The sequence below is a fragment of the Oryzomicrobium sp. genome, assembly GCF_036820405.1.
Taxonomy (GTDB): Bacteria; Pseudomonadota; Gammaproteobacteria; order Burkholderiales; family Rhodocyclaceae; genus Oryzomicrobium.
The window spans coordinates 1-57671 of the sequence record NZ_DAISLS010000001.1 but is presented as its reverse complement, the minus strand read 5'-3'; the positions used below and the strand labels follow the sequence as shown (position 1 = coordinate 57671).

The following is a 57671-nucleotide window of genomic DNA, read 5'->3' as shown; positions in this document are numbered from 1 at the left end:
GGCCGCCCCGGGGAACCGACGGTGGATCAATCCACGTGGTAGTTGGGTGCTTCCTTGGTGATCTGCACGTCATGGACGTGGGACTCGCGCACACCGGCGGAGGTGATCTCCACGAAGGTGGCGTTGGCGTGCATGTCGCCGATGGTCGGGCAGCCCAGGTAGCCCATGGACGAACGCAGGCCGCCCATCAGCTGGTGGATCACGTTGAGCACCGGGCCCTTGTGCGGCACACGGCCCTCGATGCCTTCGGGCACCAGCTTGTCCACGTTGGCGGTGCTTTCCTGGAAGTAGCGGTCGGCGGCGCCGGCCTGCATGGCACCCAGGGAACCCATGCCCCGGTAGGACTTGTAGGAACGGCCCTGGAACAGCTCGACTTCACCCGGTGCCTCGTCGGTGCCGGCGAACAGGCCGCCCAGCATGACGGCATTGGCGCCGGCGGCAATGGCCTTGGCGATGTCGCCGGAGTAGCGGATGCCGCCGTCGGCGATGAGGGGCACGCCGGTATTCTTGAGGGCTTCGGAAACGTTGTGGATGGCGGTGATCTGGGGCACGCCCACGCCGGCCACGATACGGGTGGTGCAGATGGAGCCGGGGCCGATGCCGACCTTGACGCCGTCGGCCCCGGCATCGACCAGAGCCAGGGCGGCTTCGGCGGTGGCGATGTTGCCGCCGATCACCTGCACGTTAGGGAAGTTTTTCTTGACCCAGGTGACGCGGTCGAGCACGCCCTGGGAGTGGCCGTGGGCGGTATCGACCACGATCACGTCGACGCCGGCTTCGGCCAGGGCCTCGGCCCGCTCTTCGGTGCCGGCACCGACGCCGACGGCGGCGCCGACGCGCAGGCGGCCGTGGCCATCCTTGGCGGCATTGGGGTATTCGGTGGCCTTGAGGATGTCCTTGACGGTGATCAGGCCGCGCAGGTGGAATTCATCGTCCACCACCAACACGCGCTCCAGGCGGTGCAGGCGGATCAGTTCCTTGGCTTCGTCGATGCTGGCGCCTTCCTTGACCGTGACCAGGCGCTTGCGCGGGGTCATGATCTCCTTGACCGACTGGGCCAGGTTGGATTCGAAACGCAGGTCGCGGTTGGTGACGATGCCCACCACCTTGCCACCCTTGTCCACCACCGGCATGCCGGAGATGCGGTGCTGACGGGTGATTTCCACCACCTGGCCGACGGTCATGTTCGGCGTGATGGTGATCGGGTCCTTGAGCACGCCAGCCTCGTGGCGCTTCACCTTGGACACCTCGGCGGCCTGGGCCTTGGGAGTGAGGTTCTTGTGCACAATGCCGATGCCGCCTTCCTGGGCGATGGCGATCGCCAGGCGGGCTTCGGTCACGGTGTCCATGGCGGCGGACACCAGCGGCATATTGAGGGAAATCTGACGGGTCAGCTTGGACTGCAGACTGACATCGCGGGGGAGGATGTCGGAGTGAGCGGGAACGAGGAGGACGTCGTCGAACGTCAACGCCTTCTGGATCAGACGCATGGCTTCAAACCTTTGGCTCAAAATGCGATTATACGCGGGTAGCCAATCCACGGACAATAAAAGGATCGCTCGATGCCCATCTTCCGCCGCTCTCCGCCTGCCCCGGGCCTGCTGCCGCGTGGTTTTACCCCCCTCGCCCGCGCAGCCGCTATCGCCGGCATCGCGGCCCTCGCCGGGCTTGCCGGCCAGGCTGGCGCCGAGACCTACATCTGGAAGGATGCCAACGGCAAGACCATCATTTCCGATTCGCCCCCGCCCCGCACGAGTAAGACCCCGGCCCGCTCCAGCGGTGGCGACGGCAAGAACCCGGGCTATGCCCTACCGGCCGACAAGGCCGAAGCGGCACAGGGGAAAAACGCGCAAGCAAGCAGCAACGGCGCCCCGGCCGCCGCCCCCAAGACCATGGCCGACAAGGACCTGGAATTCCGCAAGCGCCAGATGGAAAACCGGGACCAGGAGGAAAAGGCCGCCAAGGAAGCCCAGGACAAGGCCCGCCGCCAGGATGAATGCAAGCGGGCCAGCGAATACCTGGCCGCCCTGCAGAACGGCCAACGCATCGCCCGTTTCAATGACAAGGGCGAACGGGAAATCCTCGACGATGCCCAGCGCGATAGTGAAATCGCCCGGAGCCGGCAGTCGGTGAACGAACTCTGCAAGTAAGTTCTGCGCTGCACCCGCGCGGCAACGCGACAAAAAAAACGCCCTGGCATGCCAGGGCGTTTTGTTGGACCCACAATGCGAGGCATAAGCGGCTAGACGGCGCCCTCGTGAGCCTCCCCTGCCCCCTTCTTCATCGCCTTGCCCTCCGCGGCGCGGCGCTTGCGCACTTCCTTGGGGTCGGCGATCAGGGGACGGTAGATTTCCACCCGGTCCCTGTCGCGCAGCGGTGTATCTAAGCGGACCAGCTTGGCGAACACCCCCACCTTGTTGCTGGCCAAGTCGATCTCGGGGCACTTGACCAGCAGTCCCGAGGCTTCGATGGCCTGCTGCGCCGTGGCGCCTTCCGGCAGGTCCAGGGTCACCAGTTCCTGGTGGCCGGGCAGGGCGTACACCACTTCGATCTTCATCGCGGCTCCTCGGAGGCTAAACGCTAAGGACGGCGGTAGAGCTGGTCGGCCCGTTTGACGAAGGCATCGACGAAGGTGTTGGCGATGTGCGAAAACACCGGGCCGATGATCTTTTCCAGCAATTTGTTGGAAAACTCGTAGGAGAGGGAAAACTCCACCTTGCAGGCGGCATCGCCGAGGGGCTTGAAGTGCCAGCGGCCTTCGAGCTTGCGGAACGGGCCATCCACCAGCTTGATGGCCATCCAGCGCGGGACTTCCTTGTCGTTCTCGGTGGTGAAGTGGGCTTTGACGCTGTGGTAGTTGATGTGCAGCGTGGCGACAGTCTTGCTCTCGGTGCGCTGCTTCAGTTCGGTGGCGCCGCACCAGGGGAGAAACTGGGGATAGTCCTCGACCCGGTCCACCAGGTCGAACATGTGTTGTGCCGTATGTTCGATGAGTACCGACTTTTCAACCAGGGCCATGGGGATGCGGGGCGCCCTCGCCCCGGGAATCAAGTAGAATCGATCATTTTAGCGAAAACCCAGGCGCCATGAGCATCACCGTCAACAAGAAGGCGTTCCACGACTACTTCGTCGAGGAAAAGATCGAGGCCGGCCTCGCCCTGCAAGGGTGGGAGGTCAAGGCTATTCGCGCCGGGCGGGTGAACATCAAGGAATCCTACGTGGTGATCAAAAAGGGCGAGATCCAGCTGCTCGGCATGCACCTCACCGCCCTGCCCACCGCCTCGACCCACGTCACGCCGGACCCGACCCGCACCCGCAAGCTGCTGCTGCACCGTGCCCAGATCGACAAGCTGATCGGCCAGGTCGAGCGGGCCGGCTACACCCTGGTGCCCATCGACCTGCACTACACCCGGGGTCGCATCAAGCTGGAAATCGGCCTGGCCAAGGGCAAGAAGCTGCACGACAAGCGCAGCGACGAAAAAGAGAAGGATTGGAAGCGCGAACAGGGCCAGTTGATGAAGGAACGGCAGCGCTGATCGCACGCCAGCCCCCTCCCCTTCATCCAAACCCCGCGCCAATACTCGCTCTTCAGCTACCTGCCGCCAAAGGCCGCGCCAGTATTGGCGCTCCAGAGTGGCACTCTCAAGATCGGCCAGGGACGCGGGGTTTGAAACCTGCTGTGGCTAGACTGACCACAAACAAAAAGCCGGAGACGCACCAGCGCTCCGGCTTTTTTGCGCCCACGGGCACCGCCCGACGCGCCCCTAGCGGCGAAAAACCTGGAACCAGGTCCACACCAGGGTCATGGAGGCGGTGAGCCAGAGGAAGACCTGGGCGCCGAAGGAGGCGGCGGGAAAGGCGTAGAGCACGCCCGCCACCACCCAGGCCCCGGCGCCGAACCAGCAAACGAAAAGGGCACCGAGCCGAAGCTCGATGCCCATCAGAACGACGCCCAGCAGCAGCCAGTGCCACCAGGCGACGGTCATGCCGCGGACCTTGTTACTGGCCCTGGCCGGCGAGGCGCAGCCAGGTGTCCACCACGGTGTCCGGGTTGAGGGAGATGGAGGTGATGTTCTGCTCCATCAGCCACTCGGCCAGATCGGGGTGGTCGGAAGGCCCTTGGCCGCAGATGCCAACGTACTTGCCCTTCTTGTTGGCGGCGGAAATCGCCATGGCCAGCAGGGTCTTGACGGCGGGATCGCGCTCGTCGAACAGGGAGGCCACCAGGCCGGAATCCCGGTCCAGCCCCAGGGTCAGCTGGGTCAGGTCGTTGGAGCCGATCGAGAAGCCGTCGAACACCTCCAGGAACTGCTCGGCCAGCAGGGCGTTGGACGGGATCTCGCACATCATGATCAGCTTGAGGCCGTTCTCGCCCTTCTTCAGGCCGTGCTGGGCGAGCAGATCGACGACCTGCTTACCCTCGTCCACGGTGCGCACGAAGGGAACCATCAGCTCCACGTTGGTCAGGCCCATTTCCTCGCGGACCTTCTTCATGGCGCGGCATTCCATCTCGAAGCAGTCGCGGAAGCTCTGGGCGATGTAGCGGGACGCGCCGCGGAAGCCCAGCATGGGGTTCTCTTCCTCCGGCTCGTACAGCTCGCCGCCGAGCAGCTTGCGGTACTCGTTGGACTTGAAGTCGGACAGGCGCACGATCACCGGCTTGGGCCAGAAGGCGGCGGCGATGGTGGCCACGCCTTCGGCCAGCTTCTCGACGAAGAATTCCTTCGGGCTGGCGTAGCCCCGGGCGCGGCGCTGGATTTCCTCGCGCTTGCTGGCGGGCAGGCGGTCGATGTCCAGAATGGCCTTGGGGTGGATGCCGATGACGTTGTTGATGACGAACTCGACGCGAGCCAGGCCGACGCCGCCGTTGGGCAGCTGGGAGAACTCGAAGGCCAGCTCCGGGTTGCCCACGTTCATCATGATCTTGGTGTCGATGTCGGGCATGGTGCCCAAATCGCGGGAGATCACTTCGAAGTCGAGCTTGCCGCGGTACACGTGGCCGGTGTCGCCTTCGGCGCAGGAAACGGTCACCAGGTCGCCGTCGGACAGGGTCTCGGTGGCGTCGCCACAGCCGACGATGGCGGGGATACCCAGCTCACGGGCGATGATCGCTGCGTGGCAGGTACGGCCGCCCCGGTTGGTGACGATGGCGGAGGCGCGCTTCATCACCGGCTCCCAGTTCGGGTCGGTCATGTCGGCCACCAGCACGTCGCCGGGCTGGACCTTGTCCATTTCGGAGGGGTCGGTAGCGATGCGCACCGGGCCGGCACCGATCTTCTGGCCGATGGCGCGGCCGGAGGCCAGCACCTTGGAATAGCTCTTGAGCTTGAACTTCTGCAGCCGGTCGTGGCCTTCCTGGGACTTCACGGTCTCGGGACGGGCTTGCAGCACGTACAGCTTGCCGTCCACGCCGTCGCGGCCCCACTCGATGTCCATCGGGCGGCCGTAGTGCTTCTCGATGATCACGGCGTAGCGGGCCAGCTCCATGACCTCGGCGTCGGAGATCGAGAACTGGATGCGCTCGGCTTCGGCCACGTCCACGGTCTGGGTAGACTTGCCGGCGACCTTCTGGTCGGTGAACACCATCTTGATCAGCTTGGAGCCGATGTTCCGGCGGATCACGGCGTTCTTGCCCGCTTCCAGCATGGGCTTGTGCACGTAGAACTCGTCCGGGTTCACCGCACCCTGCACCACGGTCTCGCCGAGGCCGTAGGAGGCGGTGATGAACACCGCGTCGCGGAAGCCGGATTCGGTGTCCAGGGTGAACATCACGCCGGAAGCGCCCGTGTCGGAGCGGACCATGCGCTGCACGCCGGCGGACAGGGCCACCTCGGCGTGGGTAAAGCCCTTGTGCACCCGGTAGGCGATGGCGCGGTCGTTGTACAGGGAGGCGAACACTTCCTTCATCGCGTGGAGGATGTTCTCCAGGCCGACGATGTTGAGGAAGGTTTCCTGCTGGCCGGCGAAGGAAGCATCCGGCAGATCCTCGGCGGTGGCGGAGGAACGCACGGCGAAGGACGCCTCGGGGGAGGAATCCTTGATCAGGGCCTGGTAGTGCTCGGCGATCTGTTTTTCCAGTTCGGCCGGGAACGGAGTGTCGACGATCCACTGACGAATCTGGGCGCCGGTTTCCACCAGCTTTTTGACGTCGTCCACGTCCAGGGTTTCAAGAGCCTTCTGGATGCGGTCGGCCAGCCCGTTGTGGGCCAGGAACACCCGGTAGGCCTCGGCCGTGGTGGCGAAACCACCGGGAACACGCACATCGGTGTTCGCCAGTTGGCTGATCATCTCGCCGAGTGAGGCGTTTTTGCCCCCCACTTTCTCAACGTCGTCCATACGCAGTTGATCGAAGCTGATCACATAAGCGCTCATCGCCGGATTAATCCTTTCGAGTAATGCATGAATGCAAGGTTGGGGGCAAAAAGAAACTACGGAAAAACCTTTGTTTATGCGGGTTTCGGCCAAAACCCGGCCGCGTGCAGATCAGCGGGCCGCGGCGAAAGTGGGGGATTTTCTCACTTTAAGCGGCGCAGCGCACGGGTTTCCCGCTCGGCGTGCTGCGCCGTCTCGATCATGCTTTCCCGAACGAAATCAATGTGCCGCCGCACCGCATCCTGGGCCGCCTGGGGGTTGCGGCTGCGGATCGACTCCCAGATCGCCGCGTGCTGGTGGCGCAGTTCCAGCCAGTCCTCTTCGAAGCGGCGCAGGTGGCGCAGGTTGACGTCGATGTGGTCGTGGGTGACGCGGAACAAGCTGGCGGTGAGGTGGCCAAACATCACGTTGTGGGCCGCCTCGGCGATGGCCTGGTGAAAGGCCAGGTCGGCCTTGACCTGCTGCTCCAGCACCGTGGCCGAAGTACCCTGGGCGAACAGGGATTCGACCCGCTCGAAGGCCTGGCCGATACGCAGGATGTCGGCGTCGGTGGCGCGGCGGGCGGCCAGGGAGGCGGCCTCGGATTCGAGCATGCCGCGGAATTCGAGCAGATCGCCCTGGATGTTGGGATGCTGGCGCAGCATCTCCTGCCAGGGGTCGGTGAAAGCGGCGTCGAGCTGGTCGGTGACATAGGTGCCCCCGCCCTGGCGGCTTTGCAGCATGCCCTTGGAGACGAGCTTCTGGATGGCTTCGCGCAGCGAGGGACGGGACACGCCCAGTTCGGCGGCCAGTTCGCGCTCTGGCTGCAAGCGGTCCCCGGGCTTTAACGAACCTTCCAGGATGCGCCGTTCCAGGTCCAGGGCGATGGTGTCCGAGAGTCGCTGCACTGCAAGCTTGCCGCCAGACATTGCCGCTCCATTAAATTGGTCAGACCACCATGATACGGCTTAAACACTGGGTTTTCAAGATTCCGGTACGTAGAAACCACAGTGGTTTTCGATTGTGCACCGCAAAATCAATCAGTTGAGTCTTATAGATGATTGACTTTATTGCCCGCTGCGCGTAACTTCTGTCGCCATCGGTTTGATTGGTCTTACCAATTTACCGTAAGTCGATTTACCGGTTCATAACCGAAACCAACCGAAAAGCCGCTGCGACCCACATCGTGGGCGCCAACCGGCAGGACTGGAGGAGACATGAGCGTCCCCCTCGTGAGCGCGGGCGAACCCCCCGTGCGCGCCTACCCCCCCCGCCCCCAGGCGGTGTATTTCTATGGCACCTGCCTGGTGGACCTGTTCGTCCCCGAGGCCGGCATGGACGCCATCACCCTCCTGGAACGGGAAGGCATCCGGGTGATCTTCCCGGACAACCAGACCTGCTGCGGCCAACCCGCCTTCTCCAGCGGCTTTCCCGACGAGGCGCGCCAAGTAGCCGCCTCCCAGCTCGACCTGTTTCCCGAGGACTACCCGGTGGTGGTGCCCTCCGGCTCCTGCGGCGGCATGATCCGCTGGCACTGGGAAAAGATCTTCGCCGATGACCCGGCACGCTACGCCCAGGCCAAGGCCATCGCCGAACGGACCTACGAGTTCGCCGAATTCCTGCTCCACGTGGTCGGCTTCAACCGCCCCGATCAGGGCGAGCCCACCACCGTCACCCTGCACACCTCCTGTTCCGCGCGGCGCGAAATGGGCACCCACCTGGTGGGCCGGGAACTCCTCGCCAAGCTGGGCAACGTCACCCTCGCCCACCACGGCCATGAATCGGAATGCTGCGGCTTCGGCGGCACCTTCTCGCTCAAGCACCCGGACGTGTCTACCGCCATGGTCACGGACAAAGTCGCGGCCCTGAAGGCCACCGGCGCCAGCGAAGTGGTCACCGCCGACTGCGGTTGCCTGCTCAACATCACCAAGCGCGCCGCCAAGGAAGACCTGGATGCGGGCCGGGTGAAAGCCTCCCTGCCGGGCGAGCACCTGGCCACCTTCCTGCTGCGCCGCACCGGCGGCCAGGCTTCCGGGAGCAACTGACATGAGCGCCCGCGACCGCATCCTCGCCAAGCTACGCACCAACGCGCCGCAAAGTCCCCTGCCCGTGCCCACACCCCAGCTCGACGCCCACTACGCCGCCCGGGACCGCCAGGAATCGACCCTGGACCGGCTGGCCCGCTTCCGCACCGGCATCGAGAGCTTCCACGCCGACGTCCACGTCACCCTGGAAGAATCCTGGCCCGAACTGCTCGCCCGCCTGTGCGCTGAAAAGGGTGTGTCCAGCCTGCTCTACGGTGCCGCCACCCCGGCCGGTGAGCGGCTCGACGCCGCAGCCTTCGCCGCCAATGGCACCGCCCTGCGCCCCTGGGCCGGCCAGGTGGAAGAGATCAAAGCCGACCTGTTCCACAAGGTGGATGCGGGCTTCACCCAGGCCCGGGGCGCCATCGCCGAGACCGGCACCCTGATCCTGTGGCCCTCCCCCGCCGAGCCGCGCACCCTGTCCCTGGTGCCGCCGATCCACTTCGTGCTGCTCGACGCCGCCACCATCCACCCCACCTTCTTCGACGCCCTGCGCGCCGAGAACTGGGCTGGCGGCCTGCCCACCAATGCCCTGCTGGTGTCCGGCCCGTCCAAGACCGCCGACATCCAGCAGACCCTGGCCTACGGCGCCCACGGCCCGAAGGAGCTGATCGTGCTGGTCACCACCCGGGAAGGAGCGGTGCAATGAACGCCCCCACGCCTCACACCGCCCACGCCACCCGAGGCAAGCCCATCGCCTTCGTTTCCGCCGAGGCCCTGCGCGAGCGGGTCCACGAGGCGATCAACGACGACCACCTGCGCAGCAGCTTCCGCGGTGCCATGGACTTTCTCATGGCCAAGCGGGCCGCCCAGTTCCCGGACGAATCGGAACTGGTGTCCCTGCGCAGCCTGTCGGAGGCAATCCGCCAGTACAGCCTGTCGAAATTACCCGACCTGCTGGAACAGCTCGAAGCCAACCTGACCCGCAACGGCGTCCACGTGCACTGGGCCGAGACCCCGGACGAGGCCAACGCCATCATGCTCGGCATCGCCCAGCGCCATCAGGCCAAGCTGATCGTCAAGGGCAAGTCCATGGTCAGCGAGGAAATCGAGTTCAACCACGCCATGGAAGCCGCCGGCATCGGCGCCCTGGAATCGGACATGGGCGAGTACATCGTCCAGCTGGCCGGGGAGAAGCCCTCCCACATCATCATGCCGGCCATCCACAAGACCAAGGAGCAGATCGCCCGGCTGTTCGCCGAGAAGGTGCCCGGGGTCGACTACACCGACAACGTGGACGCCCTGATCCAGATCGGCCGCCAGGTGTTGCGCGAGAAGTTCGAGGAGGCCGAGATCGGCCTGTCCGGCGTCAACTTCGCCGTGGCCGAGACTGGCACCCTGTGCCTGGTGGAAAACGAAGGCAACGGCCGCATGTGCACCACCGTGCCCAAGGTGCACATCGCCATTACCGGCATCGAGAAGGTGGTGGAAAAGCTCGAGCACGTGGCCCCCCTGTACTCGATCCTGACCCGCTCGGCCACCGGCCAGGCGGTATCCACCTACTTCAACCTGATCTCCGGCCCGCGCAAGGCCGACGAGAAGGACGGCCCGCAAGAGGTGCACCTGGTGCTGCTCGACAACGGCCGTTCCCAGGCCTACGCCGACGAACAACTGCGCAAGACCCTGCAATGCATCCGCTGCGGCGCCTGCATGAACCATTGCCCGGTGTACACCCGCATCGGCGGCCATGCCTACGGCACCACCTACCCGGGCCCCATCGGCAAGATCGTCTCGCCCCACATGATGGGCCTGGAACAGACCCACCTGCTGCCCACCCTGTCCACCCTGTGCGGCGCCTGCGGCGAAGTCTGCCCGGTGAAGATCCCCATCCCGGAACTGCTGGTGCGCCTGCGCGGCGAAGCCCAGAGCGCCCCCCATCCCCATCCGGCTATGGTCGGCCAGGGGGCGGGCTACCGGCCCCTGGTGTCCTTCGTCTGGCGTTTGTGGGCGCGCATCTACGCCCAGCCTGGCGCCTACCGGACCTTCACCTGGCTGGCGTCGCGCTTCCGCGCCCTGACGCCGTCGCGCCAGAGCGGCTGGACGGTGGCCCGCACGCCCCTCAAGCCCGCGCCGAAAAGGCTGCGGGACATGGTGCGCGAGCGCGTCTAAACCCCACCGGCCCCCTTCTTTTTCCACCGATTATCCCTGCCTGGGAGCACCGACCGTGTCCGCTCTGATCGACGCCCTGCGCCGCCGCCTGCCCGCTGATCGGGTCATTACCGACGAACTGCGCCGCCTTGCCTATGGCACCGACGGCAGCTTCTACCGCCTGGTGCCGGAAGTGGTGGCGGTGGTCAATGACGAGGCTGAGGTTCGCGATGTGGCCCATCTGGCCCGCCAACACCGGCGCCCGGTCACCTTCCGCGCCGCCGGCACCAGCCTGTGCGGCCAGGCGGTTACCGACGGAGTGCTGGTACTGCTCGGCGAGGGCTTCGCCACCTGCGCCATCGCCGCCGACGGCGCCACCGTGGCGGTGGGCCCGGCCATGGTGGGCGCCGAGGTAAACCGGCGCCTCGCCCCCCTGGGCAAGAAGATCGGCCCCGACCCGGCCTCGATCAACGCCGCCAAGATCGGCGGCATGGCCGCCAACAACAGCAGCGGCATGTGCTGCGGCACCGCCCAGAACAGCTACAACACCCTGGCGGCGATCCGGGTGCTGCTGGCCGACGGCACCGTGCTCGACACCGGCGAGCCGGCCAATGTCGCCGCCTTCCGCATCAGCCACGCCGCCCTCCTCTCCCGCCTGGATCAACTGGCCGACGACGTGCGCACCGATGCGGCCCTGTGCGAACGCATCCGCACCAAGTACAAGATCAAGAACACCACCGGCTACAGCCTCAACGCCCTGGTGGACTTCACCGATCCAGTGGACATCCTGGCCCACCTGATGATCGGCTCCGAAGGCACCCTGGGCTTCATTTCCCAGGTGACCTACCGCACCGTGCCGGAATATGCCCACAAGGCCAGCGCCCTAGCCTTCTTCCCGGACATGGAGACCGCCTGCCGCGCCGTGGTCGGTCTCAAGGCCCGGCCGGTGGATGCCGTCGAACTGCTCGACCGGGCGTCGCTGCGCGCCGTGGCCCACAAGCCGGGCATGCCGCCGCTGCTCAAGACCCTGGACGAAGGCGCCACCGCCCTGCTGATCGAGACCCGGGCTCCCTCCGCCACCGAGCTGCAAGCGCGCATCGGTGCGGTGCTCGACGAACTGAACGCCTATCCCCTGGTGGAAGCCCCGGCCTTCACCACCGACGCCGCCGAGATCGAACGGCTGTGGAACGTGCGCAAGGGCACCTTCCCCGCCGTCGGCGCGGTGCGCAAGCCGGGCACCACGGTGATCATCGAGGACGTGGCGGTGGCGGTGCCCGACCTGGCCGCCTGCTGCCTGGACCTGCAACACCTGTTCGCCAAGCACGGCTACCACGAGGCGATCATTTTCGGCCACGCCCTGGAAGGCAACGTGCACTTCGTGTTCACCCAGGACTTCGGCATCGAAACCGAGGTGGCCCGCTACGCCGCCTTCATGGACGACGTGTGTGCCCTGCTGGTCAAGAAGTACGACGGCTCCCTCAAGGCCGAGCACGGCACCGGGCGCAACATGGCGCCCTTCGTCGAACTGGAATGGGGCGCCCGGGCCTACGGCCTGATGCGCGAGATCAAGGACCTGTTCGACCCGGAAGGCCTGCTCAACCCGGGCGTGATCATCAACGACGACCCGGAGGCCCACCTCCAGCACCTCAAACCCATGCCCGCCGCCGGCGAGCTGTACGCCCCGGTGGACCGTTGCATCGAGTGCGGTTTCTGCGAGCCCCAGTGCCCCTCCCACGGCCTGACCCTGTCGCCGCGCCAGCGCATCGTCGCCTGGCGCGAGCTATCGCGCCGCCATGCCGCCGGTGAAGCCACTGGCGAGCTGGGCGAGGACTACCTCTACCAGGGCCTGGAAACCTGCGCCGGTTGCGGCCTGTGCTCCACCGCCTGCCCGGTGGGTATCGAGACCGGCGCCCTGGTGCGCGCCGTGCGCGGCGAAAACCTGTCCGGCGTCGCCCGCCAGCTTGGCCAGGTGGCCGCCCGCAATTTCGCCACCACCCAGGCCCTGGCGCGCACCGCCCTCAAGGCCGGCCACCTGGCCGAATCCCTGGTGGGCGCCACGCTGCTCGGCAAGTTTACCGGCGGCGCCTGGAAGGCCGGCATGCCCCGGCCCCAGCCGGCGGGCCGCGCCCGCGTCGGCCAGGGCGACAAGATCGTCTATTTCCCCACCTGCGCCGGGCGCATCTTCGGCGCAGAGTCGCCGGAACAGGCCCTTTCCGCCACCGTCATCCGGGTGCTGGAACGGGCCGGCTACGCGCCGATCGTCCCCGCTGGCGTCGATGCCCTGTGCTGCGGCCAATCGTTTGCCAGCAAAGGCCTGGCGGCGGAAGCCGACCGCAAGTCGGCGGAGCTGGAGGCGGCCCTGCGCGAGGCCAGCGACAACGGCAAGTATCCGATCGTGCTCGACGCCAGCGCCTGCACCCTGCGCATGAAGACCTACCTGGCCGAGCGGCTGCCGGTCTATGACTTGGTGGAGTTCGCCCACGACGCCCTGTTGCCGCGCCTGATGCTGCAAAAGAAGACCGACCCGGTGCTCATCCACCTCAACTGCAGCACCCGGCGCATGGGCGCCGAGGCCAAGCTCAAGGCCCTGGCCCAGGCCTGCGCCGAGCAGGTGGTGATGCCGCCCGAGGTGAAGTGCTGCGGTTTCGGCGGCGACCGGGGCTTTGTCGTGCCCGAACTCAACGCCCACGCCCTGCGCAAGATTCACGATGACGTGCCGGCCAATTGTTGCGGCGGCTATTCGAGCAACAAGACCTGCGAGATCGGCCTAACCGCCGCCACCGGCGTGCCCTACCACTCCATCGTCCACCTGCTCGACGAATGCAGCCAGGAGGCCGCCCGCATGGCGACCTGCTGACCGAACCTTCCCCGGCGCCGCCGCGGGAAACGACACCCCCATCTCCAAACGCAAGACAGAGAGCCGATCTCGAAAGGGATCGTCTCGGGAGGCCCGTGTGTGCTCGTTTTCCCGAGGGGCTCCGTGGAAACCCATAACCCGTGCGGCGATCCAGGCATCCACCAATAAAAACCGACCGCGAGGGACAACCCCAGCACCTTGTTTGATTCACTTCGACAAACCACCGCAATCCCTGAAGGAGGCTGTACCCCATGCAACCGTGGATGCAGATTTACGACCCCCTCGGCAACCTCTGGTTGTCGGCGCTGGTCGCCGCGCTGCCGATTTTCTTCTTCTTCATCGCGCTCGCTGTCCTGCGCATGAAGGGGCACATCGCCGGCACCATCACCGTGGCCATCGCCCTGGCCGTGGCCGTGTTCTTCTACAAGATGCCGGTGCCGATGGCCCTGGCCTCGGCCGGTTACGGCTTCCTCTACGGGCTGTGGCCGATCGCCTGGATCATCGTGGCCGCCGTGTTCCTCTACAAGATCACGGTCAAGACCGGCCAGTTCGACGTCATCCGCTCGTCGGTGGTGTCGATCACCGATGACCAGCGCCTGCAAATGCTGCTGGTGGGCTTTGCCTTCGGCGCCTTCCTCGAAGGCGCAGCCGGCTTCGGCGCTCCGGTGGCCATCACCGCCGCCCTGCTCGTCGGCCTGGGCTTCAACCCGCTCTACGCCGCCGGCCTGTGCCTGATCGCCAACACCGCTCCGGTGGCCTTCGGCGCCATGGGCATCCCCATCACCGTGGCCGGCCAGGTGACCGGCATCGACGCCTTCAAGATCGGCCAGGCCGCCGGCCGCCAGCTGCCGCTCTTGTCGGTGATCGTGCCCTTCTGGCTGGTGATGATGATGGACGGCCTGCGCGGCGTACGCGAGACCTGGCCGGCAATCCTGGTGGCCGGCCTGTCGTTTGCCGTGACCCAGTACTTCACCGCCAACTTCATCGGCCCGGAACTGCCGGACATCACCTCGGCCCTGGTCAGCCTGATCTGCCTGACCGTGTTCCTGAAGAACTGGAAGCCGAAGAACATCTTCCGCTTCGACAAGCAGCACCACGCCGAGCTGGGCGAAGACAAGCACTACACCTTCGGCCAGATCGCCAAGGCCTGGTCGCCCTTCGTCATCCTGACCGTCATGGTCACCATCTGGAGCCTGAAGCCCTTCAAGGCCCTGTTCGCCAAGGACGGCGCCCTGTACGGCACGGTGTTCCAGTTCCCGGTGCCCATGCTCGACAAGCTGGTGACCAAGGTGGAGCCGATCGTCGCCAAGGCCACGCCCTACGCTGCGGTCTACAAGCTCGACCTGCTGGCCGCCACCGGCACCGCCATCTTCCTGTCGGCCATCATCACCATGCTGGTGCTCGGCATGAAGCCCTCCGATGCGGCCAAGACCCTGAAGGAGACCGTGGTCGAGCTGAAGCGCCCGATCTACTCCATCGGCATGGTGCTGGCGTTCGCCTTCGTCGCCAACTACTCCGGCCTGTCCGCCACCCTGGCCCTGCTGCTGGCCGGCACCGGCGTCCTGTTCCCGTTCTTCTCGCCGTTCCTCGGCTGGCTGGGCGTGTTCCTGACCGGCTCGGACACCTCGTCGAACGCCCTGTTCTGCTCCCTGCAAGCCACCACGGCGCACCAGGTGGGCGTTTCCGACACCCTGCTGGTGGCGGCCAACACCACCGGCGGCGTGACCGGCAAGATGATCTCGCCCCAGTCCATCGCCGTGGCTTGCGCCGCCGTGGGATTGGTGGGCAAGGAATCGGACCTGTTCCGCTTCACCGTCAAGCACAGCCTGCTGTTCGCCACCATGGTGGGCATCATCACCACCCTGCAGGCCTACGTGTTTACGTGGATGATTCCCTGAGTCCGGAATAGCAACTTCCAGTAAACTTCAACGGCGGCCTGTCACTGGCCGCCGTTTTTCTTTGCCCTCACCCTCTTCCTCATGAACTCGTCGATCAACCGCACCGTCTTCTACATTTCCGATGGCACCGGCATCACCGCCGAAACCCTGGCCCACAGCCTGCTCACCCAGTTCGAGGGCGTGAAGTTCAAGCCGGTGCGCGCGCCCTTCATCGACACCGAGGACAAGGCCCATGCCGCCGTGGCGCGCATCAACGAGGCGGCCCAGCGCGACGGCATCCGCCCGATCGTGTTCACCACCCTGGTGGACGGCAAGCTCTCGGCCATCGTCCATCAGGCCGACGCCTTCTGCCTGTCGTTCTTCGAGAGCTTCCTCGCCCCCCTGGAGGCCGAGCTGGGCGCGGTGTGCAACCACAGCGTCGGCAAGTCCCACGGCACCACCAACTCCACCGGCTACCAGAGCCGCATCGACGCCATCAACTACACCCTGGCCCACGACGACGGCATCACCGACCGCAACCTGATGGAAGCGGACGTGATCCTGGTGGGCGTGTCCCGCTGCGGCAAGACCCCCACCTCCCTGTACCTGGCCATGCAGTTCGGCGTGAAGGCGGCCAACTTCCCGCTCATCCCCGAGGACTTCGAGCGCATGAAGCTGCCGTCCACCATCGAGCGTTATCGGGAAAAGCTGTTCGGCCTGACCATCGACCCGGAGCGCCTCTCCCAGATCCGCGAAGAACGCCGGCCCAACAGCAAATATGCGTCCCTGGCCAACTGCCAGTACGAAGTGCACGAAGCCGAAAAGCTGATGCGCCGCGAAGGCATCCGTTGGCTCGATTCCTCGTCCAAGTCCATCGAGGAAATCTCCACCACGGTGATGCAGGAAGTGCGCATCGAGCGCAGCGAAGACTTCTGAGCGCAGTGCCCTTGAACAGCCAAGGCAACCTAGACAACAAAAAACCCGGCCGAAGCCGGGTTTTTTGTTGGGCACGCCGGGTGCTCCCGTGATTATTTAACGCCGCGCCGACGCAGGGTGTCGAACAGGCAGACCGCGGCGGCGGCGGCCACGTTGAGGGATTCGACCCGACCCGGCAGGGGGATCAGCACGCCGGTGGGCACGGCGGCCATCACCGCCGGGGAAACGCCCCGCCCCTCGGCGCCGAACACCCAGGCCACCGGCCCCAGGAACGGGGCATCGGCCATGGCATAGAGGGAGGTGGCCCCGTCGAGCCGCGTCACCATGGGGGTTCCCCGGTAGCCCTTGAGGAAGGCACACAGGTCCTGGCCCTCGAACAGGGTGGCGCGGAACTGGCCGCCCTGGGCGGCGCGCAGGGCCTTGGGGCTCCAGGGGTCGGCGCAGCCGGACGACAGGACGATCTGGCGGAAGCCGGCGGCGGCAGCGGTGCGGATCAGGGTGCCCAGGTTGCCCGGGTCCTGCACACCGTCGAGCAGCACCGCGTCGGCCTGGGGATCGATCTGTTCCGAAAGCGCCGGCAGCTCGGCCACGGCCAGGAGGCCGGTCGGCGTCTCGGTGGGCGCCACGTCCCGCAGCAGGGAATCGGGCAGCACGTACAGGGGCGTGGCCCCGAGCAGCGGCCGGGCCAGGCAGGCGGCGATCTCGCCGGACGCCTGCGCTAGGGCGCTTTCCGCCACGTACAGCTCCCGGGGCTTGATGCGCACCGCCAGCAGGGCTTCGAGCAGATGCACGCCGTCGAGCAGCATCAGTCCCTCCTCCCGCCGCTCCCGGGCCGAGCCGGCGAGCTTCTTCAGGCGCTTGATGCGGGGGTTGTCCCGGGAATTGATGGTGCGGACGTTCTTCACGATGGAGGACGCAGGAAAAAGTATGGAAATGGGTAGACCGGCTCCCCGCCGCAAGCCAAGGCAGCGGGGCGAGCGGGCGTCAGAGCAGGCTCAATTGTGCCACCGGACTGAAGCTGCGCCGGTGGGCGACGCAGGGGCCGTGGGCCTGCAAAGCGTCCAGGTGGGCGGCGGTCGGGTAGCCCATGTGCTGGGCGAATCCGTAGGCCGGGTAGTCCCGGTCCAGGGCTTTCATCAGGGCGTCCCGGTGGGTCTTGGCCAGGATCGAGGCGGCGGCGATGCAGGCGTAGGTGCCGTCGCCCTTGACCACGGCCTCGGCCGGGCACAGCTCGGCCAGGGAACGGGGCACCTTGTTGCCGTCCACCAGGATTTTCTCCGGCGTCGCCCCCAGGCCCACCACCGCCCGGGTCATGGCCAGGAAGGTGGCCTGGAGAATGTTGATCCGGTCGATCTCTTCGGCGCTGGCTTCGGCCACTGCCCAGGCCAGCGCCTTTTCGCGGATTTCCGGGGCCAGGGCGTCGCGGCGCTTTTCCGAGAGCTTCTTCGAGTCGTTGAGGCCGACAATGGGCCGGGATGGATCGAGGATCACCGCAGCGGCCACCACCGGGCCAGCCAGAGGGCCGCGCCCGGCTTCGTCTACTCCGGCGATGCGCCCCGCCAGCCAGACCAGTGGTGCCTTGACGACCTTCTCAGCCATGGGAGGCCGGCTGGGAGGCATAGACCGGCGGCACGACGACGGCCGGGGCCACGCCCAGGGTCCGGAGCACCGCACCGGCGGCCCTCTCCGCCGCATTCTGGCGCAGCAGCAGGTGCTGGCGCTCGAACTCGTCCACCATGGCCGCCCTCACCTCCTTGTTCTGCTGTAGATCAAGCAGGGCCGCCGCCAGGTTGGCCGGCGTGGCCTTTTCCTGCAACAGCTCGGGCACCACTTCGCGGTGGGCCAGGATGTTGGGTAGCCCCACCCAGGGCGAGATCGACATGCGCCGCCACAGGAAGGCCGACATCCGGGCCACCTTGTAGGTGATCACCATGGGGCGCTTCATCAGGGCGCATTCCAGGGAGGCGGTGCCGCTCGCCACCAGCACGGTATCGGCCGCCGCCATGGCGTCCTGGGCGTGGCCGAAGAGCAAGCGGAACGGCAGGTCCTGGGCGCCGGCGTGGTACAGGGCGGTCTCGAACTGGAGCCGGGTTTCCCGGGTGGCCAGGGGCACCAGGAACATGGCACCGGGTAGTTGCTCGACGATCAGCCTGGCCGTGGCGATGAAGGTGTCGGCCAAAAAATTGAGCTCGGTGGTGCGGCTGCCCGGCAGCAGGGCGAAGATCGGCGCGCCGGCGGGCAAGTCGAGCTTGTGGCGTGCCTCGGACTGGCTGACGTGGAGCGGGATCTGGTCGGCCAGGGGATGCCCCACGTAGGTGTTGGGGATGCCCTTGGCGTCGTACAGGGCCGGCTCGAAGGGCAACAGGCAGAGGATGTGGGACACTGCCTTGGCGATGCCTTTGATCCGCCCGGGACGCCAGGCCCAGATCGAGGGGCTGACGTAGTGCACCGTGGGCACGCCCTTGGCCTTGAGCCGCTTTTCCAGCCCCAGGTTGAAGTCCGGGGCGTCGATACCGATGAAGACGTCGGGCGGCTCGGCGAGCAGGCGCTTGACCAGGCCCTTGCGGATGCCGGACAGTTCCTTGATGTGCTTGAGCACCTCCACCAGGCCCATGACCGCCAGCTTTTCCTGGGGCCACCAGGAGTCGAGCCCCTGGGTGAGCATCTTCGGCCCGCCGATACCGTAGTAGTGGGCGTCGGGCAGGCGTTCCTTGAGGGCGGCGATCAGGTTGGCGCCCAGGAGGTCGCCCGACGCCTCCCCCGCCACCATGGCGATGCGAAGGGGACGGGTCATGGCTTAACGCAGGATGCCGCGCTTGGACTGGGCGAGGAAGTCGACCAGAACGGCAAGCTCAGGATGGGCGCCGGCTTCGGCGGCGATCTTGTCGCGGGCCTCTTCCAGGGTCAGGCCGGAGCGGTAGAGGGTGCGGTAGGCGCGCTTGATCGCCATGACGCTCTCGGGAGAAAAGCCGCGGCGCTTCAGGCCTTCGCTGTTGATCCCCTTGGGGGCCGGGTTGTTGCCGACGGCCATCACGTAGGGCGGCAGATCCTGAAACAGGATGGTGCCGCCGCCGGTCATGGCGTGGGCGCCGATGTGCACGAACTGGTGCACCCCGGTCATGCCGCCCAGGATCACCCAGTCCTCCACATGCACGTGGCCGGCGATCTGGGCGTTGCTGGCGAAGATGGTGTGGTTGCCGACAACGCAGTCATGGGCGATGTGCACATAGCCCATGATCCAGTTGTCGTTGCCGATGCGCGTCTCGCCCGCATCCTGGATCGTGCCGGTATGGAACGAGCAGAATTCGCGGATGGTGTTGCGGTCGCCGATCACCAGCTTGGTCGGTTCCCCGTCGTACTTCTTGTCCTGAGGAATACCGCCCAGGGCGCAGAAGTGATGGATCTGGTTGTCCCGGCCGATCTCGGTATGGCCCTCGATCACCGTGTGGGAGCCGACGGAGGTGTTGTCGCCGATGACGACGTTCTCGCCGATGACGCTGTAGGGGCCGATGGAGACGTTATCCCCCAGCCGGGCTCCCGGGCTGACGACGGCGGTCGGGTGGATCTGGGTCATTCGATGGTCCGCACCGCGCAGAGGAGTTCGGTTTCGCATACAGTCTGGCCGTCCACCTGGGCCACGGCCTTGAAACGGCCGATGCCAGCCTTGACCTTGTCCACGGTAACGTGCAGGTGCAGCTGGTCGCCCGGCACCACCGGCTTCTTGAAGCGGGTCTTGTCCACGCCGGCCAGGTAATAGACGGTCTTCTCGTTGGGCTTGTCGCCGGTGGAGGTGAATGCCAGGACGCCGGCGGCCTGGGCCAGGGCTTCGACGATCAGCACACCGGGGAACACCGGATTGCCGGGGAAGTGGCCTTGGAACATCGGCTCGTTGATCGACACGTTCTTGAGCGCATGTACGGTCTTGCCTGGCTCGATGGCCAGGATGCGGTCGATCATGAGGAACGGGTAGCGATGCGGCAGGTGCTCCATCACTGCCTTAATGTCCATGGAATTCAATTGGTTCCCTCTGATTTTTCAAGTTTTTTCTCAATCTCGCGGACCCGCTTCGCCAGCTTGTCCAGATGGCGCAGGTGGGCCGCGTTCTTGAGCCAGCCCTCGTGGGCTTCGAGCGGGTAGGCGGCCGTGTAGTGGCCGGGATTGGGCAGGTTGCGGGCCACCAGGGTGGCGCCGGAAATATGCACGTCGTCCCCCAGGGTCAGGTGCCCGCTGATCATGCCGGCACCGCCGATGGTGCAGCGGGCACCGATCTTGGTGCTGCCGGCAATGCCGACGCAACCGGCCATGGCCGTGTGCTCGCCGATCTGGACGTTATGGGCGACCATCACCAGGTTGTCGATCTTAACGCCGTTGCCGATCACCGTGTCGTCGATGGCCCCCCGGTCGATGGTCGAATTGGCGCCGATTTCCACGTCGTCGCCGATCACCACCCGGCCGATCTGGGGAATCTTCACCCAGGCAGCGCCGTCTTTGGCAAAGCCGAAGCCGTCGGCGCCGATCACCGCGCCGGCCTGGATCACGCAACGGCGGCCGATGACGCAGTGGTGGTAGACCACGGCATTCGGGTAGATCACCGTGTCGTCGCCGATCTCGACCCCGTCACCGATCACGCAGCCGGCGTGGATGACCACGTTGCGTCCCAGCACCACTCCCTCACCGATCACCGCGCTGGGGTGAACGGGCGGATTGGGCAGCGCCGCCGGGTACAGCAACTGGGCAACCCGGGCGTAATAGAGGTAGGAGTTGGCCGCGACGATGTGCGGCCGGTCCGTACCGTCCGCCGCCGAGGGTGGAACGATCACCGCCGAAGCGGCGGTTTCCGCCAACTGGCCCCGATACTTGGGATTGGCGAGGAAGGCGATGTCGCCCTCCCCCGCCTGGGCCAGAGTGCCGATGCCGCGGATAAGCGTATCGCCATCGCCGACCAGCTCGCCCCCCAAACGGGCGACGATGTCCGCCAGGCGCATTCCCTGGCCCGCCAAAGTCAGGCCAGCCAATTTACTTGGCGGCCGCTTTGTCGTCGGACAGGGCCTTGATGACCTTGTCGGTGATGTCCAGGCGCGGGTTCGCCCAGACCGCATCCTGCAGGATCAGGTCGTACTTCTCGGACTCGGCGATGGCCTTGATGGCCTTGTTGGCCCGCTCCAGGACCGCCGCCATCTCTTCGTTCTGGCGCAGGTTCAGGTCTTCGCGGAACTCGCGCTGCTTGCGCTGGAAATCCCGGTTCAGATCGTTGATTTCCCGTTCCTTGTTGCGGCGATCGCTTTCGGACAGGGTCACGGCGTTCTTTTCCAGGCCTTCCTGGAGGCTCTGGAGCTTCTTGGCCATGGCCTGGAGCTCCTGGTCGCGCTTGGAGAATTCGCCGTCCAGCTTCTTCTGCGCCTTGACCGCGGCGGGGGCGTCGCGGAAAACGCGCTGGGTGTTCACAAAACCGATTTTCGTGTCGGCGGCGGCAGTGCCAGCCAGGCCGAACAGGGCGGCGGACAGGGCCACCGCGAGCATCTTGCGTTTCAACTTGTACTCCTAGATCAGAAAACCGTTCCGAACTGGAACTGGAAGCGCTGCGTCTTATCGTCTTCCTTCTTGTTCAGCGCATTGGCGATGCTGAATTTTAACGGGCCGAGCGGAGAACTCCAAGAAAGGGCGAGACCGGTCGAATAGCGCAGGTCCGACACCGAGAATTTCTCGTAGCGGCCGTAATCGTCGCCGGAGCCGTACACCTGGCCGGCGTCGGCGAACCAGGACAGGCGCAGGGACTTGTCCACGCCGGAGCCTGGGAACGGGAAGAGCAGTTCGCTGCTGAGCAGGAAGCGCTTTTGGCCGCCGATGGCTTCGCCGTCCTGCTTCGGCCCCAGGCTGGATTGCTGGTAGCCGCGCACCGAGCTCACGCCGCCGGCATAGAAGTTCTTGTAGAAGGGCAGATCCTTACCACCGTAACCACCTGCAATGCCCACCTCGCCGTTGACCATCAGGGTGAAGGTCTGGGACAGGGGGAAGAAGCGTTGGTGCTGGGCCGATAGGCGGTAGAAGCGCAACGTGCCGCCCGGGGTGGAAACTTCGCCGCCGACCCGGGTGTAGGCGCCGGAAGTCGTGTAGATCAGGCTGTCCTTGGTATCCCGGGACCAGCCGGACGACAGCAGCACGCTGGAGTTGTTATTGCCGTTCTTGGCCACGAAGTCCTGGTAGAGACGGCGGCTGTCCGAGAACAGGGTCACGTTGGTGCTGTCGTAGCCGACGCCGAGGCTAATCGCTTCCTTTTCGGCGATCGGCACGCCCCAGCGCACGCCGCCGCCCCAAGAGACCGTCTTATAGGTCTGCACGTAGGTGGACGACAGGGAGGGGTCGTAGGTCTTCTTGTAGACGTCGAAGCCCTGGCTGATTCCGTCCTGGGTGAAGTAGGGGTTGGTGTAGGACAGGGCGTAGGTCTTGAAGGCCTTGGCCGTGTTGATCTGCAGGGACAGGAAGTTGCCGCTGCCGAACAGGTTGGACTGGGAAATGGAGCCGGACAGGATCACCTTGTCGGCGCTGGAGAAGCCGGCGCCGAGCATGATGTTGCCGGTAGGCTTCTCGGTCACGCCGACGTTCACGTCCACCTGGTCGGAGGTGCCGGGCACCGCCGGGGTTTCCACCGTGACTTCGGAGAAATAGCCGGTCTTGTCGATGCGCTGCTTGGACAGCTGAATCTTGTCGGCGTCGTACCAGCCGCCCTCCATCTGGCGCATTTCGCGGCGCACCACCTCGTCGCGGGTCTTGGTGTTGCCGGCGACGTTGATGCGGCGGACATAGACGCGCTTGCCCGGGTCCACGAAGATGGTGAAGGCCACCTGGCGCTTTTCCTTGTCCACCTCGGGTGCGGCGTTCACGTTGGCGAAGGCGTAGCCCTGGGCGCCGAGACGCTCGGAAATGGCCTTGGTGGAAGCGTTGAGCTTCTCCCGGGAGAAGACGTCGCCGGCGTGGAGCGTCACCGCCTTCTTGTACTCTTCTTCCGGCAGCAGGGACAGGTCGCCGGCCAACTTCACCGAGGACACCTGATAGCGTTCGCCCTCGTTGAGGTTGATGGTGATGAAGATGCTCTTCTTGTCCGGGCTGATCGACACCTGGGTGGACTCGATGTTGAAGTCCAGATAGCCCCGGTTCTGGTAGTAGGAGCGCAGGGTTTCCAGGTCGGCGGACAGCTTCTGCTTGGAATACTGGTCGTTCTTGGTGTACCAGGACAGCCAGGTCGGCGTGGTCAGCTGGAACAGGTTGAGCAGGTCTTTCTCTTTGAAAGCCTGGGCGCCGACGATGTTGATCTCCTGGATCTTCGCCACGTCGCCTTCGTCGATGGTGAAGTTGACACCCACCCGGTTGCGCTCCAGCGGAGTCACCGTGGTCTTGATCTGGGCGGCGTACTTGCCCCTGGCCAGGTATTGGCGCTTCAGCTCCTGCTCGGCCTTGTCCAGCATGGCCCGGTCGAAGATGCGCGACTCGGCGATGCCGATTTCCTTGAGAGCCTTGAGGATCTGGTCCTTCTCGAACTCCTTCATGCCGACGAAATCGATCTTGGCGATGGCCGGCCGCTCTTCCAGGGCCACCACCAGCACGTCGTTGTCGACCTCGATGCGCACGTCCTTGAAGAAGCCCGTGGCGAACAGGGCCTTGATGGCCTGGGAGGCCTTTTCGTCGGTCATGGTCTCGCCGACCTTGACCGGGAGATAACTGAATACGGTACCGGCTTCGGTACGCTGGATGCCTTCGACGCGGATGTCCTTGACGACGAACGGTTCAAAGGCCCAGGCAGGCGCGGCGATCGCGGTGGCAAAAAGCCCCCCGATCAACCCCGCAAGGAGGTTTTTCTTCATAATCAACCGGTAGCGAGACGGGCGAAATCGTTATAAAGGGCGAATGCCATGAGGGCAAACAGCAGGGAAAGGCCAATCCGCTGCCCGACTTCCTGAGCGCGTTCGGACACGGGGCGGCCCCGCAAAAACTCCAGCATATGATACATCAGGTGCCCCCCGTCCAAGACGGGAATCGGCAAGAGATTGAGCACGCCGAGGCTGATCGAGACCAGGGCCATGAACTTGACGAAGGAGGCCCAGCCCAGCCGTGCCGACTGCCCGGCGTAGTCGGCGATGGTCACCGGTCCGGACAGGTTTTTCAGCGAAACCTGCCCAATCAGCATCTTGCCGAACATCTGTACGCTGAACAGGGATTTTTCCCAGGTTTCCCGGACGGCGCGGCGCAGGGATTCCCCCAGGGGATAACGCACCGTCACCGCCATGGCCGGCAGGTCGCCCGGATTGGCCACACCGACGCCGATGCGGCCGATGGGCTTGCCCCGGTCGTTGTCCTCGGCCGGGGTCACTGTGAACTCCAGCACCGCGTCGCCGCGGCGGACTTCCAGTTGCAACGGCCGGCCCGGCGCCTCCCGGACGGCCATCACCACGTCGCTCCAGGCCCGGACATCGCGGCCGTCGATGGCCAGGACCAGGTCCCCGGCCTGCAACCCGACTGCGGCCGCCGGGCCGGATTCGGCCACGCTGCCCAGCCGCGGCGCCACCAACGGGCGGAACAGGGTGATGCCGAGCTTTTCCGGCAATTCCGCCTCCAGGCCGACCTCGGCCAGGGTCGGGCCGACCAGGACCCGCCGGTCGTTGATTTCGCCGCGCTGGTTGCGGGTTTCCAGGACGATGAAATCGCCGTTGCCCACCTGGCGCAGCAATTGCCAGTGCAGATCCTGGAACGACGCCACGTCGCGGCCATCGAGGCGCAGTACCTCGTCCCCGTTCTCCACCCCGGCCGCCGCCAGCGCCGACCCCGCCGGCGGCGTGCCGAGCAAGGGCCGCAGTTCGGGCGCGCCCTGCCAGAACACCACGGTGTAGAGCAGGACGGCAAGCAGGAGATTGGCCAGGGGGCCGGCGGCGACGATGGCCATGCGCCGTCCCACCGGCTGGACGTTGAATGCCCGATGACGCTCGTCGGGCGGCACGCTGCCCTCCCGCTCGTCGAGCATTTTCACGTAGCCTCCCAGAGGAAAGGCCGCCAGCACCCACTCGGTGCCGTCACGGCCCTGGCGGCGCCACAGGGGCTGGCCGAAGCCCACGGAAAAACGCAACACCTTGACGCCGCACCAGCGCGCCACGGCGAAATGGCCGAGTTCATGGACGACGATCAGCACGCCCAGGACCACGGCAAACGAGACGGCGTAGTGGATAAAAGCGCTCACCTTGTCTTCTCGCAAAAGGCTGCGGTGAATGGCTTCCGGATCAGCGCCCGGAATCTCTCCGCCAAGGATTGGTGAAGCCCTCCCCGCCCCGGGCCGGAATGGCCGCGCAGCGAAAAAGGGCGTGGGATAGCCCCCGGATGGGGGCTATCAATGTCCGGCGACCCGGCCCAGGGCCGCCTGGCGCGCCAGGCGGTCCGCTTCCCGGACGTCGCCCAGGGAGTGCACGGCGCTGGTACCGACCTCGTCCAGCACCGCCGCGATCAGCCGGGGGATGGCGGCAAAGCCGATGCGCCCGTCAAGAAAGGCGGCCACGGCCACTTCGTTGGCCGCGTTCAGCACCGCCGGGCTGCGCCCGCCCTCGCGCAGGGCGCGGTAGGCCAGGCCCAGGCAGGGGAAGCGTTCCAGGTCCGGGGCTTCGAAATCGAGGCGGGCCACCTGGAACAGGTCCAGGGGAGCCACGCCGGAATCGATGCGCTCCGGGTAGGCCAAGGCGTGGGCGATCGGCGTGCGCATGTCCGGGTTGCCGAGCTGGGCCAGCACCGAGCCGTCCACGTACTCTACCAGCGAGTGGATGATGCTTTGCGGGTGAACCACCACGTCGATGCGCTCGGCGGGCAGGTTGAAGAGGAACGAGGCCTCGATCACCTCCAGCCCCTTGTTCATCAAGGTCGCCGAATCCACCGAAATCTTGGGCCCCATGGACCACTTGGGATGAGCCACCGCCTGGGCCGGCGTCACCGCCGCCATGGCCTCGGCCGGGGTGGTGCGGAAGGGGCCGCCCGAGGCGGTGAGCAGGATGCGCCGCACTCCGTCGTCGTCCAGATTGCGCGAAAAGCCCCGGGGCAAGGACTGGAAGATCGCGTTGTGCTCGCTGTCGATGGGCAGGAGGACGGCACCGTTCTCCCGTACTGCCGCCATGAACACGGGCCCGGCCATGACCAGGGCCTCCTTGTTGGCCAGCAATACCCGCTTGCCTGCCCGGGCCGCCGCCAGGGCGGATTCCAGCCCGGCGGCGCCGACGATGGCCGCCATCACCGCATCGACTTGTTCGTGAGCCGCCACCTGGATCAACCCCTGCTCGCCCCACAGCACTTCGGTGGCGATGCCGTCGGCGCGCAACGCGCCGGCCAGGGCCGCAGCCTGCTCGGCGGTGGCCGCCACCGCGCAATCGGGCCGGAACTCACGGCACAGGTCGGCCAGTTCCGCCATGCGCTGGAAGGCAGTCAGGGCGAAGACACGGTAACGGTCGGGATGGCGCCGCACCACGTCCAGGGTGCTGCCGCCGATTGAGCCGGTGGCGCCGAGAATGGTAAGGGTCTGCACGGACATGGGATGGACGCCGGGACGGCCAGGATCAGCGCTGGAAGGCCAGCCAGAGCAAGGTCACCAGCGGCAGGGTGGAAGTGAGGCTGTCGATGCGGTCGAGCACGCCGCCATGACCCGGCAGGAGCTGGCTGCTGTCCTTGATGCCGGATTGGCGCTTGAGCAGGGACTCGAACAGGTCGCCGATGATGCTGACGGCAGTCAGCAGGACCAGCCCCAGGACCAGCAGGGGCGCAGTGATGTCCAGGTAGTAGGGAAAGGTATAGCGCAGCACCAGACCATAAATGATCACGCCGACGCCGGCGCCCACGGCGCCTTCCCAGGTCTTGCCCGGGCTGATGTTGGGGGCCAGCTTGTGCTTGCCGAAGGCCCGGCCGGAAAAATAAGCGGCGATGTCGGCCATCCACACCACGGCCATGATCGCCAGCAGCGGCCAGGGACCGAGGGCACGCAGCTGCACCAATGCCAGCCAGGTGGGCAGGATCACCACCAGCCCGACGGCCAGCCCCAGAGCACGGGACTTGAGGGGCCAGCGGTAGCGCAGCCAGAACGGCACGGCCACGACCCAGAAGAGCACCGAGGGGACGAGGAGAAAGCGTCCCACGCCCCAGCCCTGGTAGGCGAACCCGTCGCCGACGCCGAGCATGCCGGGCAAGAAGGCGATCAGCGCCAGGATCAGCGCCCCCAGCACTCCACCCAGGGCGATCCGGGCGGTGGCGCCGAACTTCAGGAAGGCGCCCCACTCCCAGGCGGCCAGCACGGCCACCACGCCGCAGAACAGCGCCCAGCCGGTACGCGGCAGGTAGAAGATGGCGCCCAGGAAGACGAGCAACAGGATGACCGCGGTGATGACCCGCGTCTTAAGCATGGGACGAAGGCGCGGCGGCCTGGAGTTGTTCGCTGGTGCGGCCGAAGCGGCGCTCGCGGCGGCGATAGGAGGCGATGGCAGCATCCAGGGCGGCCCGGTCGAACTCCGGCCAGAGGATGTCGGTGAAGTGCAGCTCGCTGTAGGCCAGCTGCCAAAGCAGGAAGTTGGAGATGCGCTGCTCGCCGCCGGTGCGGATGAACAGGTCGGGCTCCGGCGCGTAGGCCATGGCCAGGTAGGGCGCCAGATCGTCCTCGCTCCACGTGCCCTGCTTGGCCGGCTCGGCCAGGGCCAAGCGGTTGGCAGCCTGGAGGATGTCCCAGCGGCCGCCGTAGTTGGCGCAGATGGTCAGGGTGAGACGCTCGTTGCCGGCGGTCTGGGTCTCGGCGGCGGCGATCATCTCCTGCAGGGAGGAATCGAAACGGGACAGGTCGCCCACCACCCGCAGGCGCACGCCGTTGGCGTGCAAGCGTTTGACTTCCTGTTGCAGCGCCTTGACGAACAGCTGCATGAGGAAGCTCACCTCCCCTTCGGGGCGGCGCCAGTTCTCGGAACTGAAGGCGAACAGGGTGAGGTAGGCCACGCCCCGTTCCAGGCAGGCCTTGACCATGTCGCGCACGGTCTCGAGACCGCGGGTATGACCGGCGACGCGGGGAAGGAAGCGTTTCTTCGCCCAGCGGCCATTGCCATCCATGATGATGGCAATGTGCCGGGGAACATCGCCCACCGACGGGATACCGCCGGTGGAGCTGACAAACGATGACATAGGTGGAAAGAGCGGGAAGGCCCGGCCTCAGACGGCCAGGAGTTCCTTTTCCTTTTCGACCAGCAGCTTGTCCACGTCGGCCACGAACTTGTCGGTGAGCTTCTGGATGTCGTCCTGGGCGCGGCGCTCGTCGTCCTCGGAGATTTCCTTGGACTTCACACCTTCCTTCAAGCCGTTGTTGGCGTCGCGGCGCAGGTTGCGGATCGCCACCTTGGCGTTCTCGCCCTCGCCCTTGACCACCTTGATCAGCTCGCGGCGGCGCTCTTCGGTCAGGGCGGGCATCGGCACGCGCACCACGTCGCCCTGGGTGGCGGGGTTGAGGCCCAGGTCGGCGTCGCGGATGGCCTTCTCGACCTTGGCGACCATGGGCTTTTCCCAAGGCTGGACGCCGATGGTGCGGGCGTCGAGCAGAGTGACGTTGGCCACCTGGTTGATCGGGGTCGGGGTGCCGTAGTAGTCGACCATCACGTGGTCGAGGATACCGGTGTGGGCACGGCCGGTGCGGACCTTCGCCAGATCGTTTTTCAACGCTTCCAGCGACTTGGTCATCTTCTGCTCGGTGGCTTTTTTCAGTTCAGCGATCATTGCGGGTTCTCCGTCAGCAATAGACCAGGGTGCCTTCGTTCTCACCGAGCACGACGCGCTTCAGGGCGCCGCGCTTGAAGATGGAGAACACGTTGATCGGCAGCTTCTGGTCGCGGCAAAGGGCGAAGGCCGTGGCATCCATCACCGCCAGGTTGCGGGAGATGGCTTCGTCGAAACTGATCTTGTCGAAGCGAGTAGCGGTCGGGTCCTTCTTCGGGTCGGCAGTATAGACGCCGTCCACCTTGGTGGCCTTGAGCACGATCTCGGCCCCGATCTCGGCGCCGCGCAGGGCGGCAGCGGTATCGGTGGTGAAGAAGGGATTGCCGGTACCGGCGGCGAAGATCACCGTGCGGCCCTGCTCCAGGTAACGGATGGCCTTGCCCCGGATGTAGGGCTCGACCACCTGTTCGATGTTCAGCGCCGACTGGACCCGGGAAACGAGTCCGGCGGCACGCATGGCGTCTTGCAACGCCAGGCTGTTCATGACCGTAGCCAGCATGCCCATGTAGTCGGCCTGGGCCCGGTCCATGCCCGTGGCGGCGGGGGCGACACCGCGGAAGATGTTGCCGCCGCCGATCACGATACCGACCTGGACGCCCAGGTCGGTGACCGTCCGAATCTCCTCGACGATCTCGGAGATGGTCTGACGGTTGATCCCATAGGCGTCCCCGCCCATGAGCGCCTCACCGGACAGCTTGAGAAGGATGCGCTTGTAGCGGGGTGCGGACATGGGATCTCCCTAGGACGGTGGTTATTACTTGTTGGCAGCGGCGGCAGCCTGGGCGGCCACTTCGGCGGCGAAGTCGGCGACCTTCTTCTCGATGCCCTCGCCCACCACGTACAGGGTGAAGCCCGGGACGGAAGCGCCCTTGGCCTTGAGCAGCTGCTCGATGGTCTGCTTGCCGTCTTCGGCCTTGACGAACACCTGGCCCAGCAGGGTGACTTCCTTGAGGAACTTCTGCACGGTGCCTTCGGCGATCTTCTCGATCATGGCTTCGGGCTTGCCGGCTTCCTTGGCCTTCTCGATGGCGACGCGGCGCTCGGTCTCGATCAGGTCGGCGGACACGCCGGAGGCATCCAGGGACTTCGGCTTGGAAGCAGCGATGTGCATGGCGATGTCCTTGGCGGTGGCTTCGTCGCCGCCCACCAGGTCCAGCAGCACGCCGATCTTGGCGCCGCCGTGGATGTAGGACACCAGCTTGCCCTGGGCTTCGGTGCGGGTGAAACGGCGGATGCTCATGTTCTCGCCGATCTTGCCAACCAGGGCGGAACGCACGGCCTCGACGGCCTGGCCGTCGATTTCCAGGGCGGACAGGGCAGCCACGTCGGCCGGGTTCTTGGTGGCGACCAGTTCGGCCAGGTTCTTCACCAGAGCCAGGAAGTCGTCGTTCTTGGCCACGAAGTCGGTTTCACAGTTGACTTCGATGATGGAGCCCAGCTTGCCGTCGGCGGAGATATACACGCCGACCACACCTTCGGCGGCCACGCGGGCGGCAGCCTTGGTGGCCTTGTTGCCCAGCTTGACGCGCAGGATTTCCTCGGCCTTGTCCATGTCGCCGGCGGCTTCGGACAGGGCCTTCTTGCATTCCATCATGGGCGCGTCGGTCTTTTCGCGCAGTTCCTTGACCATCGCTGCGGTGATTTCCGCCATCTCTTGCTCCAATCTCTAGATTAAGCGGCGGCCGCCCGAAGGCGGCCGCTGACATTGCACTACCAGCCCGCCCGGCCTTGCATCGCTTGCATGGTCACGGCGGGTAAAAACCGTTCAGCCAGCCTTACTCGGCGGACTCTTCCTGAACTTCGACGAACTCGTCGTCGGAGCCGGCGGCAACGATTTCCTGGAGGGACTGGCTACGGCCTTCCAGGATGGCGTCGGCCACGCCGCGGGCGTACAGGCGGATGGCGCGGGAGGAGTCGTCGTTACCGGGGATGACGTAGTCCACGCCTTCCGGGGAGTGGTTGGTATCGACTACGGCGATCACCGGGATGCCCAGCTTGTTGGCTTCGGTGATGGCGATCTTGTGGTAGCCCACGTCGACCACGAACAGAGCGTCGGGCAGGCCGCCCATTTCCTTGATGCCGCCGATGGACTTTTGCAGCTTTTCCAGCTCGCGCTTCATCAGCAGGGCTTCCTTCTTGCCCATGCGCTCGATGGAACCGTCCTGAACGGCAGCTTCCATGTCCTTCAGACGCTTGATGGACTGCTTGACGGTCTTGAAGTTGGTCAGCATGCCGCCCAGCCAGCGCTGGTCGACGTAGGGAACGCCAGCGCGGGAAGCTTCCTCGGCGATGATCTCGCGAGCCTGGCGCTTGGTGCTGACGAAGAGGATGTTGCCGCGGTTGGACGCGAGCTTCTTCACGAACGCCATCGCCTCGTTGTACTTAACGAGGGTCTTTTCCAGGTTGACGATGTGAATCTTGTTGCGAGCACCGAAGATGTACTGGGACATCTTCGGGTTCCAAAAACGGGTCTGGTGGCCGAAGTGAACACCGGCCTCGAGCATTTGACGCATGGTCGCCATGAAAGGACTCCTAAGGGTTTGAACCGCCATCCGCCATTGTCGATCCGCGCTTGGCGCGGACACCCCATATATGAGCGGATGTGTGGAATGCCCCGGCAGCCAAGGCTGCACGGGAAGAAAAGGCCGCAAAACCGGGAAAAGTAGGGAAACTATCCCCGCCCCCGGCGGCCTTATGCTTGCTCCGTCCCGGCGGGGCCGGAACGAAAAGCCGCAAGAGTATAGCACCCATCTGACCGGCGCTTCAATTGTGCAGCGGCTTTTTGCCGCTTCGCCCCGGCCGCCGGGACCACGCCGATGGGGCCGACACCCCGTTGCTGCGGCGCGCAAAATTGCCTAAGCCCGGGCCTTGGCCTTATCCTTTTTGCCTTTGCCGGCGTGCGCAACGCCCGGCCTTTCCCTCGGAAGAGCCCTAGAAAAATGAGCATCACCATCAAATCCCCCGCAGATATCGAACACATGCGCACCGCCTGCCGCCTGGCGGCCGAGGTGCTCGACCACGTCACCCCCCACGTCAAGGCCGGCGTGACCACCGCCGAGCTGGACCGACTGTGCCACGACTACATGGTGAACGTGCAGGGCTGCGTCCCCGCCCCCCTCAACTACACCCCGCCGGGCTACACCCCCTATCCCAAGTCGATCTGCACCTCGATCAACCACCAGGTCTGCCACGGCATTCCGTCGGACAAGGTTCTCAAGAACGGCGACATCGTCAATCTCGACATCACCGTGATCAAGGACGGCTGGCACGGCGACACCAGCCGCATGTTCATCGTCGGCGAAGGGTCGATCCAGGCCCGGCGCCTGTGCGAAGTCACCTTCGAGTGCATGTGGCTGGGCATCGCCCAGGTCAAGCCCGGCGCCCACCTGGGCGACATCGGCGCCGTCATCCAGAAGCACGCCGAAGGCAACGGCTTCTCGGTGGTGCGCGAATTCTGCGGCCACGGCATCGGCCAGAAATTCCACGAAGAGCCCCAGGTGCTGCACTACGGCCGCGCCGGTACCGGCCCCGAACTCAAGCCGGGCATGATCTTCACCATCGAGCCGATGATCAACGCCGGCAAGGCCGCCATCAAGGAGATGCCGGACGGCTGGACCATCGTCACCAAGGACCGCAGCCTGTCCGCCCAGTGGGAACACACCGTGGTGGTGACCGAGACCGGCGTCGAGGTGCTGACCGTCTCGGCGGGCAGCCGCCCCAAGCCTGCCCTGGTGGCCGGCGCCCCCATCCTGCCCTGACTGCCCTGACCCCGTAACGACCTCCCCGAACCCAACCGCCCACCGGCGTCCGCCATGGCCCCCCTGCACCTGCCCACCGACCTGATCCCCCGCTACCGCAACCGCCTCAAGACCGAGCAGGACGCCCTGCGCGACGCCTACCTGGCCGACGCCGACACCCGGGCCCTGCTCGACGGCCGGGCCAAGGTGGTGGACGGCGCCCTGGCCGACCTGTGGCGCGAGCTGGAGCTACCGCCGACCTTCGCCCTGGCGGCGGTGGGGGGCTACGGGCGGGGCGAACTGTTCCCCGCCTCGGACATCGACCTGCTGATTCTCCTGCCCGGCGCCCCGGGCATCGGCGAGGAAGCCCGCCTGTCCCAGCTGGTCAGCCTGTTCTGGGACATCGGCCTGGAAATCGGCCACAGCGTGCGCACCGTGGACGAGTGCCTGTCCGAAGCCGACGGCGACATCACGGTGCAGACGGCCCTGATCGAAGCCCGCCTGCTCGCCGGCGACGCTACCCTCTTCCGCACCTTCCAGGCCGGCCTGCACGGCCGCCTGGACGCCAAGGCCTTCTTCAAGGCCAAGAAGCTGGAGCAGGAAGAGCGGCACATGCGCTACAACGAGACGCCCTACAGCCTGGAGCCGAACTGTAAGGAAAGCCCCGGGGGCCTGCGCGACCTCCAGGTCATCCTGTGGATCGCCCGGGCCGCCGGCATCGGCGCCAGCTGGGCCGAGCTGACCGCCGCCGGGCTGCTCACCGCCGAGGAGGAGCAGCTCATCAACAGCGTCGAGCGCTTTCTCGACGACGTGCGCATCCGCCTGCACCTGCACACCCGGCGCCGCGAGGACCGGCTGCTGTTCGACCACCAGACCGCGGTGGCCAAGATGTTCGGCTTCGAGCCCACCGCCACCCGGCGCGAGAGCGAACTCCTGATGCAGCAGTACTACCGCTCGGCCAAGGCGGCGCTGCAACTCAACACCATCCTGCTGCAAAACCTGGGGGCGCGCCTCTTCCCGCCCCCGGCGGGCACCACCCGGCCGCTCAACGAACGCTTCCAGGCCGCCCACGATCTGCTCGAAATGCGCGCCGACGACCTGTTCGAGCGCCAGCCCTCGGCCATCCTCGAAGCCTTCCTGATGCTCCAGCGTCACCCGGAGCTGCGGGGCATGACCGCCCGCACCCTGCGGGCCCTGTACCGGGCCCGCTTCCGCATCGACGACGCCTTCCGCGCCGATCCTGCCAACCGGGCCCTGTTCCTCGAACTGTTCAAGAGCCCCCAGGGCATCGTGCACGAATTCCGGCGCATGAACGCCTACGGCATCCTGGGCCGCTACCTGCCCAATTTCGGCGCCATCGTCGGCCAGATGCAGCACGACCTGTTCCACGTCTACACGGTGGATCAGCACATCCTCCAGGTGCTGCGCAATCTGCGCCGCTTCGCCGTGGAGGAATTCGCCCACGAATACCCCCTCTGCTCCCGCCTCATCAACGGCTTCGAGCGCCCCTGGGTGCTCTACATCGCCGCCCTCTTCCACGACATCGCCAAGGGTCGCGGCGGCGACCACTCCGAGCTGGGCACAGCGGACGCCCGGGCCTTCTGCGAAAGCCACGGCCTGGCCCCGGAAGACACCGAAATGGTGGTCTGGCTGGTGCGCCACCACCTGACCATGAGCCAGGTGGCGCAAAAGCAGGACATCTCCGATCCGGACGTGGTCAAGCACTTCGCCCAGGTGGTGGGGGACGAGCGCCACCTGGTGGCCCTCTACCTGCTCACCGTGGCCGACATCCGCGGCACCAGCCCCAAGGTGTGGAACGCCTGGAAAGGCCAGTTGCTCGAAGAGCTGTACTCGGCCACCCGCAACGTCCTGGGCCGGGGCGGCGCCCCCGAGCCCCACGGCGTGATCCAGGAGCGCCAGCAGGAGGCCCTGCGCCTGCTGCGTTACTTCGCCCTGTCCGATACGGTGCACGAGGGACTGTGGAAGCAGCTCGACACGGTCTATTTCCTGCGCCACAGCGCCGAAGAGATCGCCTGGCACACCCGCAACCTGCACTACCGCATCAACACCCCGACCCCCATCGTCAAGGCCCGCCCCAACCGCAACGAAGAAGGCTTGCAGGTGATGGTCTACGCTCCGGACCAACCCGACCTGTTCACCCGCATCTGCGGCTTCTTCGGCCGGGAAGGCTTCTCCATCGTCGATGCCAAGGTGCACACCACCCGCCACGGCTACGCCCTGGACAGCTTCGTGCTGCTCGACGTCTCGGGCCGGGACGACTACCGCCAGTTGGTCAGCTACCTGGAGCACGAGCTGGCCCAGCGCCTGTCCCACCCTTGCACCCCGGAACCGCCCCCCACCGGCCGGCTGTCGCGGCAGGTCAAGCACTTCCCGATCACTCCGGAAGTGAGCATCCATCCCGACGAAAAGGGCACCCAGTTCGTCCTCTCCCTGGTGGCGGCGGACCGGCCCGGCCTGCTCTACAAGATCGCCACCACCCTCACCCGCCACGGCGCCTACCTGCACACCGCCAAGATCGCCACCCTGGGGGACCGGGTCGAGGACGTCTTTCTCCTCTCCGGCGGCGACCTGGCCTCCAGCGCCGGCCGGGTCAAGCTGGAAAGCGAATTGCTGGACGAGCTCCAGGTCTGACCCCGGCCAAACCCCGCGCCAGTGCTCGATCTCCGGGATGCTCTTCCGGAAAGCAAGCACTGGCGCGGCGTTCCCCGGTCGCCCCGCTGAAAGCCAATACTGGCGCGGGGTTTGGTTTTCTCGCCCCCCTCACCCTCCTAATCCCTCTCGCCCACCTCGCGGCGAACCCACCTGCCCGGCCCCGGCGGTAGCGTCCTGGCATTGACTCGCGGATGAGAATCACTATCATCCATGCCGATCAATGACCAACGACTGCCGCCATGCCCACTCCCTGCCTGAGCGCCATCCCCCGCGACATCGCCTGCGTCGCCGACTATGAGCGCTACGCCCGCCACAGTCTCGACGACAACGCCTGGGCCTACCTGGCCAGCGGCGCCGGGGACGAGCTGACCTACCGGCGCAACCGGGACGCCTTCGACGCCCTGCGCTTGCAAGGCCGCGTCCTCGGCGACGTGGGCGGCGGCCACACCCGGCTGGAACTGTTCGGTCAGGCCCTGGCCCACCCCATCCTGCTCGCCCCGGTGGCCTACCAGCGCCTCTTCCACGACGCCGGCGAACTGGCCGCAGCCCAGGCCGCCGAAGCCCTGGAGGCGGCCATGGTGGTCAGCACCCTGGCCAGCGTCCCCCTGGAAGACATCGCTGCCGCCACCCGGGCGCCCCTGTGGTTCCAGCTCTACATCCAGCCCGACCGGGGCTACACCCGGCACCTGGTGGCCCGGGCTGAGGCCGCCGGCTACCGGGCCCTGGTAGTGACCGTGGACGCCCCCATCAACGGCCTGCGCAACGCCGAACAGCGCGCCGGCTTCCACCTGCCCCCCGGGGTGGAGGCCGCCAACCTGCGCGACATGGCCCCGCCGCCCAATCCCCTGGCCCATCTGCGCCCCGGCCAGAGCCCCCTCTTCGACGGCCTCCTCGCCACCGCCCCCACCTGGGCGGACATCGAGGCCCTGCGCGGCCTGACCCGGCTGCCCCTGATCCTCAAGGGCGTCCTTTCCCCCGCCGACGCCCGCCAAGCCCTGGCCCTGGGGGTGGACGGCCTGGTGGTGTCCAATCACGGCGGCCGCACCCTGGACACCCTGCCGGCGGCCATCGAGGCCCTGCCGGCGGTGGCCGACGCGGTGGGCGGCGATATTCCCCTGCTGCTCGACGGCGGCATCCGCCGCGGCACCGACATCCTCAAGGCCCTGGCCCTGGGCGCCCGGGCGGTGCTGGTGGGCCGCCCCTGGGTCTACGGCCTGGCCGCCGCCGGCCCCCTGGGCGCCGCCCACGCCATCAAGGTGCTGCGTGAGGAGCTGGAAGTGGCCATGGCCCTGACCGGTTGCGCCACCCTGGCCGACATCGGCCCGGCAACGCTGTGGCGCTAAAACCCGCCCCCCCACGGCCGGCGGCACCCCAGGCGCTGACCGCTCCCGGCATGGCGAACGCCGCACCCGATCCTGCCCCATGACCTGCGGGCCTCGTTGCCGCGTATCTGCGTGCCGCGCGTCACAGCGGTCGCCAACCCAGGCCGCCAACCCACCGTCGTCACAGGCCGTCGTCATTTACGCAACACAACATGCTGCCGTCGCGCTGACGAATGTAACAAAATCTTGACTTTTGCAAATGAGATTTCTTATCATTTCGTAAATTAAGCGGTACGGCAACGCACCGCGACAAGCGCCAACAGCAAGCCACCCCTCCAGCCATAGCGGACCACCGACGTTCCGCACCGGGACCGCGATGCCCGGGGGAATTGGAAGGGAAGCCAGCCAGCAACTGACTTCTCTCTCCGGAGTTCCCCTTACATGGCTCACATCGAAAGCCGCAAGCACCCGCTCGACCGTCACCCGCGTCTCAACGGCACCGCCGCCCTGACCGCCACCGCCCTGGCGATTTCCGTCCCGGGCGCGGCTCTGGCCCAATCCGCCGGCGAGGCCGTGCTGCCCAACGTGAACGTGACCGCTTCGGTTCCCGATGCCAGCTACAAGGCCGACACCGCGGCCTCCACCAAGTACACCGCGCCGCTGCTCGACACCCCCAAGACCGTCACGGTCATCACCAAGGAAGTGTTGCAGCAGACCAACGCCACCACCCTGCAAGAAGCCCTGCGCACCGTGCCCGGCATCACCTTCGGCATGGGCGAAGGCGGCAACCCGGTGGGCGACCGGCCCTTCATCCGCGGCTTCGACTCCCAGGCCAACACCTTCATCGACGGCCTGCGCGACCCCAGTTCCCAGTCCCGCAACATGTTCGCCGTCGAGCAGATCGACGTGGTCAAGGGCGCCGACTCCGCCTACAGCGGCAGCGGCGCCGTGGGCGGCAGCATCAACATGACGACCAAGAACGCCCGTCTCGGCAACTTCAACGAAGTGACCGCCGGCATCGGCACCGACGCCTACCTGCGCGGCACCGCCGACCTGAACCGCCAGATCGCCGACACCGCCGCCGTGCGCCTCACCCTGCTCAAGGAAAAGGGCGACGTGCCAGGCCGCAAGGACGTGGATTACGACCACCTGGGCGCCAATCTGTCCGCCGCCTTCGGCCTGGGCACCGCCACCCGCGTCACCGCCGGTCTCTACCACTACGAGACCGACGACATGCCGGACTACGGCATTCCCTACAACAACCCCTACACCGCCGCCAACCAGCTCCAGTACAACGGCGACGGTGGCCCGCTGAACGTCAACCGCAACAACTTCTACGGCCTCAAGGGCCGGGATTTCCGCAAGACCAACGTGGACAGCGGCACCCTGAAGATCGAGCACGATCTCAACGACAAGTGGACCCTGCGCAACGGCACGCGCTACACCAAGTCGCTCAACGACTACGTGGCCACCAACCCGGGCGACAGCCGGGGCCTCAACCTCACCCCGGGCAACATCGTCCTGAGCAACATCGGCGGCGTTGCCGGCAACACCACCATCCCCGCCGGCTACCTGTGGCGCAGCCAGAAGAGCCGCCATTCCGAGACCGAAGCCTGGGTCAACGACACCCAACTGAGCGGTGAATTCTCCACCGGCGGCGTCAAGCACAACGTCACCCTGGGCCTGGAATTCACCCACATCGAAACCGACAGCCGCGGCTACAACGTGGTCGGCAACTCCCTGGCCAACATCGCCAATCCCAACCCGAACGATCCCTGGACCGGCACGGTCGGCCGCGCCACCTCCGGCGCGAAGACCACCACCAACACCAGCGGCATCTACGCCTTCGACACCCTGACGCTGAACAAGCACTGGCTGCTCAACCTGGGCCTGCGCCACGACACCTTCCGTTCCTACGTGAACAACTACACCACCAACGGCACCGCGCCGACGGTGAACATGGGCACCAGCAGCAGCTTCACCAGCTACCAGACCGGCCTGGTGTTCAAGCCCGTCGATTACGGCAGCATCTACCTGAGCTACGCCACCGCCGCCAACCCCTCGGGCATGAGCGCCGGCGACGGCGCCGACAACCTGTCCAACACCAGCGCCGCCAACCTGTCGATCAAGGACCTGGAGCCGGAAAAGGTGCGCAGCCTCGAACTGGGCACCAAGTGGAACCTGCTCAACAACAAGCTGGCGCTGACCGCCGCCGTGTTCTCGCTGGAAAAGACCAACGCCAAGGTCCAGCTGGACGCCAACACCTACTCCACGGTAGGCAAGCAGAAGACCGACGGCTTCGAGTTGGGCTTTGCCGGTGCCATCACCGACAAGTGGCAGGTCTTCGGCGGCTACACCCACATGAAGAGCGAACTGGTGGAAGTGGGCCCCTACGCCAGCAACCAGGCCACCAAGGGCAACCAGTTCCCCAATACCCCGGAAGACAGCTTCAGCCTGTGGAGCACCTACAAGCTGATGCCCAAGCTGACCCTGGGCGGGGGCGCTTATTACATGTCCAAGGTGTACGGCAACACCGCCAACACCAAGTGGGTGCCCAGCTACTGGCGCTTCGACGGCGTGGCCACCTACGACATCGACAAGACCTTCAGCGTGCGCCTGAACGTGAACAACATCTTCGACAAGACCTACTACGACAAGGCCTACGCGACCCACATGGTGAGCGTGGCCCCGGGCCGGCAAGCCATGCTGACGGGCATCATCAAGTTCTAAGCGCGGCGCGCCACGCCCCCGCCCCGGCCGGCCACGGCCTGGGCGGGGCTTCTGCGTTTTTGCGGGACGCCCGGCCCGCCCATCACACCACCACGAGGCAAGGGAAACACCATCATGATGCTGCACGTACCGGAAGTTCTCAGCCGCGAACAGGTGGCCGAATGCCGCCAGATCCTCGCCGCGGCCGAGTGGATCGACGGCAAGGCCACTACCGGCGTCCAGTCGGCCCAGGCCAAGCGCAACCTGCAACTGCCCGAGGGTTCCCCCGCCCTGGCCCGCCTGCGCGAGATCGTCACCGGCGCCCTGATGGCCAATCCCTTGTTCTTCTCCGCCGCCCTGCCCCAGCGCATCCTGCCGCCCTACTTCAACCGCTACGAAGGCGGCGGCCATTTCGGCAACCACGTGGACAACGCCATCCGCTACGCCCACGGCAGCGCCCTGGGCCTGCGCACCGACGTTTCCACCACCCTCTTCTTTTCCGACCCGGACGAGTACGAGGGCGGCGAGCTGATCGTCGAGGACACCTATGGCAGCCACGTGGCCCGGCTGCCCGCCGGCGACGCCATCGTCTATCCCTCCACCAGTCTGCACCGGGTCGAGCCGGTGACCCGGGGCGCCCGGGTCTGCTCCTTTTTGTGGACCCAGAGCATGGTCCGGGACGATTGGCGCCGCACCATGCTGTTCGACCTGGACGTGACCATCCAGAAGCTGCGCCAGCAGGTGGGCGACAACCCCGAGGTGATCGCCCTGACCAGCCACTACCACAACCTGCTGCGCCAATGGGCCGAACTGTGAACGCCGCCGTGCCCGCAGCCTCGTCCGGCAACGACTTCGCCCAGCGCCAGCGCAACGCCGGCTGGCTGAAGACCCTGCACCGCTGGCACTGGATCAGTTCGGCCATCTGCCTGCTCGGCATGTTGCTGTTCAGCGTCACCGGCATCACCCTCAACCACGCCGCCGACATTCCCGCCCATCCCCGGGTGACCCGCCACGCCGACCGCCTGCCTGCCCCCCTGCGCGCCAGCCTGGCCCCGGAGGGCGCGTCCACGGAGGCCGCCAACGCCCCCCTGCCCGCCCCGCTCGTGGACTGGCTCCACACCACCCTGGGGGTAAACGCCAGCGGCCGGGACGCGGAATGGTCGCCGGAAGAGGTCTACCTGGCCCTGCCCCGCCCCGGCGGCGACGCCTGGCTGCGCATCGACCGGGACAGCGGCGCGGTGGAGTACGAGCGCACCGACCGGGGCTGGATCGCCTACCTCAACGACCTGCACAAGGGCCGCAACACTGGCACCGCCTGGCGCTGGTTCATCGACGTCTTCGCCGCCGCCTGCCTGCTGTTCTCCCTCACCGGCCTGCTCATCCTCAAATACCACGCCGGCAACCGCCCCGCCACCTGGCCCATGGTCGGCCTGGGGCTGGTGGTCCCGGCCCTGCTCGCCCTCCTCTTCATTCACTGACCCCCCCACCTCAACGAGCCCTCCATGCGTCATCCCCTGCCCCTTGCCGCACTGCTCCTCGCCACCGCCAGCGCCGCCCACACTGCCGCGGCCGCCGACCTGACGGTGGAAATCGAGATTCCCGCCCTCAACGTGGCCGAGTACCACCGCCCCTACGTGGCCCTGTGGATCGAGCGCCCCGACCAGTCCGTGGCCGCCAACCTGGCGGTCTGGTACGACCTGAAGAAGCCCAACAAGGAAGGCACCAAGTGGCTCCAGGACCTGCGCCAGTGGTGGCGGCGCAGCGGCCGCGAGCAGGAGATGCCGATGGATGCGGTGACCAGCGCCACCCGGGCGGTGGGCAAGCACAAGCTGACCTTCGCCGACGGTGCCAAGCCCCTGGGCCGCCTCCCCGCCGGCGACTACCGCCTGGCCGTGGAAGCCGCCCGGGAAGTGGGCGGCCGCGAGGTGGTGTACCTGCCCTTCCAGTGGCCGCCGCAAAAGCCGCAACAGCTGAAGGCTCAGGGCAAGACCGAGCTGGGCGGCGTGGTGGTGGACTTGAAGCCCTGAGGTGCACGCCGTCCCTGAGTCGCCCGCAACCGACCACAACCGATCCGCAAGCCACCCAAAATCCGGCCCAAATCCGCCCGCCATCCGGCCGCCATCTGCGTGCACACGTGCCGGTGGCGCCGAAGGATGGGGCCGGCCAATACATTAATAAAATTCAAGTATTCGCCTGGCGGAAAAAACAAGGTCCGCGCCAGTTCTTGAGTTTCACCAAGCGCACCGTGGAAAACATGAAGGAAATTAATAAATCGACGGCAATTGTGGCGGCAGGCCGCACCACCTGACCCGGTTGCCGCTGATTCCACCGATTCCGCCATCCGCTTTCCCGCCCCTTCGAAGCCACATCCAAGCCGCACCCGATCCGCTTCCGTCGCCCTTTCGCCTCTCTCGCCGCCTTTTCCACTTCCCAAGGAGTCCGCGATGCCCCGTACCCTTCCCCTCGCCGCCCTGGCCCTGGGCCTCACCCTGGCCTGGACCATCCCCAGCGCCCAGGCCCACAACGTCTGGCTGCAACCCTCCTCCACCGTCCTCTCCAAGGCCCAGTGGATCACCGTGGACGCCGCCGTCTCCAACGACCTGTTCTTCTTCAACCACATGCCCCTGGCCCTGGACAACCTGACGGTGTCCGCCCCCAATGGCGACAAGGTGGCGGTGGACAACCTCTCCCGTGGCAAGCTGCGCAGCGTCTTCGACGTGAACCTGGCCCAGCCCGGCACCTACCGGCTGGCCGTGGTCAACCACGGCGTCATGGGCAACTACAAGCTCAACGGCGAAGCCAAGCGCTTCCGCGGCGGCATCGACAGCTACGCCAAGGACATCCCTGCCGGCGCCACCGAACTGCGCCTCGGGGAGCAGGTCGGCCGCATCGAGACCTTCGTCACCGTCGGCAAGCCCAGCCCCCTCAAGCCCAGCGGCGTCGGCCTGGAAATGGTGCCGGTGGCCCCCAGCCACCCCAACGACCTGGTGGCCGGCGAAGCCGCCAGCTTCCGCTTCCTGGTGGACGGCAAGCCCGCCGCCGGCATCGAGGTGGCCCTGGTACGCGGCCAGACCCGCTACCGCAACCAGGTCGGCGAAGTCCGCCTGACCACCGACGCCGACGGCAAGATCGCCTTCACCTGGCCCGAGGCCGGCATGTACTGGCTGGAAGCCGAGGTCAAGGACAAGCGCACCACGGTCAAGGACGCCGCCGAACGGCGCCTGACCTACGCTGTCACCCTGGAAGTGCTGCCCCAGTAACCCGCCCCTCCCGCCTGCGACCGTCCGGCCCCTTCCCCGCCGGCCGGTCGCAGGCGGCGCCGCATAACGCCACTCACCAATCCCACGATGCCGATTCTCCCCGACGCCTCCCGGCTTGCCGGGGCGGCGGCCGTGGTGCTGGCCTACGCCGGCCTGTGCTCTGCCGTCTTCCTGGGCCAGCGCAACAAGCGGCGGCGCGCCGCCCAGGCCGCCGCCACCCTGCCCCCCGACGCCCCCCGGAATTCCGGTGAGGTGCTGCTGGCCTACGCCAGCCAGACCGGCTTCGCCGAGGAGCTGGCCGAGCGCAGCGCCGCCGCCCTGCGCGCCGCCGGCCAGCCCGCCCGCCCCGTAGCCCTAGGCGACCTGTCCCTGGAACGGCTGGCCAGGAACGACACCGGCCGCCCGGTGCTGTTTCTGGCCAGCACCTGCGGCGAGGGCGACGCCCCGGACAACGCCGCCGCCTTCGTCCGCCGCCTGCTCGACGCCACCGCCGCCCAGCCGGCATTGCTGACCCACTTGCGCTACGGCCTGCTCGCCCTGGGGGACCGGGAATACCGCCACTTCTGCGGCTTCGGCCGGCGCCTCGACGGCTGGCTGCAAGCCGCCGGCGCCACGCCCCTGTTCGAGCGCATCGAGGCCGACAACGGCGACGCCGCCGCCCTGGAACGCTGGCAGCACGCCCTGGCCCACCTGGCCGGCGGCGACGATGCCGCCCCCCTGGCCTGGCAGGCCCCCGAGTACGCGCCCTGGCGCCTGTGCGTACGCCGCCACCTCAATCCGGGCAGCCGGGGCGGGCCGGTCTTCCACCTGGAACTTGCCCCTCCGCCGGGCCCGGCGGGGGACGGGGCACCCGAGTGCTCGTTGGAGTCAGGAGAATCAGGAGAGTCAGGGGAATCGTGGCAATCCGGCGACCTGCTCCAGGTCGCGCCCCCCGGCCCGGACGGCCGCCTGCTGGCGCCCCGGGAATATTCGATCGCCTCGATTCCCGCCGATGGGCGGGTGCATCTGCTGGTGCGCCAGCAGCGCGGCCCCGACGGCCGCCTGGGCGCCGCCTCCGGCTGGCTGAGCGAAGGCGTGCCCCTGGGCGGCACGGTGATGGCCCGGCTGCGTCCCCACCGCAATTTCCGCCTGGGCGACAACGCCCGGCGCCCCCTCATCCTGATCGGCAACGGCACCGGCCTGGCCGGCCTGCGCGGCCACCTGCGCGCCCGGGCCGCCGCCACGGGGCCCCACGCGGAACCGGCCCCGCCCACCTGGCTGATCTTCGGCGAACGCAACGCCGCCATCGACTACCACTACCGGGACGAAATCGATGCCTGGCGGCGTTGCGGGCTGTTGCAGCGCCTGGACCTGGCCTTCTCCCGGGACCAGGCCGAGCCGGTCTACGTCCAGCACCTTCTGCGCGAAGCCGGCGCCCAGGTGCGGGACTGGCTGGCCCGGGACGCGGCCATCTACATCTGCGGCAACGCCGTGGGAATGGCCGAGGCGGTGCACCGCACCCTGATCGAGCTGATCGGCGAGGCGGCCCTGGACGAACTGACCGTTGCAGGGCGCTACCGGCGGGACGTGTACTGAGCCCTCTGCTCCGTTGCCACCAAGCAAAACGCCCATCCGATGGATGGGCGTTTTGCTTGGCTGAGAGACGCCGCGCGGGTCAGTGCACCGCCGGACCTTCGCCGAACAGCTTGAACACCAGGCTCTGGGCCATGTCGGCGCCGAAGCGCTTGGCGAAACGTTCGGCCAGGTTCTCCTTGACCGAGAAATCCACCAGCTTGTCCGCCTTGATCACGTCGCGGGCCACGCTGTCCACCGTGCCGTAATCGTCCACCAGACCCAGCTTGACGCCCTGGGAGCCGGTCCAGACCAGGCCGGAGAAGATTTCCGGAGTTTCCTTGAGGCGGTTGCCGCGGCCCTTGCGTACGGCCTCGATGAACTGGCGGTGGATCTCTTCGAGCATGGCCTTGGCGTAGGCCTTCTGCTGGGGCTCCTGGGGCGAGAACGGGTCGAGGAAGCCCTTGTTCTCGCCGGCGGTAAGCAGGCGCCGCTCCACGCCCAGCTTGTCCATGGTGCCGGTGAAGCCGAAGCCGTCCATCAGCACACCGATGGAGCCCACCAGGCTGGCCTTGTTGGCATAGATCTTGTCCGCCGCGGAGGCCACGTAGTAGCCGCCGGAGGCGCACAGATCCTCGACCACCGCGTACAGCGGGGTGTCCGGGTATTTGGTGCGCAGCCGCTTGATCTCGTCGTAGATGATGCCGGACTGGACCGGGCTGCCGCCGGGGCTGTTGATGCGCAGGATCACGCCGGCGGTGCCCTTGTCCTCGAAGGCGGACTGGAGCGCGGCGTTGATCTTCTCGGCGCTGGCGGCGCCGGTGGCGTCGATGGTGCCGTGCACGTAGACCACCGCCGTATGCTTGCCGTCCGGCAGCTTGTCGCCCCCGCCCAGGCCCAGGGCGATGAACAGGAAGACGGCCAGGTAGCCGAAGGCGAGCAGCTTGAAGAAGATGCCCCAGCGGCGCCGGGCGCGCTGCTCGTTCAGGGAGGCGCTCGCCAGCTTTTCGAGCAGCTTGCGCTCCCATTGAGGGTCGGGATTGCCGGAACTGCCGCTCGGTTGGAAATCGGGTTGGGGGTAGTCAGCCATGGAAACTCATTGGTCTAGGAATAGATACAGGTACGGCGGGTGCGACTTTAACGCACAAACATGCAGCCGGCATTACAGGCTGGAAACCTGGGGGATAACCTGGGCAGTAGTACTGGGGGAAGGCTCATGGAACACGCGGCCATCCCGCTCCATTACCGGTACGGGCACCAGCCCCCGCCCGTTGCAGCGCCCGCCCAGGCAGCGCCCCGACTGGGGGTCGTAAAGCGCACCGTGCACTGCACAAATCAAGTATAGCCTTGAATGATCGAAGAATTCCCCCTCTTGCCAGTCCAGTTCCACCGGAACGTGGGCGCAGCGGTTGAGGAATCCATAAACCTTGCCGTCGAAGCGGACGACGAAGGCCGGCTCGGCCACGCCGTAGCGCTGCACCGTGAAGCGCACGCCCTTGCCACCATCCACCAGGCTGGCGGAATCGCAGATGTAGCCGGCGTCCTCCGCGGCGTCCATCAGCCGTGACGGCGCAGCCAGGCGCCCAGTTCGTCCACGCCGTCCACCACCGCCAGGGGCGCCAGGGCCTGCAATTCTTCCGGCACGTGGGCGCCGTAGGTGACGCCGATGGCGCCGGTGCCGGCGTTGACGGCCATCTGCAGGTCGTGGGTGGTGTCGCCGATCATCAGGGTGCGCTCCGCCGAGGCGGCGAATTCATCCATCAGCTCCAGCAGCATCTGGGGATGGGGCTTGGAATGGCATTCGTCGGCGCAGCGGGTGGCGTGGAACAGGCCGCCCAGGCCGCTCACCTTGAGGGCCCGGTCCAGGCCCAGGCGGCTCTTGCCGGTGGCCACGGCCAGAGCGTAGCCCGCTTCGCGCAGCTCCATCATCAACTCGGGCACGCCCTGGAACAGGGTCAGCTCCTGGTCCCGGGACAGGTAGTGGTGGCGGTAGCGCTCCACCATCTCCGGGTAGCGGTCCCGGGGCAGGTCCGGCACGGCGTGGTGCAGGGCGTCGGCCAGGCCTAGGCCGATCACGTAGCGGGCCTGCCGGTCGGAGGGCACGGTCAGCCCCAGGTCGCGGCTGGCGTCCTGGATGGCGGTGACGATGGCCGCCGCCGAATCCATCAGGGTGCCGTCCCAGTCGAAAACGATCAGATCAAATTGCTTCGCCATAATCTTGTTGCTCCCGGGCCGACAGGCGGCCGAGGTAGGCGTGGAGGTCGTCGGGCAGCGGCGCCTCGAGGCTGATCCGCTCCCCGGTGAGGGGATGGGGGAAGGTAAGCCGCCAGGCGTGGAGGAACATGCGCTTCAGCCCCTCCTTGGCCAGGGCCTTGTTCAGGGCGAAATCGCCGTACTTCTCGTCCCCCAGGATGGGATGGCCCAAGTGGTCGAGGTGCACCCGGATCTGGTGGGTGCGCCCGGTCTTGATCTGGGCCTCCACCAGGGAGGCGCTCTGCCAGCGGGCCACCAGACGGAAGATGCTGTGGGAAGCCTTGCCGTCCTCGTGCACCGAGACGCGCCGCTCCCCTTCTTCGGTCAGATACTTGTGCAGGGCCGCCTGGACGTGGGTCACCGGCTTTTCGATGCGCCCCTTGGCCAGGGCCAGGTAGCGCTTGTCGGCCCGGTGGTGGCGGAACAGGTCGTGCAGGGCGGTCAGGGCCGAGCGCTTCTTGCCGATCAGCAGCAGCCCCGAGGTTTCCCGGTCGAGGCGGTGGGCCAGTTCGAGGAAGCGGGCCTGGGGGCGCTGGCGGCGCAGGGCCTCGATGACCCCGAAGGAAAGGCCGCTGCCGCCGTGCACCGCGATCCCGGCCGGCTTGTTGATGGCCAGGAAGGCGTCGTCCTCATAGACCACCGGCAGGTCGGCGCGCAGCATACCGGCCTCGGCGGTGGCGGTGGCCGGCGGCTTTTCCGCCAGGCGGATGGGGGGGATGCGCACCGTGTCGCCAGCCTGGAGCCGGTAGGCGGCATCGACCCGGCCGCTGTTCACCCGCACCTCGCCGCTGCGCAGGATGCGGTAGACGTGGCTTTTCGGCACCCCCTTGCACACCCGTACCAGGTAGTTGTCCAGGCGCTGCCCCGCATCGTCGTTGTCGATAACGACGCGGTTCACCGCGCTTTTTTGAATCTCGGGCATTTTTGGATATATACTTCCTGCGATTTACGTCCCGGCCTGAAAGGGGCGCTGCGCTGTAAGACCGAACGGACCCGTTCCAACGCATCGGAATACACCCGTGGCCAGCCACAGACGCCTCGCTTGCGCGAACCTGCGCAAGATCGGACCAACGCGAATCGTACGGTTAATGTCGCTCACCAAAAAGCAGCGATGGTACTGGATTTGCGCGCCTCAAGCATTACAGCCTGCAACGCACGTTCAGCCGCCCATGCAGAACAGTAGCGGTTTCCCCGGCACGCCCCACAACGGCGCCTCTGGCTGAAACCCGGTAAAACACCTACCGACCCATCAACGCTACCCAAAACCCCCAGCGATTTTCAGGATATTAGTTGCTCTCACGGCCCTTCATGCACAACAGGAAACCGCACAACTAATCGCCTCGCTGCCCTGCAGTGGGAGGCTGTCCGTGCCGGCGCGCGGGAGCCCACAATGAAGCGAATGCTTTTCAATGCGACACAGGCCGAGGAACTCCGTGTCGCGATCGTCGATGGTCAGAAGCTGATCGACCTCGACATCGAATCGGCCGCGAAGGAACAACGCAAGAGCAACATCTACAAGGGGGTCATCACCCGGATCGAACCGTCGCTGGAAGCGGCGTTCGTCGATTACGGCGCCGACCGCCACGGCTTCCTGCCGTTCAAGGAGGTCTCCCGCGCCTATTTCCAGGCCGGCGTCGAGGTCAGCAAGGCCCGCATCCAGGACGCCCTGCGCGAAGGCCAGGAGTTGATCGTTCAGGTCGACAAGGATGAGCGCGGCAACAAGGGCGCCGCCCTGACCACCTACGTCAGCCTGGCCGGCCGCTATCTGGTCCTGATGCCCAACAACCCCCGTGGCGGCGGCGTTTCCCGCCGGGTCGAGGGTGACGAACGCGCCGAGCTGCGCGAGATAATGGACCAGATCGAAGTCCCCGGCGGCATGAGCCTGATTGCCCGCACCGCCGCCATCGGCCGCAGCGCCGAAGAGCTGCAGTGGGACCTGAACTACCTGCTGCAACTGTGGACCGCCATCGAAGGCGTCTCCTCCGAACAGAAGGGCCCGCTGCTGATCTATCAGGAAGGCAGCCTGGTCATCCGCGCCATCCGCGACTACTTCCAGCCGGACATCGGCGAGATCCTCATCGACACCGACGAGATCTTCGAGCAGGCCCAGGCCTTCATGGGCACGGTGATGCCCGCCAACGTCAGCCGGGTCAAGCGCTACCGGGACGACGTTCCCCTCTTCTCCCGCTTCCAGATCGAGCACCAGATCGAAACCGCCTTCGGCCGGCAGGTGAACCTGCCCTCCGGCGGCGCCATCGTGATCGACCACACCGAAGCCCTGGTGGCCGTGGACGTGAACTCCGGCCGCGCCACCCGCGGCCAGGACATCGAAGACACCGCCTTCCGCACCAACCTGGAAGCGGCTGAGGAACTGGCCCGCCAGCTGCGCCTGCGCGACCTGGGCGGCCTGATCGTCATCGACTTCATCGACATGGAAAACCAGCGCAACCAGCGCGAGGTGGAAAACCGCCTGCGCGACGCGCTGCGCTACGACCGCGCCCGGGTGCAGATGGGCAAGATCAGCCGCTTCGGCCTGATGGAGCTGTCCCGCCAGCGCCTGCGCCCCGCCCTGGCCGAAACCAGCTACATTCCCTGCCCGCGCTGCAACGGCACCGGCCACATCCGCTCCACCGAGTCCGCCGCCCTGCACATCCTGCGCATCCTCGAAGAAGAGGCGATGAAGGAAAACACGGGCGCCGTGCACTGCCAGGTGCCGGTGGACGTGGGCACCTTCCTGCTCAACGAAAAGCGCAACGACATCCAGGCGATCGAATTCCGCCACAAGGTCACCATCCTGCTCATTCCCAACAAGCACCTGGAGACCCCGGCTCACGAAATCATCCGCCTGCGCCACGACGACCTGAACCAGGAAGAAGTGCGCGCCCCGTCCTACCGAATGGTCAACGCGCCCGCCGACGAAGTGGCCCTGGCCACCGAAGCCAGCGCCAAGCCGGTGCGCCAGGAAGCCGCCATCAAGAACCTGACCCCGGAGCAACCCGCTCCGGTGGTCGCCGAAAAGGCCGCCGAGACGCCCGCCAAGGCCGGCGAGCCGGGCATCATCGCCCGCATCCTCGGCTGGTTCAGCGGCAACCGCCCCGAAGAGAAGGCCGCCCCGGCCGCCCCCGCGCCCCGCGGCCGTAACGGCCAGCGCGAAGGTCGCGGCGAAGGCCGGCGCAATGGCGAACGCGGTGAAGGCCGTGGCCGCCGCGGCGAACGCAGCGAGCGTGGCGAAACCCGCCCCAGCGAAGCCCGGGAAGGTCGTGGCGAACGTGGTGAAAGCCAGGGCCGCAGCCGTAACCAGGAAGCCCGTCCCGCCCAGCAGCCCCGCGAAGGCCGCGAGCCTCGGGAAGCACGGGAACCGCGCGAAGCCGGTGAAACCCGCCGCAGCCGTGGCGAAGGCCGCCGCGAGCGTGCCCCGCAAGGCGCGGAGGAAACCCAGGCCGCCCAGCAGGGCGAACGCCAGGAACGTCCGGAGCGCAGCGAGCGCCGTGAGCGTGGCGAAGGCCGCCGCGAGCGAGGCGAACGCGCAGCCAAGCCTCAGGCCGAAGCCGTGGCCGAAACCGAAACCCTGCTGACCGGCGCCGCCGCTGAAGCTGCCGTGGCCGCTGCTGCTGAAGCCGTTCCCGCTGGCGAGGCCCAGGCTGGTGAAGCCCCCGAAGCCGGTGCTGAGGAAGGCGGCCGCCGCCGTGGCCGCCGTGGTGGCCGTCGGGAACGCGGCGAGCGCCGTCCTCAGGAAGCCGCCGGTGAAACCGCGGCCCAGGAACCGGCTGCGGCCGACCTGCCGGCCGAAAATGCCGAGCCTGTCATCGTGACCATCCCCGCTGCTGCAACCCCGGCGCCTCAAGTCGCTGCTCCGGTGGTCGAAGCCGCTCCCGCCCCGGCCCAAGAAGCTGCTGCCGTACCCCAGGCCGTCGAAGCTCCCGCCCCTGCGGCGATCAACGAGCCGGTCCAGGTCGAAGCGTCGGCTCCGGTTGCCACCGAGGCTGCCCCTGCTACTCAGCCTGCCGAGCCGGTTGAAGCTGCTCCGGTTGCCGCGCCCGTCGCGGAACCCGTGGCCGCTGCCGCGCCTGCCCCCCTGGCGCCTCCGGCCACGCCCGCCCCGGTAGTGGTGCCGGCCCCGGCCGCGCCGAAGCTGGAAGAAGTCCTGGCCAGTTCCGGGCTGGAAATGATCGAGACCCAGTCCGGCAATGCGCCCGCCTTCACGCCCGAACCGACCGCCCCCCGCGGCCGTGCGGTGCGTCGGCCGCAGCAGGCGACCAGCTCCGAGCCCCTGGTGATGGTGGAAACCCGTCCCGCCGGCGAGCAGCACTAAGCACTATCCAGGCGCCCCTTCCCGGGGCGCCACCCAAAGACAAAGGGAGCCTTGCGGCTCCCTTTGTCTTTGGTTATTTCGTTTTCGTCGATACGGGTTTAGGGGTTCAGCAGCCCGAAAGGCTCAGTGCAGGGCCTTAGCCCCAAGCGGGGGAATCTGCAGCGTCGGCAGTTGCAGATCCACGCCGGCGCCCGACTCCTGGGGCTTGCCGCCGGCCTGTTGCTCTTCCTTGGGGGCCAGCATGTGCTCCTTGCCCAGTTCGCGGCAAATCGAGGCCAGCAATCCCTGGGAAGCATCCTCGACCATGTCGAGGACCAGATCGAAGCCGTGGCCCAGCCCGTAGTAGGGGTCCGGCACCTCAGAATCGTCGAACTGGCGGGCGTACTGCATGAACAGCTTGAGCCGGTGCTGGCGCTCCGGCGGGCAGAGCCGCCGTAGGTTGTCCAGGTTCGAGCGGTCCATGGCCAGGATCAGGTCGAAATAATCCATGTCCGCCGGCGCCACCTTGCGGGCCCGCAGGCTGGACAGATCGTAGCCCCGGGTCGCCGCCGCGCGCTGGGTTCGGGAATCGGGCGCCTCGCCGACGTGATAGCCGTGCGTGCCGGCAGAATCGATTTCGATCAGATCGGCCAATCCGGCCTTGGTGACAAAGTGGCGAAATACGCCTTCAGCGGTCGGGGAACGGCAGATATTCCCCATGCAAACGAATAGTATTTTCATAAACACCTTGCCATTCAATGCGTTGCACGAAACACGAACCACCAGCCACAGCGGCCGGGACGTGCAAGCGCGTCATTCGAATCACTCGCTTATTTTTCCATTGTAGGATGCCACCCAGGTCGGGTTTGTGCAATTTGCATTGCATCAAAGAAATACAAGCAAATGTAAATAAAGGGGTTTCATACGCCCCGCTTATTTAATCCGGCGCTATTGAAATTATTGAAATTGATGTTTTACATCGATTCGGATTTCTTCCCCGCCGCCTCATTGGCGCCGTGAAAACGCATCACTCCTCGTCGTGCACCGCAGCCCCGAATGCCCGCTCCTTGAGCTTGAACAATTCGTCCCGGGCGGCGGCGGCCTTTTCGAACTCCAGGTTCTTGGCGTGTTCGAGCATGGCTTTCTCCAGGCGTTTGATTTCCTTGGCCAGATCCTTTTCGTCCAGCGCCGCATAGCGGGCCCGCTCCTGGGCCGCCTTACGGGTTTCCTGGGCGGCATCGGCATCGTAGATGCCGTCGATGATGTCCTTGATGCGCTTGGTCACCCCCTTCGGCGTGATACCGTGGGCGGTGTTGAAGGCCACCTGCTTTTCCCGGCGTCGGGCGGTTTCGTCCATGGCGCGGCGCATCGAGTCGGTGATCCTGTCGGCGTAAAGGATGGCGGTACCGTTGAGGTTGCGCGCCGCTCGGCCGATGGTCTGGATGAGGGAGCGCTCGGAGCGCAGGAAGCCTTCCTTATCGGCATCCAGAATCGCCACCAGGGACACTTCCGGGATGTCCAGGCCCTCGCGCAGCAGGTTGATCCCCACCAGCACGTCGAATTCACCCAGGCGCAAGTCGCGGATGATCTCGACCCGCTCCACCGTATCGATGTCCGAATGCAGGTAGCGCACCTTGACGCCATGCTCGCCCAGGTAATCGGTCAGATCCTCGGCCATGCGCTTGGTCAGGGTGGTCACCAGCACCCGCTCTTCGCGGGCGATGCGCTTGCGGATTTCCGACAGCACGTCGTCCACCTGGGTCATGGCCGGGCGCACGATCACTTCCGGGTCCACCAGGCCGGTGGGGCGCACCACCTGCTCCACCACCTGGCCGGCATGGGTCGACTCGTAGTCCGAGGGTGTCGCCGAGACGAAGACGGTCTGGCGCATCATGGCCTCGAACTCGTCGAACTTGAGGGGCCGATTGTCCATGGCCGAGGGCAGGCGGAAGCCGTACTCCACCAGGTTTTCCTTGCGCGAGCGGTCGCCCTTGTACATGGCACCCACCTGGCCGATGGCCACGTGGGATTCGTCGATGAACATCAGGGCGTCCGGCGCCAGGTAGTCGATCAGGGTCGGCGGCGGCTCGCCGGCCTTGCGCCCGGAAAGATGGCGGGAGTAGTTCTCGATGCCCTTGCAGAAGCCCAGCTCGTTGAGCATTTCCAGGTCGAACTTGGTGCGCTGCTCGATGCGCTGGGCCTCTACCAGCTTGCCGGTGGAGAGGAAATACTGGCTGCGCTCGCGCAACTCGGCCTTGATTGCCTCCACCGCCCGCAGCACCGTAGCCCGGGGCGTCACGTAATGACTGGATGGATATACAGTAAAGCGCGGCAGCTTGTGCAGAATCTGCCCAGTCAGGGGATCGAACACCGTCAGCCCGTCCACCTCGTCGTCGAACAGGCTGATACGGATGGCGTGTTCGGCATGTTCGGCCGGGAAGATGTCGATCACGTCGCCCCTGACGCGGAAGGTGCCGCGGCGGAAATCGATCTCGTTGCGGGTGTACTGCATGGTGGCCAGGCGCTCGATGATGTCGCGCTGGCCGATCTTGTCGCCCTTGCGGACGTGCAGGATCATGGTGTGGTAGTCGTCCTTGTCGCCGATGCCGTAGATGCACGACACGGTGGCCACGATCACCACGTCGCGCCGTTCCAGCAGCGACTTGGTGGCCGACAGGCGCATCTGCTCGATGTGCTCGTTGATCGACGAGTCCTTCTCGATGAACAGGTCCCGGGACGGCACGTAAGCTTCCGGCTGGTAGTAGTCGTAGTACGAAACGAAATACTCCACCGCGTTTTCCGGAAAGAACTCCTTCATCTCGGCGTAGAGCTGGGCCGCCAGGGTCTTGTTCGGCGCCAGCACCAGGGCCGGCCGGCCGGTACGGGCGATCACGTTGGCCATGGTGTAGGTCTTGCCCGACCCGGTCACCCCGAGCAGGGTCTGGAACGACAGGCCGTCCTCCAGCCCCTCGATCAGTTGGCGGATCGCCGCCGGCTGGTCGCCGGCCGGCGGAAACGGCTGGTGCAGACGGTAGGGGCTGCCGGGATAGGTCACCACCTGGGTGCCCGCCTCCGGGCGGTGATCGGCGAGTTTTGCGATTTCAGCCATGTTAAGATTTTGTGTTTTTCAAAAACGGGCGCGGTGGAATTGCGCCCCGGGTTTTCCGGGGGGATTCCGTCTATTCTAGGGGTTTAGTGGCCGGGCTTCCCGGTTGCGTTCCTGCCCACCCCTGTTGTCCTTTCTTTGGAGCTTTCTGGAGCACCTATGACTTCCTCGATCTTTGCCGCCGTCGAGATGGCCCCTCGGGATCCGATTCTCGGACTGACCGAATCCTTCAACGCTGACACCCGTGCCACCAAGGTCAACCTGGGCGTTGGCGTGTACTACGACGACAACGGCAAGATTCCGCTGCTGGCCGCCGTCAAGGCCGCTGAAAAAGCCCGCCTCGAAGCGGCCCCGCCCCGTGGCTACCAGCCCATCGAAGGCCCGGCCAATTACACCCAGGCCGTGCAGAACCTGCTCTTCGGTGCCGGCTCCGACCTGCTGGCCGCTGGCCGCGTGGTCACCGCCCAGGGCATCGGCGGTACCGGCGCCCTGCGCATCGGTGGCGACTTCCTGAAGCGCCTCAACCCCGGCGCCACGATCTACATCAGCGACCCCTCCTGGGAAAACCACCGCGCCCTGTTCGAGGCCGCCGGCTTCCCGGTGGACACCTACCCGTACTACGACGCGGCCACCCGCGGCGTGAACTTCGACGGCATGAAGGCCAAGCTGCTCACCCTGCCCGCCGGCTCGGTGATCGTCCTGCACGCCTGCTGCCACAACCCCACCGGTGCCGACCTGTCCGACGCCCAATGGGCTGAAGTGGTCGAAGTCTGCCGTGAAAAAGGCCTGGTGCCCTTCCTCGACATGGCCTACCAGGGCTTTGCCGAAGGCATCGACCAGGACGCCGTGGCAGTCCGCCTGTTCTCCGCCTCGGGCCTGCAGTTCTTCGTTTCCAGCTCCTTCTCGAAGAGCTTCTCCCTGTACGGTGAGCGCGTCGGTGCCCTGTCCATCGTCACCGCCGGCAAGGAAGAATCCGCTCGGGTCCTGTCCCAGCTCAAGCGCGTGATCCGCACCAACTACTCCAACCCGCAGATCCACGGCGCCGCCATCGTCGCCGCGGTGCTGGGCAGCCCCGAGCTGCGCGGCCAGTGGGAAGCCGAGCTGGCCGGCATGCGTGACCGCATCCGCGCCATGCGCACCGGCCTGGTGGAAAAGCTGGCCGCCAAGGGTGTGCAGCAGGACTTCTCCTTCGTGGTGAAGCAGCGCGGCATGTTCTCCTACACCGGCCTGACCGCCGCCCAGGTGGACAGCCTGCAGAAGGACTTCGGCATCTACGCCGTGTCCACCGGTCGTATCTGTCTGGCCGCCCTCAACGCCAAGAACATCGACTACGTGGCCGATGGCATCGCCCAGGTGCTGAAGGGCTAAGTCTTTACTGGCGCAACGCCGTAACGAAAAACGCTCCTTCGGGAGCGTTTTTCGTTTGGCGACCGCTACGCCCTTTCCTGCTGTCTGCCGACTGTTTATCTCAGGCGGCGCAGCTGGGGATCGGCCGCCGTGCCCGTCAAGACCAGCTGGGCGCGCAACTGATTGGCGCTGCCTCGCAGCTGCACGTCGAACAGGCCGTCGAGCCGGCCGTTGCCATCTGCGGCCACCCGGCCGCTGGCGCCGATCAGCCCCGACTGCAAGGTCAATCCGGTCAGCGCCGTACCGCGGCCATCGCGGCGGATGCGGCCGGTCAGATTGTCGAAGCTGGTGACGCCGCCCCGGGTCAGACTGGCACCTCCTTCCCGAACCGACTGGAGCAGGTCGATACCGGTGAGCTCCCCCTTGCCAACGGTGACCGGCCCCTCGAAAGCCATCCCGGCCAGCAGCGCGTCCCAATCCTTCCCCTGGGCGCGCACCGCCAACTCGGCGGAGCAAGGCCCCTGAATCTTCACCGGCACCAATCCAAGGGACGCGAGCCGGTTCCCGGCCACGAATTTGAGGGCGGCGCGCCCCTCCAGCGCGATGCGCCCACCGCGCACCTCCAGGCGCGCCTCGCCTTGCCAGCGGCCATCCAGGGCCAGGGCTTCGACCTTGCGCAACTGCACGGTAACGGCGTCGCTCGTTGTCGGCTCGACCAGTGCCTCGCCTTCCACTTGATCCACGGCCCAACGGCTACCGCCGGATGGGTTCCACCCCAGGCCCCGCCAGCTGACGGCCACGCCATCGGCCCGCCGGCTCACGATGGCGTGCAAGGTGCCATCGTCGCTATCCAGTTGCACCGATTCGCCACCGGCCGAGTCGGCGCGCCAACGGCCGGCGACTGCCAAAGGGCCGAGCGTCAGCAGTGCATCCCGTAGCACGACCCGGGCCGGTTCGCCCGAAGCACCAAGGCGCTCGGCGACCGTCGGCAGGCCGGCGACCGCCGCCAGCGGCAATTGCGCGCCATTGACCTCGATGCGCCGCCAGCCAGGGCGCTCCGACCACAGGCTGCCCCAACGCGGCACCAGGGCCACCTCGCCCAGGCTGATGGTCCCATCGCCCACCTTGCTGACCTTCGCCAGCAAGGCCGGCTGCCCGGCCCAGCCAAATCCGAGCCGCTCCACGCTCACCGGGCTGCCCAGGGCTGCCGTCAGTCCCGCTTCCAGCTCGTGCCGGTAGCGCTGCTGCGGCAGCGATGCATACAGGCCGATCACTAGCAGTACGACGGCCACAAGGCCAAACAGCAACTTATTCGGCCCTTTTTTGCTGGACCGCCCAATCTTCCGGCTGTGGAATGTGGCGCCCAAACGAGAGAACAGGCCAGGGCCGGCGGGCGGTGCTGCTAGGGCTGCCTCTGGCGGAGCGGCGGTTGCCTGTCGCTGCTCGCCCTCCTCTTCCTCAACCTCATCCACCATCCCCGGGCGGCTGCTCGGCCCGTGGAAATAAGAAACCTCCGGCACCGTCAGGGTGCTGGGATTCTGGACGGGCCGTTCGGGCGTCCCCGGTTTTGCCGACTGGTAAAGATTGGCAAAGCTGCGTGCCCATTTCGAGGCCGCCTCGTCCGCCGGAGCGATAAAGCCATCTTCTTCCAGTTCGCGCAACGACTGCTCGACCAACTGGGGATTGCCCACCTTGGCCGACAATTCTCCGGCCGTGGTCTTGCCGTCCACCAGGATAAGGACCATGCGGAGATTGCGCTGGACCACCCGGGTCCGCTGCCGCACCGCCTCTTCGCCTGCGGAAGTCTTGGAATAAACGAGGTTTTCATCCATAAACGACATTCTCGCAAGAAAAGTGTTGACTTGGGTACGGTGCATCTCTATTATTCGGGCTCTCGCAACGACGCAGCAACAAACTGCATCAACGCGATTCCCCGATAGCTCAGTCGGTAGAGCAACGGACTGTTAATCCGTGTGTCCCTGGTTCGAGCCCAGGTCGGGGAGCCAAACAAAACAAGGGGTTGCGTTAAGGCGCAGCCCCTTTTGCTTTGTAGGTGTGCCCAAAAGTGTGTCCAAAATGGACACAACCCGGCCCCTTGATTCATAAGCAAAAGCCAGCCTTTGTACTCGATTCGCAAGACTGCAATTCGTAGCAGTTTTGTAGCAGTTTTGCAGTCGAGACATGCCCCCGCACCGCCTTCCCCTCACTGACGCCCTCCTAGAGACCCTACAAGGAGTTTCTCGCTCCCGTTTTACGGTCCTGGATGCAAAGCTTCCCGGCTTCCAAGTTGAAGTTTCGGGCCGCCATAAGCGGTTTGTGGTCCGCACCCGGGGCCACTACAAGACTATTGGCCGATGGCCTCTTATCTCCTTGCATGAGGCAAGAGCTGCTGCCTATGAGTTCCTCCGCCTGGGCTGCTGCCGGTTCGGCTGACACCGGCTTAAGCTTTTTGAGCATCCTCGAA

The 57671-nt window shown here is 66.3% G+C and carries 50 protein-coding genes and 1 tRNA gene; 22 read left to right on the top strand and 29 right to left on the bottom strand.

The annotated features are described in order from the left end of the window. Window positions 1–26: 26 nt before the first annotated feature. A complete protein-coding gene (gene guaB, locus V7Z98_RS00250) occupies window positions 27–1490 on the bottom strand; it encodes an IMP dehydrogenase (RefSeq protein WP_334156538.1) in 1464 nt (487 codons plus the stop codon). Between the two features lie 72 nt (window positions 1491–1562). On the opposite strand from guaB, the gene V7Z98_RS00245 reads away from it, so the two are divergent. Continuing rightward, complete coding sequence (locus V7Z98_RS00245) at window positions 1563–2150, top strand: DUF4124 domain-containing protein (protein ID WP_334156537.1); 588 nt, start codon at window positions 1563–1565, stop codon at window positions 2148–2150. A 92-nt stretch (window positions 2151–2242) separates the two neighbouring features. Here the strand turns inward: V7Z98_RS00245 and V7Z98_RS00240 are convergent, their stop codons facing one another. Beyond that, on the bottom strand, window positions 2243–2557 hold the full coding sequence (locus V7Z98_RS00240; protein WP_334156536.1) for an RnfH family protein: 315 nt from the start codon (window positions 2555–2557) through the stop codon (window positions 2243–2245). Window positions 2558–2580: 23 nt separating this feature from the next. Beyond that, the gene (locus V7Z98_RS00235) at window positions 2581–3018 is read right to left on the bottom strand and encodes a type II toxin-antitoxin system RatA family toxin (protein ID WP_293262760.1); all 438 of its coding nucleotides are present in this window, start codon (window positions 3016–3018) and stop codon (window positions 2581–2583) included. A gap of 68 nt (window positions 3019–3086) precedes the next feature. On the opposite strand from V7Z98_RS00235, the gene smpB reads away from it, so the two are divergent. Then, entirely contained in the window at window positions 3087–3536 is a 450-nt protein-coding gene (gene smpB / locus V7Z98_RS00230) for an SsrA-binding protein SmpB (protein WP_293262757.1), read from the top strand. Window positions 3537–3764: 228 nt separating this feature from the next. Here the strand turns inward: smpB and V7Z98_RS00225 are convergent, their stop codons facing one another. The 3 genes from V7Z98_RS00225 to V7Z98_RS00215 form a co-directional block, all read right to left on the bottom strand. Beyond that, window positions 3765–3986, bottom strand: coding sequence for an NfeD family protein (locus tag V7Z98_RS00225; RefSeq protein WP_293262754.1), 222 nt, complete (start codon window positions 3984–3986; stop codon window positions 3765–3767). A gap of 13 nt (window positions 3987–3999) precedes the next feature. Further along, entirely contained in the window at window positions 4000–6372 is a 2373-nt protein-coding gene (gene ppsA, locus V7Z98_RS00220; protein ID WP_293262751.1) for a phosphoenolpyruvate synthase, read from the bottom strand. 143 nt (window positions 6373–6515) lie between these two features. Then, entirely contained in the window at window positions 6516–7259 is a 744-nt protein-coding gene (locus tag V7Z98_RS00215; RefSeq protein ID WP_334156535.1) for an FCD domain-containing protein, read from the bottom strand. Between the two features lie 309 nt (window positions 7260–7568). Between V7Z98_RS00215 and V7Z98_RS00210 the strand changes: the two genes are divergently transcribed. The 6 genes from V7Z98_RS00210 to ppsR all read left to right on the top strand — a co-directional run bounded on the left by V7Z98_RS00210 (window position 7569) and on the right by ppsR (window position 16193). Next, window positions 7569–8396 carry a (Fe-S)-binding protein gene (locus V7Z98_RS00210; protein WP_334156534.1) on the top strand — a complete coding sequence of 276 codons (828 nt, stop codon included), beginning with the start codon at window positions 7569–7571 and terminating at the stop codon, window positions 8394–8396. Window position 8397: 1 nt separating this feature from the next. Further along, on the top strand, window positions 8398–9084 hold the full coding sequence (locus V7Z98_RS00205; RefSeq protein WP_334156533.1) for a LutC/YkgG family protein: 687 nt from the start codon (window positions 8398–8400) through the stop codon (window positions 9082–9084). Next, window positions 9081–10544, top strand: a complete 1464-nt coding sequence (locus V7Z98_RS00200; RefSeq protein ID WP_334156532.1) for a LutB/LldF family L-lactate oxidation iron-sulfur protein — start codon at window positions 9081–9083, stop codon at window positions 10542–10544. Before V7Z98_RS00205 ends, V7Z98_RS00200 begins: the two co-directional genes overlap by 4 nt. A 55-nt stretch (window positions 10545–10599) precedes the next feature. Continuing rightward, window positions 10600–13380, top strand: coding sequence for an FAD-binding and (Fe-S)-binding domain-containing protein (locus V7Z98_RS00195; protein ID WP_334156531.1), 2781 nt, complete (start codon window positions 10600–10602; stop codon window positions 13378–13380). Window positions 13381–13631: 251 nt separating this feature from the next. Continuing rightward, the gene (gene lldP, locus V7Z98_RS00190; RefSeq protein ID WP_334156530.1) at window positions 13632–15278 is read left to right on the top strand and encodes an L-lactate permease; all 1647 of its coding nucleotides are present in this window, start codon (window positions 13632–13634) and stop codon (window positions 15276–15278) included. An 81-nt stretch (window positions 15279–15359) separates the two neighbouring features. Next, window positions 15360–16193, top strand: a complete 834-nt coding sequence (gene ppsR, locus V7Z98_RS00185; protein WP_293262731.1) for a posphoenolpyruvate synthetase regulatory kinase/phosphorylase PpsR — start codon at window positions 15360–15362, stop codon at window positions 16191–16193. A 92-nt stretch (window positions 16194–16285) separates the two neighbouring features. Here ppsR and V7Z98_RS00180 read toward each other — a convergent pair whose 3' ends face one another. The 16 genes from V7Z98_RS00180 to rpsB form a co-directional block, all read right to left on the bottom strand. Continuing rightward, the gene (locus V7Z98_RS00180) at window positions 16286–17098 is read right to left on the bottom strand and encodes a TrmH family RNA methyltransferase (protein WP_334156529.1); all 813 of its coding nucleotides are present in this window, start codon (window positions 17096–17098) and stop codon (window positions 16286–16288) included. Window positions 17099–17177: 79 nt separating this feature from the next. Beyond that, entirely contained in the window at window positions 17178–17792 is a 615-nt protein-coding gene (gene rnhB, locus V7Z98_RS00175; RefSeq protein ID WP_334156528.1) for a ribonuclease HII, read from the bottom strand. Continuing rightward, window positions 17785–18987, bottom strand: coding sequence for a lipid-A-disaccharide synthase (lpxB, locus tag V7Z98_RS00170; protein WP_334156527.1), 1203 nt, complete (start codon window positions 18985–18987; stop codon window positions 17785–17787). Before lpxB ends, rnhB begins: the two co-directional genes overlap by 8 nt. Window positions 18988–18990: 3 nt before the next feature. Then, window positions 18991–19767 (bottom strand): acyl-ACP--UDP-N-acetylglucosamine O-acyltransferase, encoded by a 777-nt coding sequence (gene lpxA, locus V7Z98_RS00165; protein ID WP_334156526.1) that lies wholly within the window; start codon window positions 19765–19767, stop codon window positions 18991–18993. Further along, on the bottom strand, window positions 19764–20201 hold the full coding sequence (gene fabZ, locus V7Z98_RS00160; RefSeq protein ID WP_293262716.1) for a 3-hydroxyacyl-ACP dehydratase FabZ: 438 nt from the start codon (window positions 20199–20201) through the stop codon (window positions 19764–19766). The genes lpxA and fabZ overlap by 4 nt, the downstream gene beginning before the upstream one ends. Before the next feature lie 5 nt (window positions 20202–20206). Beyond that, complete coding sequence (gene lpxD / locus V7Z98_RS00155) at window positions 20207–21178, bottom strand: UDP-3-O-(3-hydroxymyristoyl)glucosamine N-acyltransferase (protein ID WP_334156525.1); 972 nt, start codon at window positions 21176–21178, stop codon at window positions 20207–20209. A 31-nt stretch (window positions 21179–21209) separates the two neighbouring features. After that, on the bottom strand, window positions 21210–21713 hold the full coding sequence (locus V7Z98_RS00150) for an OmpH family outer membrane protein (protein WP_442951794.1): 504 nt from the start codon (window positions 21711–21713) through the stop codon (window positions 21210–21212). Window positions 21714–21739: 26 nt separating this feature from the next. Next, window positions 21740–24052 carry an outer membrane protein assembly factor BamA gene (bamA, locus tag V7Z98_RS00145; RefSeq protein WP_334156524.1) on the bottom strand — a complete coding sequence of 771 codons (2313 nt, stop codon included), beginning with the start codon at window positions 24050–24052 and terminating at the stop codon, window positions 21740–21742. A 2-nt stretch (window positions 24053–24054) separates the two neighbouring features. Further along, window positions 24055–25419, bottom strand: coding sequence for an RIP metalloprotease RseP (gene rseP, locus V7Z98_RS00140; protein ID WP_293262704.1), 1365 nt, complete (start codon window positions 25417–25419; stop codon window positions 24055–24057). 147 nt (window positions 25420–25566) lie between these two features. Beyond that, window positions 25567–26748, bottom strand: a complete 1182-nt coding sequence (gene ispC, locus V7Z98_RS00135; RefSeq protein WP_334156523.1) for a 1-deoxy-D-xylulose-5-phosphate reductoisomerase — start codon at window positions 26746–26748, stop codon at window positions 25567–25569. Window positions 26749–26773: 25 nt separating this feature from the next. Further along, a complete protein-coding gene (locus V7Z98_RS00130) occupies window positions 26774–27610 on the bottom strand; it encodes a phosphatidate cytidylyltransferase (protein ID WP_293262698.1) in 837 nt (278 codons plus the stop codon). After that, window positions 27603–28373 (bottom strand): polyprenyl diphosphate synthase, encoded by a 771-nt coding sequence (gene uppS / locus V7Z98_RS00125; protein ID WP_293262695.1) that lies wholly within the window; start codon window positions 28371–28373, stop codon window positions 27603–27605. The genes V7Z98_RS00130 and uppS overlap by 8 nt, the downstream gene beginning before the upstream one ends. Window positions 28374–28400: 27 nt before the next feature. Continuing rightward, window positions 28401–28958, bottom strand: a complete 558-nt coding sequence (gene frr, locus V7Z98_RS00120) for a ribosome recycling factor (protein ID WP_293262692.1) — start codon at window positions 28956–28958, stop codon at window positions 28401–28403. A gap of 13 nt (window positions 28959–28971) precedes the next feature. Further along, on the bottom strand, window positions 28972–29688 hold the full coding sequence (pyrH, locus tag V7Z98_RS00115; protein WP_293262689.1) for a UMP kinase: 717 nt from the start codon (window positions 29686–29688) through the stop codon (window positions 28972–28974). Between the two features lie 24 nt (window positions 29689–29712). Then, a complete protein-coding gene (gene tsf / locus V7Z98_RS00110) occupies window positions 29713–30609 on the bottom strand; it encodes a translation elongation factor Ts (RefSeq protein ID WP_293262687.1) in 897 nt (298 codons plus the stop codon). A 124-nt stretch (window positions 30610–30733) separates the two neighbouring features. Beyond that, on the bottom strand, window positions 30734–31480 hold the full coding sequence (gene rpsB, locus V7Z98_RS00105; RefSeq protein WP_293262684.1) for a 30S ribosomal protein S2: 747 nt from the start codon (window positions 31478–31480) through the stop codon (window positions 30734–30736). 417 nt (window positions 31481–31897) lie between these two features. On the opposite strand from rpsB, the gene map reads away from it, so the two are divergent. From map to V7Z98_RS00055, 10 genes are all read left to right on the top strand, one after another. Further along, the gene (gene map / locus V7Z98_RS00100; protein ID WP_293262681.1) at window positions 31898–32716 is read left to right on the top strand and encodes a type I methionyl aminopeptidase; all 819 of its coding nucleotides are present in this window, start codon (window positions 31898–31900) and stop codon (window positions 32714–32716) included. Window positions 32717–32770: 54 nt separating this feature from the next. Beyond that, window positions 32771–35347, top strand: a complete 2577-nt coding sequence (locus tag V7Z98_RS00095) for a [protein-PII] uridylyltransferase (RefSeq protein ID WP_334156522.1) — start codon at window positions 32771–32773, stop codon at window positions 35345–35347. Window positions 35348–35607: 260 nt separating this feature from the next. Next, entirely contained in the window at window positions 35608–36711 is a 1104-nt protein-coding gene (locus tag V7Z98_RS00090; RefSeq protein WP_334156521.1) for an alpha-hydroxy acid oxidase, read from the top strand. Between the two features lie 420 nt (window positions 36712–37131). Next, entirely contained in the window at window positions 37132–39420 is a 2289-nt protein-coding gene (locus tag V7Z98_RS00085; protein ID WP_334156520.1) for a TonB-dependent receptor, read from the top strand. A 114-nt stretch (window positions 39421–39534) separates the two neighbouring features. Beyond that, window positions 39535–40215 carry a Fe2+-dependent dioxygenase gene (locus V7Z98_RS00080; protein WP_293262669.1) on the top strand — a complete coding sequence of 227 codons (681 nt, stop codon included), beginning with the start codon at window positions 39535–39537 and terminating at the stop codon, window positions 40213–40215. 8 nt (window positions 40216–40223) lie between these two features. Beyond that, window positions 40224–40877, top strand: coding sequence for a PepSY-associated TM helix domain-containing protein (locus tag V7Z98_RS00075; RefSeq protein WP_334156519.1), 654 nt, complete (start codon window positions 40224–40226; stop codon window positions 40875–40877). A 24-nt stretch (window positions 40878–40901) separates the two neighbouring features. After that, window positions 40902–41426: a DUF2271 domain-containing protein gene (locus tag V7Z98_RS00070; RefSeq protein ID WP_334156518.1), complete on the top strand. Its 525-nt coding sequence runs from the start codon at window positions 40902–40904 to the stop codon at window positions 41424–41426. Between the two features lie 113 nt (window positions 41427–41539). Next, window positions 41540–41707 (top strand): hypothetical protein, encoded by a 168-nt coding sequence (locus V7Z98_RS00065; RefSeq protein WP_334156517.1) that lies wholly within the window; start codon window positions 41540–41542, stop codon window positions 41705–41707. A gap of 136 nt (window positions 41708–41843) precedes the next feature. Continuing rightward, window positions 41844–42659: a DUF4198 domain-containing protein gene (locus V7Z98_RS00060; protein ID WP_334156516.1), complete on the top strand. Its 816-nt coding sequence runs from the start codon at window positions 41844–41846 to the stop codon at window positions 42657–42659. A gap of 87 nt (window positions 42660–42746) precedes the next feature. Continuing rightward, a complete protein-coding gene (locus V7Z98_RS00055; protein ID WP_334156515.1) occupies window positions 42747–44234 on the top strand; it encodes a sulfite reductase flavoprotein subunit alpha in 1488 nt (495 codons plus the stop codon). Between the two features lie 79 nt (window positions 44235–44313). Here V7Z98_RS00055 and V7Z98_RS00050 read toward each other — a convergent pair whose 3' ends face one another. The 4 genes from V7Z98_RS00050 to V7Z98_RS00035 form a co-directional block, all read right to left on the bottom strand. Then, the gene (locus tag V7Z98_RS00050) at window positions 44314–45300 is read right to left on the bottom strand and encodes a S49 family peptidase (RefSeq protein WP_293262654.1); all 987 of its coding nucleotides are present in this window, start codon (window positions 45298–45300) and stop codon (window positions 44314–44316) included. A gap of 72 nt (window positions 45301–45372) precedes the next feature. Continuing rightward, window positions 45373–45768, bottom strand: coding sequence for a Rieske (2Fe-2S) protein (locus V7Z98_RS00045; RefSeq protein ID WP_334156514.1), 396 nt, complete (start codon window positions 45766–45768; stop codon window positions 45373–45375). Further along, window positions 45768–46424, bottom strand: coding sequence for an HAD-IIIA family hydrolase (locus V7Z98_RS00040; protein WP_334156513.1), 657 nt, complete (start codon window positions 46422–46424; stop codon window positions 45768–45770). Before V7Z98_RS00040 ends, V7Z98_RS00045 begins: the two co-directional genes overlap by 1 nt. Beyond that, window positions 46408–47385: an RluA family pseudouridine synthase gene (locus V7Z98_RS00035; RefSeq protein ID WP_334156512.1), complete on the bottom strand. Its 978-nt coding sequence runs from the start codon at window positions 47383–47385 to the stop codon at window positions 46408–46410. Before V7Z98_RS00035 ends, V7Z98_RS00040 begins: the two co-directional genes overlap by 17 nt. A 468-nt stretch (window positions 47386–47853) precedes the next feature. On the opposite strand from V7Z98_RS00035, the gene V7Z98_RS00030 reads away from it, so the two are divergent. Then, entirely contained in the window at window positions 47854–50775 is a 2922-nt protein-coding gene (locus V7Z98_RS00030) for an Rne/Rng family ribonuclease (RefSeq protein ID WP_334156511.1), read from the top strand. A 123-nt stretch (window positions 50776–50898) separates the two neighbouring features. Here the strand turns inward: V7Z98_RS00030 and V7Z98_RS00025 are convergent, their stop codons facing one another. Further along, window positions 50899–51495 (bottom strand): low molecular weight protein-tyrosine-phosphatase, encoded by a 597-nt coding sequence (locus V7Z98_RS00025; protein WP_334156510.1) that lies wholly within the window; start codon window positions 51493–51495, stop codon window positions 50899–50901. 286 nt (window positions 51496–51781) lie between these two features. Continuing rightward, window positions 51782–53863, bottom strand: a complete 2082-nt coding sequence (gene uvrB / locus V7Z98_RS00020) for an excinuclease ABC subunit UvrB (RefSeq protein ID WP_334156509.1) — start codon at window positions 53861–53863, stop codon at window positions 51782–51784. Between the two features lie 156 nt (window positions 53864–54019). On the opposite strand from uvrB, the gene V7Z98_RS00015 reads away from it, so the two are divergent. Continuing rightward, on the top strand, window positions 54020–55228 hold the full coding sequence (locus V7Z98_RS00015; protein WP_334156508.1) for an amino acid aminotransferase: 1209 nt from the start codon (window positions 54020–54022) through the stop codon (window positions 55226–55228). Between the two features lie 95 nt (window positions 55229–55323). Here V7Z98_RS00015 and V7Z98_RS00010 read toward each other — a convergent pair whose 3' ends face one another. Continuing rightward, complete coding sequence (locus tag V7Z98_RS00010; RefSeq protein WP_334156507.1) at window positions 55324–57084, bottom strand: hypothetical protein; 1761 nt, start codon at window positions 57082–57084, stop codon at window positions 55324–55326. Window positions 57085–57137: 53 nt separating this feature from the next. Here V7Z98_RS00010 and V7Z98_RS00005 point away from each other — a divergent pair. Then, a tRNA-Asn gene (locus tag V7Z98_RS00005) sits at window positions 57138–57213 on the top strand. A 175-nt stretch (window positions 57214–57388) separates the two neighbouring features. Next, window positions 57389–57640, top strand: a complete 252-nt coding sequence (locus V7Z98_RS17810) for an Arm DNA-binding domain-containing protein (RefSeq protein ID WP_442951792.1) — start codon at window positions 57389–57391, stop codon at window positions 57638–57640. The last annotated feature ends 31 nt before the right edge of the window (window positions 57641–57671 follow it).

Coding starts and splice junctions, on each gene's coding strand:
- map (WP_293262681.1), top strand. CDS start 31,898: ATGAGCATCACCATCAAATCCCCCGCAGATATCGAACACATGCGCACC.
- V7Z98_RS00055 (WP_334156515.1), top strand. CDS start 42,747: ATGCCGATTCTCCCCGACGCCTCCCGGCTTGCCGGGGCGGCGGCCGTG.
- V7Z98_RS00235 (WP_293262760.1), bottom strand. CDS start 3,018: ATGGCCCTGGTTGAAAAGTCGGTACTCATCGAACATACGGCACAACAC.
- V7Z98_RS00090 (WP_334156521.1), top strand. CDS start 35,608: ATGCCCACTCCCTGCCTGAGCGCCATCCCCCGCGACATCGCCTGCGTC.
- V7Z98_RS00240 (WP_334156536.1), bottom strand. CDS start 2,557: ATGAAGATCGAAGTGGTGTACGCCCTGCCCGGCCACCAGGAACTGGTG.
- lpxB (WP_334156527.1), bottom strand. CDS start 18,987: ATGACCCGTCCCCTTCGCATCGCCATGGTGGCGGGGGAGGCGTCGGGC.
- V7Z98_RS00130 (WP_293262698.1), bottom strand. CDS start 27,610: ATGCTTAAGACGCGGGTCATCACCGCGGTCATCCTGTTGCTCGTCTTC.
- frr (WP_293262692.1), bottom strand. CDS start 28,958: ATGATCGCTGAACTGAAAAAAGCCACCGAGCAGAAGATGACCAAGTCG.
- V7Z98_RS00210 (WP_334156534.1), top strand. CDS start 7,569: ATGAGCGTCCCCCTCGTGAGCGCGGGCGAACCCCCCGTGCGCGCCTAC.
- uppS (WP_293262695.1), bottom strand. CDS start 28,373: ATGTCATCGTTTGTCAGCTCCACCGGCGGTATCCCGTCGGTGGGCGAT.
- fabZ (WP_293262716.1), bottom strand. CDS start 20,201: ATGGACATTAAGGCAGTGATGGAGCACCTGCCGCATCGCTACCCGTTC.
- bamA (WP_334156524.1), bottom strand. CDS start 24,052: ATGAAGAAAAACCTCCTTGCGGGGTTGATCGGGGGGCTTTTTGCCACC.
- V7Z98_RS00035 (WP_334156512.1), bottom strand. CDS start 47,385: ATGCCCGAGATTCAAAAAAGCGCGGTGAACCGCGTCGTTATCGACAAC.
- pyrH (WP_293262689.1), bottom strand. CDS start 29,688: ATGTCCGCACCCCGCTACAAGCGCATCCTTCTCAAGCTGTCCGGTGAG.
- ppsR (WP_293262731.1), top strand. CDS start 15,360: ATGAACTCGTCGATCAACCGCACCGTCTTCTACATTTCCGATGGCACC.
- smpB (WP_293262757.1), top strand. CDS start 3,087: ATGAGCATCACCGTCAACAAGAAGGCGTTCCACGACTACTTCGTCGAG.
- lpxA (WP_334156526.1), bottom strand. CDS start 19,767: ATGACCCAGATCCACCCGACCGCCGTCGTCAGCCCGGGAGCCCGGCTG.
- guaB (WP_334156538.1), bottom strand. CDS start 1,490: ATGCGTCTGATCCAGAAGGCGTTGACGTTCGACGACGTCCTCCTCGTT.
- V7Z98_RS00015 (WP_334156508.1), top strand. CDS start 54,020: ATGACTTCCTCGATCTTTGCCGCCGTCGAGATGGCCCCTCGGGATCCG.
- V7Z98_RS00225 (WP_293262754.1), bottom strand. CDS start 3,986: ATGACCGTCGCCTGGTGGCACTGGCTGCTGCTGGGCGTCGTTCTGATG.
- uvrB (WP_334156509.1), bottom strand. CDS start 53,863: ATGGCTGAAATCGCAAAACTCGCCGATCACCGCCCGGAGGCGGGCACC.
- V7Z98_RS00010 (WP_334156507.1), bottom strand. CDS start 57,084: ATGCACCGTACCCAAGTCAACACTTTTCTTGCGAGAATGTCGTTTATG.
- V7Z98_RS00150 (WP_442951794.1), bottom strand. CDS start 21,713: ATGCTCGCGGTGGCCCTGTCCGCCGCCCTGTTCGGCCTGGCTGGCACT.
- rpsB (WP_293262684.1), bottom strand. CDS start 31,480: ATGGCGACCATGCGTCAAATGCTCGAGGCCGGTGTTCACTTCGGCCAC.
- lpxD (WP_334156525.1), bottom strand. CDS start 21,178: ATGCGCCTGGCGGACATCGTCGCCCGTTTGGGGGGCGAGCTGGTCGGC.
- V7Z98_RS00245 (WP_334156537.1), top strand. CDS start 1,563: ATGCCCATCTTCCGCCGCTCTCCGCCTGCCCCGGGCCTGCTGCCGCGT.
- V7Z98_RS00205 (WP_334156533.1), top strand. CDS start 8,398: ATGAGCGCCCGCGACCGCATCCTCGCCAAGCTACGCACCAACGCGCCG.
- V7Z98_RS00050 (WP_293262654.1), bottom strand. CDS start 45,300: ATGGCTGACTACCCCCAACCCGATTTCCAACCGAGCGGCAGTTCCGGC.
- ispC (WP_334156523.1), bottom strand. CDS start 26,748: ATGTCCGTGCAGACCCTTACCATTCTCGGCGCCACCGGCTCAATCGGC.
- V7Z98_RS00080 (WP_293262669.1), top strand. CDS start 39,535: ATGATGCTGCACGTACCGGAAGTTCTCAGCCGCGAACAGGTGGCCGAA.
- V7Z98_RS00200 (WP_334156532.1), top strand. CDS start 9,081: ATGAACGCCCCCACGCCTCACACCGCCCACGCCACCCGAGGCAAGCCC.
- ppsA (WP_293262751.1), bottom strand. CDS start 6,372: ATGAGCGCTTATGTGATCAGCTTCGATCAACTGCGTATGGACGACGTT.
- rnhB (WP_334156528.1), bottom strand. CDS start 17,792: ATGGCTGAGAAGGTCGTCAAGGCACCACTGGTCTGGCTGGCGGGGCGC.
- V7Z98_RS00070 (WP_334156518.1), top strand. CDS start 40,902: ATGCGTCATCCCCTGCCCCTTGCCGCACTGCTCCTCGCCACCGCCAGC.
- V7Z98_RS17810 (WP_442951792.1), top strand. CDS start 57,389: ATGCCCCCGCACCGCCTTCCCCTCACTGACGCCCTCCTAGAGACCCTA.
- lldP (WP_334156530.1), top strand. CDS start 13,632: ATGCAACCGTGGATGCAGATTTACGACCCCCTCGGCAACCTCTGGTTG.
- tsf (WP_293262687.1), bottom strand. CDS start 30,609: ATGGCGGAAATCACCGCAGCGATGGTCAAGGAACTGCGCGAAAAGACC.
- V7Z98_RS00045 (WP_334156514.1), bottom strand. CDS start 45,768: ATGGACGCCGCGGAGGACGCCGGCTACATCTGCGATTCCGCCAGCCTG.
- V7Z98_RS00025 (WP_334156510.1), bottom strand. CDS start 51,495: ATGAAAATACTATTCGTTTGCATGGGGAATATCTGCCGTTCCCCGACC.
- V7Z98_RS00085 (WP_334156520.1), top strand. CDS start 37,132: ATGGCTCACATCGAAAGCCGCAAGCACCCGCTCGACCGTCACCCGCGT.
- V7Z98_RS00030 (WP_334156511.1), top strand. CDS start 47,854: ATGAAGCGAATGCTTTTCAATGCGACACAGGCCGAGGAACTCCGTGTC.
- V7Z98_RS00095 (WP_334156522.1), top strand. CDS start 32,771: ATGGCCCCCCTGCACCTGCCCACCGACCTGATCCCCCGCTACCGCAAC.
- V7Z98_RS00060 (WP_334156516.1), top strand. CDS start 41,844: ATGCCCCGTACCCTTCCCCTCGCCGCCCTGGCCCTGGGCCTCACCCTG.
- V7Z98_RS00040 (WP_334156513.1), bottom strand. CDS start 46,424: ATGGCGAAGCAATTTGATCTGATCGTTTTCGACTGGGACGGCACCCTG.